General features: G+C 64.0%; 50 protein-coding genes and 1 tRNA gene (2 of these 51 running past the window's edge). 18 read left to right on the forward strand and 33 right to left on the reverse strand.

What is annotated here, in order from left to right; translation table 11 throughout:
* Nucleotides 1–860, forward strand: the 3' portion of a protein-coding gene (locus tag NX773_RS00560; RefSeq protein ID WP_258854460.1) for a sensor domain-containing phosphodiesterase. 376 nt of this gene lie to the left of the window's left edge; 860 of the gene's 1236 nt are visible here — the last part of the coding sequence; the start codon falls outside the window, past its left edge; it ends in the stop codon at nt 858–860.
* Between the two features lie 223 nt (nt 861–1083).
* Nucleotides 1084–1824, forward strand: coding sequence for a site-specific integrase (locus NX773_RS00565; protein WP_258854461.1), 741 nt, complete (start codon nt 1084–1086; stop codon nt 1822–1824).
* A 214-nt stretch (nt 1825–2038) separates the two neighbouring features.
* Here NX773_RS00565 and NX773_RS00570 read toward each other — a convergent pair whose 3' ends face one another.
* The 20 genes from NX773_RS00570 to NX773_RS00665 all read right to left on the reverse strand — a co-directional run bounded on the left by NX773_RS00570 (nt 2039) and on the right by NX773_RS00665 (nt 26411).
* Entirely contained in the window at nt 2039–3208 is a 1170-nt protein-coding gene (locus NX773_RS00570; protein ID WP_258854462.1) for a hypothetical protein, read from the reverse strand.
* 160 nt (nt 3209–3368) lie between these two features.
* A complete protein-coding gene (locus NX773_RS00575) occupies nt 3369–3944 on the reverse strand; it encodes a hypothetical protein (RefSeq protein WP_258854463.1) in 576 nt (191 codons plus the stop codon).
* A gap of 231 nt (nt 3945–4175) precedes the next feature.
* Nucleotides 4176–4646 carry a hypothetical protein gene (locus NX773_RS00580; protein WP_258854464.1) on the reverse strand — a complete coding sequence of 157 codons (471 nt, stop codon included), beginning with the start codon at nt 4644–4646 and terminating at the stop codon, nt 4176–4178.
* A gap of 97 nt (nt 4647–4743) precedes the next feature.
* Nucleotides 4744–10092 (reverse strand): RHS repeat-associated core domain-containing protein, encoded by a 5349-nt coding sequence (locus tag NX773_RS00585; RefSeq protein ID WP_258854465.1) that lies wholly within the window; start codon nt 10090–10092, stop codon nt 4744–4746.
* Entirely contained in the window at nt 10074–11372 is a 1299-nt protein-coding gene (locus NX773_RS00590; RefSeq protein ID WP_258854466.1) for a DUF192 domain-containing protein, read from the reverse strand. Before NX773_RS00590 ends, NX773_RS00585 begins: the two co-directional genes overlap by 19 nt.
* 4 nt (nt 11373–11376) lie before the next feature.
* Nucleotides 11377–12294 (reverse strand): type II secretion system F family protein, encoded by a 918-nt coding sequence (locus NX773_RS00595; protein ID WP_258854467.1) that lies wholly within the window; start codon nt 12292–12294, stop codon nt 11377–11379.
* Between the two features lie 15 nt (nt 12295–12309).
* Nucleotides 12310–13170, reverse strand: coding sequence for a type II secretion system F family protein (locus NX773_RS00600; RefSeq protein WP_258854468.1), 861 nt, complete (start codon nt 13168–13170; stop codon nt 12310–12312).
* Nucleotides 13167–15101 carry a TadA family conjugal transfer-associated ATPase gene (locus tag NX773_RS00605; RefSeq protein ID WP_258854469.1) on the reverse strand — a complete coding sequence of 645 codons (1935 nt, stop codon included), beginning with the start codon at nt 15099–15101 and terminating at the stop codon, nt 13167–13169. The genes NX773_RS00600 and NX773_RS00605 overlap by 4 nt, the downstream gene beginning before the upstream one ends.
* Nucleotides 15102–15114: 13 nt before the next feature.
* A complete protein-coding gene (locus tag NX773_RS00610) occupies nt 15115–16644 on the reverse strand; it encodes a type II and III secretion system protein family protein (protein ID WP_258854470.1) in 1530 nt (509 codons plus the stop codon).
* A gap of 54 nt (nt 16645–16698) precedes the next feature.
* Nucleotides 16699–17658: a Flp pilus assembly protein CpaB gene (gene cpaB / locus NX773_RS00615; RefSeq protein ID WP_258854471.1), complete on the reverse strand. Its 960-nt coding sequence runs from the start codon at nt 17656–17658 to the stop codon at nt 16699–16701.
* A gap of 2 nt (nt 17659–17660) precedes the next feature.
* Complete coding sequence (locus NX773_RS00620) at nt 17661–17804, reverse strand: hypothetical protein (RefSeq protein WP_258854472.1); 144 nt, start codon at nt 17802–17804, stop codon at nt 17661–17663.
* Between the two features lie 38 nt (nt 17805–17842).
* Nucleotides 17843–18616 carry a hypothetical protein gene (locus NX773_RS00625; protein ID WP_258854473.1) on the reverse strand — a complete coding sequence of 258 codons (774 nt, stop codon included), beginning with the start codon at nt 18614–18616 and terminating at the stop codon, nt 17843–17845.
* 39 nt (nt 18617–18655) lie between these two features.
* A complete protein-coding gene (locus NX773_RS00630) occupies nt 18656–19477 on the reverse strand; it encodes a hypothetical protein (protein WP_258854474.1) in 822 nt (273 codons plus the stop codon).
* On the reverse strand, nt 19474–20415 hold the full coding sequence (locus tag NX773_RS00635) for a hypothetical protein (protein WP_258854475.1): 942 nt from the start codon (nt 20413–20415) through the stop codon (nt 19474–19476). Before NX773_RS00635 ends, NX773_RS00630 begins: the two co-directional genes overlap by 4 nt.
* Nucleotides 20412–21791 (reverse strand): pilus assembly protein TadG-related protein, encoded by a 1380-nt coding sequence (locus NX773_RS00640; protein ID WP_258854476.1) that lies wholly within the window; start codon nt 21789–21791, stop codon nt 20412–20414. The genes NX773_RS00635 and NX773_RS00640 overlap by 4 nt, the downstream gene beginning before the upstream one ends.
* Nucleotides 21792–21805: 14 nt before the next feature.
* Nucleotides 21806–22090, reverse strand: a complete 285-nt coding sequence (locus tag NX773_RS00645) for a hypothetical protein (RefSeq protein WP_258854477.1) — start codon at nt 22088–22090, stop codon at nt 21806–21808.
* 302 nt (nt 22091–22392) lie between these two features.
* A tRNA-Met gene (locus tag NX773_RS00650) sits at nt 22393–22469 on the reverse strand.
* Nucleotides 22470–22550: 81 nt separating this feature from the next.
* The gene (gene miaA, locus NX773_RS00655; protein WP_258854478.1) at nt 22551–23507 is read right to left on the reverse strand and encodes a tRNA (adenosine(37)-N6)-dimethylallyltransferase MiaA; all 957 of its coding nucleotides are present in this window, start codon (nt 23505–23507) and stop codon (nt 22551–22553) included.
* On the reverse strand, nt 23504–25384 hold the full coding sequence (mutL, locus tag NX773_RS00660; protein WP_258854479.1) for a DNA mismatch repair endonuclease MutL: 1881 nt from the start codon (nt 25382–25384) through the stop codon (nt 23504–23506). Before mutL ends, miaA begins: the two co-directional genes overlap by 4 nt.
* Before the next feature lie 109 nt (nt 25385–25493).
* Nucleotides 25494–26411, reverse strand: a complete 918-nt coding sequence (locus NX773_RS00665; RefSeq protein WP_258854480.1) for a peptidylprolyl isomerase — start codon at nt 26409–26411, stop codon at nt 25494–25496.
* Nucleotides 26412–26594: 183 nt separating this feature from the next.
* Between NX773_RS00665 and NX773_RS00670 the strand changes: the two genes are divergently transcribed.
* The 3 genes from NX773_RS00670 to NX773_RS00680 all read left to right on the forward strand — a co-directional run bounded on the left by NX773_RS00670 (nt 26595) and on the right by NX773_RS00680 (nt 28781).
* Complete coding sequence (locus NX773_RS00670) at nt 26595–27239, forward strand: VTT domain-containing protein (RefSeq protein ID WP_258854481.1); 645 nt, start codon at nt 26595–26597, stop codon at nt 27237–27239.
* 64 nt (nt 27240–27303) lie between these two features.
* Nucleotides 27304–28350: a carbonic anhydrase gene (locus NX773_RS00675; RefSeq protein WP_258854482.1), complete on the forward strand. Its 1047-nt coding sequence runs from the start codon at nt 27304–27306 to the stop codon at nt 28348–28350.
* A 29-nt stretch (nt 28351–28379) separates the two neighbouring features.
* Nucleotides 28380–28781 carry a VOC family protein gene (locus NX773_RS00680; RefSeq protein ID WP_258854483.1) on the forward strand — a complete coding sequence of 134 codons (402 nt, stop codon included), beginning with the start codon at nt 28380–28382 and terminating at the stop codon, nt 28779–28781.
* 85 nt (nt 28782–28866) lie between these two features.
* On the opposite strand, the gene NX773_RS00685 is transcribed toward NX773_RS00680, so the two are convergent.
* Genes NX773_RS00685 through tsaE form a run of 3 tightly spaced genes read right to left on the reverse strand, consistent with a single transcriptional unit; the run spans nt 28867 to nt 31501 of the window.
* On the reverse strand, nt 28867–29667 hold the full coding sequence (locus NX773_RS00685) for an aldose epimerase family protein (protein ID WP_258854484.1): 801 nt from the start codon (nt 29665–29667) through the stop codon (nt 28867–28869).
* Between the two features lie 11 nt (nt 29668–29678).
* Nucleotides 29679–31052 carry an N-acetylmuramoyl-L-alanine amidase gene (locus NX773_RS00690; protein ID WP_258854485.1) on the reverse strand — a complete coding sequence of 458 codons (1374 nt, stop codon included), beginning with the start codon at nt 31050–31052 and terminating at the stop codon, nt 29679–29681.
* On the reverse strand, nt 31016–31501 hold the full coding sequence (gene tsaE, locus NX773_RS00695; RefSeq protein WP_258854486.1) for a tRNA (adenosine(37)-N6)-threonylcarbamoyltransferase complex ATPase subunit type 1 TsaE: 486 nt from the start codon (nt 31499–31501) through the stop codon (nt 31016–31018). The genes NX773_RS00690 and tsaE overlap by 37 nt, the downstream gene beginning before the upstream one ends.
* Nucleotides 31502–31542: 41 nt before the next feature.
* Between tsaE and queG the strand changes: the two genes are divergently transcribed.
* Nucleotides 31543–32652, forward strand: a complete 1110-nt coding sequence (gene queG, locus NX773_RS00700; RefSeq protein ID WP_258854487.1) for a tRNA epoxyqueuosine(34) reductase QueG — start codon at nt 31543–31545, stop codon at nt 32650–32652.
* Here queG and NX773_RS00705 read toward each other — a convergent pair.
* Nucleotides 32626–32976, reverse strand: coding sequence for a DUF3052 domain-containing protein (locus tag NX773_RS00705; protein WP_258854488.1), 351 nt, complete (start codon nt 32974–32976; stop codon nt 32626–32628). The genes queG and NX773_RS00705 overlap by 27 nt on opposite strands.
* A 370-nt stretch (nt 32977–33346) precedes the next feature.
* Here NX773_RS00705 and NX773_RS00710 point away from each other — a divergent pair, with 370 nt between their 5' ends.
* Together NX773_RS00710 and NX773_RS00715 are read left to right on the forward strand one after the other, a co-directional pair.
* The gene (locus tag NX773_RS00710) at nt 33347–33793 is read left to right on the forward strand and encodes a hypothetical protein (protein WP_258854489.1); all 447 of its coding nucleotides are present in this window, start codon (nt 33347–33349) and stop codon (nt 33791–33793) included.
* A complete protein-coding gene (locus tag NX773_RS00715) occupies nt 33790–34419 on the forward strand; it encodes a hypothetical protein (protein WP_258854490.1) in 630 nt (209 codons plus the stop codon). Before NX773_RS00710 ends, NX773_RS00715 begins: the two co-directional genes overlap by 4 nt.
* Before the next feature lie 10 nt (nt 34420–34429).
* On the opposite strand, the gene NX773_RS00720 is transcribed toward NX773_RS00715, so the two are convergent.
* Both NX773_RS00720 and NX773_RS00725 read right to left on the reverse strand, forming a co-directional pair.
* Nucleotides 34430–35014 (reverse strand): response regulator transcription factor, encoded by a 585-nt coding sequence (locus tag NX773_RS00720; protein WP_258854491.1) that lies wholly within the window; start codon nt 35012–35014, stop codon nt 34430–34432.
* Between the two features lie 145 nt (nt 35015–35159).
* Entirely contained in the window at nt 35160–37166 is a 2007-nt protein-coding gene (locus tag NX773_RS00725; protein WP_258854492.1) for a sensor histidine kinase, read from the reverse strand.
* A gap of 130 nt (nt 37167–37296) precedes the next feature.
* Between NX773_RS00725 and NX773_RS00730 the strand changes: the two genes are divergently transcribed.
* The 6 genes from NX773_RS00730 (at nt 37297) to NX773_RS00755 (ending at nt 42279) form a co-directional block, all read left to right on the forward strand.
* Nucleotides 37297–38286: a TRAP transporter substrate-binding protein gene (locus NX773_RS00730; protein ID WP_258854493.1), complete on the forward strand. Its 990-nt coding sequence runs from the start codon at nt 37297–37299 to the stop codon at nt 38284–38286.
* 156 nt (nt 38287–38442) lie between these two features.
* Nucleotides 38443–39012, forward strand: coding sequence for a TRAP transporter small permease (locus NX773_RS00735; protein WP_258854494.1), 570 nt, complete (start codon nt 38443–38445; stop codon nt 39010–39012).
* The gene (locus NX773_RS00740; protein WP_258854495.1) at nt 39009–40286 is read left to right on the forward strand and encodes a TRAP transporter large permease; all 1278 of its coding nucleotides are present in this window, start codon (nt 39009–39011) and stop codon (nt 40284–40286) included. Before NX773_RS00735 ends, NX773_RS00740 begins: the two co-directional genes overlap by 4 nt.
* A gap of 341 nt (nt 40287–40627) precedes the next feature.
* Entirely contained in the window at nt 40628–41152 is a 525-nt protein-coding gene (locus tag NX773_RS00745; protein WP_258854496.1) for a methylated-DNA--[protein]-cysteine S-methyltransferase, read from the forward strand.
* Nucleotides 41125–42039, forward strand: a complete 915-nt coding sequence (gene xerD, locus NX773_RS00750; RefSeq protein ID WP_258854497.1) for a site-specific tyrosine recombinase XerD — start codon at nt 41125–41127, stop codon at nt 42037–42039. The genes NX773_RS00745 and xerD overlap by 28 nt, the downstream gene beginning before the upstream one ends.
* 39 nt (nt 42040–42078) lie before the next feature.
* Nucleotides 42079–42279 carry a hypothetical protein gene (locus NX773_RS00755; protein ID WP_370662204.1) on the forward strand — a complete coding sequence of 67 codons (201 nt, stop codon included), beginning with the start codon at nt 42079–42081 and terminating at the stop codon, nt 42277–42279.
* A 174-nt stretch (nt 42280–42453) separates the two neighbouring features.
* On the opposite strand, the gene NX773_RS00760 is transcribed toward NX773_RS00755, so the two are convergent.
* Together NX773_RS00760 and NX773_RS00765 are read right to left on the reverse strand one after the other, a co-directional pair.
* The gene (locus tag NX773_RS00760; RefSeq protein WP_258854498.1) at nt 42454–45582 is read right to left on the reverse strand and encodes an efflux RND transporter permease subunit; all 3129 of its coding nucleotides are present in this window, start codon (nt 45580–45582) and stop codon (nt 42454–42456) included.
* A 3-nt stretch (nt 45583–45585) separates the two neighbouring features.
* Nucleotides 45586–46773 (reverse strand): efflux RND transporter periplasmic adaptor subunit, encoded by a 1188-nt coding sequence (locus NX773_RS00765; protein ID WP_258854499.1) that lies wholly within the window; start codon nt 46771–46773, stop codon nt 45586–45588.
* 299 nt (nt 46774–47072) lie between these two features.
* On the opposite strand from NX773_RS00765, the gene NX773_RS00770 reads away from it, so the two are divergent.
* Entirely contained in the window at nt 47073–49172 is a 2100-nt protein-coding gene (locus NX773_RS00770) for a putative bifunctional diguanylate cyclase/phosphodiesterase (RefSeq protein ID WP_258854500.1), read from the forward strand.
* On the opposite strand, the gene NX773_RS00775 is transcribed toward NX773_RS00770, so the two are convergent.
* On the reverse strand, nt 49153–50127 hold the full coding sequence (locus tag NX773_RS00775; RefSeq protein ID WP_258854501.1) for an endonuclease/exonuclease/phosphatase family protein: 975 nt from the start codon (nt 50125–50127) through the stop codon (nt 49153–49155). The genes NX773_RS00770 and NX773_RS00775 overlap by 20 nt on opposite strands.
* A gap of 39 nt (nt 50128–50166) precedes the next feature.
* Here NX773_RS00775 and ybaK point away from each other — a divergent pair, with 39 nt between their 5' ends.
* Nucleotides 50167–50658 carry a Cys-tRNA(Pro) deacylase gene (ybaK, locus tag NX773_RS00780; RefSeq protein WP_258854502.1) on the forward strand — a complete coding sequence of 164 codons (492 nt, stop codon included), beginning with the start codon at nt 50167–50169 and terminating at the stop codon, nt 50656–50658.
* A gap of 108 nt (nt 50659–50766) precedes the next feature.
* Here ybaK and NX773_RS00785 read toward each other — a convergent pair whose 3' ends face one another.
* On the reverse strand, nt 50767–52143 hold the full coding sequence (locus NX773_RS00785; RefSeq protein WP_258854503.1) for an MFS transporter: 1377 nt from the start codon (nt 52141–52143) through the stop codon (nt 50767–50769).
* A gap of 157 nt (nt 52144–52300) precedes the next feature.
* Here NX773_RS00785 and plsY point away from each other — a divergent pair, with 157 nt between their 5' ends.
* Both plsY and NX773_RS00795 read left to right on the forward strand, forming a co-directional pair.
* Nucleotides 52301–52927: a glycerol-3-phosphate 1-O-acyltransferase PlsY gene (gene plsY, locus NX773_RS00790; protein WP_258854504.1), complete on the forward strand. Its 627-nt coding sequence runs from the start codon at nt 52301–52303 to the stop codon at nt 52925–52927.
* 107 nt (nt 52928–53034) lie between these two features.
* Nucleotides 53035–53691 (forward strand): DsbA family oxidoreductase, encoded by a 657-nt coding sequence (locus tag NX773_RS00795; RefSeq protein WP_258854505.1) that lies wholly within the window; start codon nt 53035–53037, stop codon nt 53689–53691.
* Between the two features lie 300 nt (nt 53692–53991).
* Here the strand turns inward: NX773_RS00795 and NX773_RS00800 are convergent, their stop codons facing one another.
* From NX773_RS00800 to NX773_RS00810, 3 genes are all read right to left on the reverse strand, one after another.
* A complete protein-coding gene (locus NX773_RS00800) occupies nt 53992–54837 on the reverse strand; it encodes an endonuclease/exonuclease/phosphatase family protein (RefSeq protein WP_258854506.1) in 846 nt (281 codons plus the stop codon).
* A 98-nt stretch (nt 54838–54935) separates the two neighbouring features.
* On the reverse strand, nt 54936–55964 hold the full coding sequence (gene tsaD, locus NX773_RS00805; protein WP_258854507.1) for a tRNA (adenosine(37)-N6)-threonylcarbamoyltransferase complex transferase subunit TsaD: 1029 nt from the start codon (nt 55962–55964) through the stop codon (nt 54936–54938).
* Nucleotides 55965–56166: 202 nt separating this feature from the next.
* On the reverse strand, nt 56167–57186 hold the 3' portion of the coding sequence (locus tag NX773_RS00810; protein ID WP_258854508.1) for a 3-deoxy-7-phosphoheptulonate synthase. It continues 42 nt past the right edge of the window; the window shows 1020 of its 1062 coding nt (coding positions 43–1062); its start codon lies beyond the right edge, outside the window — the gene reads right to left on this strand; its stop codon occupies nt 56167–56169.

Raw genomic sequence — 57186 nt, forward strand, 5'->3', positions numbered from 1 at the left:
CGTTCTGCTGTTTTCGCGCCCACGCCGACCCGACACTTAGCGAGCGCGACCTGGGCATGATGCGGGTGTTCGCCACCATGGCCGCGCGCCAGGTGGAGCATGAAGAAGGCGCGCAACGCGAGGAACGCGAGATTGTGAACCGGATCGAGTCGGTGCTGGCCAGCGACGCGCTGTCGATCGTTTATCAGCCGATCTACCAGATCGGCCAGCACCGCATCGCCGGGTTCGAGTCGCTGTCGCGCTTCGCGTTCGGTCCCAGGAAGGGCCCGGACCGATGGTTTGGTGACGCTGCCCGAGTCGGCATGGAAGTGGAGCTGGAAACGGCTGCGATCCGGCATGCGCTCAAGGGGCGGGAGCGCCTGCCGGAGGACGTGTACCTGTCGATCAACGCATCACCGGGTGTGATCGTGAGCGGGGCCATCGAGCACGAGCTCAGGGACGTGCCGGCGCACGGCGTGGTGCTGGAGATCACCGAACACGCCTTGATCGAAAATTACGACCGCATCATCGAAGCGCTCAAACCGCTGCGCGAGCGCGGTATCCGCATCGCGGTGGACGACGCCGGCTCGGGCTATTCGAGCTTCCGCCACATCCTGCACCTGGACCCGGACATCATCAAGCTGGACATGAGCCTGACTTCGAAGATCGATACCGACCCGGCACGGCGCGCGCTGGCCGCCGCCATGGCAGGCTTTTCCGAAGAAACCGGGATGACCATCGTCGCCGAGGGCGTGGAGACGCCCTCCGAACTGGAAGAGCTCAAACGCATCGGCATCCCGCTGGCGCAGGGCTACCTGCTCGGCAAGCCGATGGGCATCGACGAGGTGGTCAGCTTGTGCGAATCGGAGACGTGTGCCTGAGGCGCGGGCGGCGGACCAGCAGAGCCCTGGTGAACTCGTGTGGGAAATTGGCAGTTGATGCGATACTTCATGGTGGTTCCTGGCGTGACAGCAGCGCCGCGGACCGGTCGACCCTCGGTGACGTCCTGCGGCGTTACCTCGCCTGACCCCTGCAAAGAAAGGTGCGAGCATCGAAGCGTCGAAGATCAACGCGATTCTACGCGATCCCATCTGCTCGCACCGTATGTCCAGCTTGTCCGGAATGGAGCTCGTCGGGTGGCGCGATCGTCGGCTGAAGCAAGTGAAGGGCAGCACGACGAACCGCGAGCTGGCGATCATCGGCCACGCGATCGACATCGGGCGTAAGGAGTGGGGGCTGAACATCGAGAATCCATGCCGGCTCGTGCGTCGCCCAGCGGGGTCGGTACCACGCGACCGGCGCCTGACTGTGGATGAAGAACGGTTCCTGCGTTTGGCGTTGAAGAGCACGAGGAACCCTGTGGTAGGGCCGATGACGTTCTTCGCGATCGAGACAGCGATGCGTCGTGGTGAACTGCTGGACCTAAGGTGGGAGCATGTGAATCTCGAGAAGCGCACGGCCTTCTTGCAGGATACGAAGAACGGGGAGGCTCGAACTGTTCCGCTTTCTAGCGCAGCGTTAGAAATTCTTCGCTCTCTGGAACCGAAAGCACGCGGTAACGTCTTCCCAATCACAATGGAAGGGTTCAATCAGGCCTATGAACGGGCAGTGGAGCGAGCGCGGGGTTCGTACATGAAGGAATGCAGCGGCCAGGGCAAGCTACCAGATTTGAAGTTCTTGGCAGATCTTCATTTTCATGACCTTCGGCATGAAGCTGCGAGCCGGCTGTTCGAAAAAGGATTGAACGTCATGGAAGTGGCGAGCATAACCGGTCACAAGACATTGCAAACTTTAAAACGCTACACGCACCTGAGGGCGGAAGAACTTGCGCGGAAATTAAGTTAGGGCGGCTGGTATGAGGGGCGAGCTTTCCCGCAGCAATGTGCCGGAAGTAGGGATCGATTCAGAAAGAATCTTTAGGAGCCCATGCGGCAACTGCTGGTAGATACATTGCCGTGAGGATCATCTTTCTTATCAGCATGTCTTCAATCCTGATGTCTTTGCGTTGTAATGATGTACTCAGTGCCTTTTGTGCTTGTACTTGGCCTTACGGCGATGTCTACGGGAGATCGTCGCCGCCGTCGCGAACAGTCATGAAGGTTCCGTCTGGTTTGCTGCGCTTGAGCCGCCAATGCAGCTTAATGCCACTATCCGTCCAGATGAAATAAAGGTAGATGACGCTACTGGGCAGCTTATGCGGTAGGGCGTTTCGTGTCGAGCTATCAATTTCATCGCGAACCTCCTGCGGAATTCGGCTGCGTACCTCGATGCGTTCTCTCTTGCTGGGCAGGGCGCCATAGATTGCGTTGAATCGCAAATGATACGCTGTCAGGGACTCGCCGGCCTCGTGTGGAGGCACAGCAGTGGGTGGCGATCGCCACTTGAACTCGACGTACTCAGGAAGCTCCGGCTCACTTTCGAACGCCATTAGCATTTCGCCGCCGGAAATAGGCCTGTTTGTATAGGCGATGTTAGGGGAGCCGGAAAAAACCGAACCGCTCGCCGATGCCGGGTACCGACGCGGACGGCCATCGGAGCTTGTCCCACCTGGGTCGATGGTAAACGCATCGTTTTTTATCGTGTTCGAGTAAGCCGCAATCATCGTCGTGCCAGCGGGAATGATTTCATCGCCGCCCTGGTGCGAGTAGTACTGCGCCCCTAGCCTATGCCATATTGCCCAGCGTAGCTTGATGCCGTAGTCGGTCCAGATGAACCAGACTTGGATGCTCGCTTCGTCGAGCTCGCCCTTTGGGGTATGACGGTTGGCCTCGACCACGGCGCTTACTACGTTAGCAGGAATGCGGCTGCGAATGAAAACTCGCTGCTTCTTGATTGGGTGCGAGTAGAATTCAGCCATCATTTTTGTTTCCCAGTCCTTGTGCGCTTGGGAAAACGGATCCGTAGGTGTAGGGTCCGGCGGGCTCGTTGGCGACTCGCGCCACTCGAAGTCGACATATTCTGGGAGATTGCGGCCATCCGGCGCTGCGCCCATCGTCGCCCCGCCGGAAAGGGGATTGTCATTGGGCCCGCTTGCGCCGCTGAGGGCGCCGGCATGGGGAAAGTCGGTTCCGTCCGCCAGGCGCGCACTTTTTATGTTGACGTCCACATCTTTGATCGTATTTGTATATGTGACCGTCATGTCTGGCCCTGAGGAAGGAGTAGCGGCGATAAGTCCTGTCAGGCAAAGAACCGAGATCAGCCCAGCGACGATCAATCGTTTGTTGTTCATCGTGGCCCCGTAGTTGCACAAGGGAGTGGGGTTCAGTGACGCAGTCAGCGCTCCAAATGCTGACTATTTGGCTTTGCGAGGGCTGACGGCTCTTTGCTCACTGATGGTTTTCTATTGCGATTGGTATGCTCCGCTTCGTTTACGAATGTACCGAGTCTTCTTAGTAGCGAGTCTCGAGAAAATCGCCACCCGGCATTTCAAAGATTGACACATCTCCAAGTGAAGCAGCTCGTTCAATATCCCATCCGAACAGGACGCCGTCTGCCTTCAGGCGAAATTTCAGGCGCAGGTTGCCGCCTCGGGCTCGGATGTCGCGGAGAACGGTGTCGGGAATGCGTTTGGCAACGGGAACGGTGTAATTGCCTGCGATTTCACCCTCCCAGTCAATTCCACCGTTCTTTCCCCAAATCGGTCGCGGATTGTCTCGCCAGGTTAAATGTACTGACAGCGGCACTCGACCGCTGCCCACCGCCATAATGCTACGGTTCCTTCTCGCTACAACCGCCGACGAATAGATCTTCCATCCAAGATCGTCGTACATGACTACTCCCTCCATCTGCGCGCCAGCTACCGCGTCCACGACAAGAACCAAGCGCACGCCAGTAAACCTATGTTGCGGATCGGCCGCCAAATCGCCACGCTCAGTCTTGCTGCATCCCGCCCCCCAGGGTAGCAGCGCCAACAGTCCGAGGAGTTTGCGTTTGCGCGATTGATCGAGTGGCGAATGCGTCATCACTTGACCCTCATGCCGATGTTGTGGTCGTGGTAGCTAAGCCGGTCGAGATAGCCCTGATTTTGAGTTTTATCGTCACGAGTCGGTGCTCCAAGTGTGGATGTTGGCCTTGTTCGAGCGCTTGAAGACGTTCAGGTCAGCTCACTGATGTCTATCGGGGCTAAATTACCTGCGTCCGCGGAAGTTGGCTCCTGGCTGCTCGGCTTTGGTGAACTCTTATTGGTGCAAAGAGCTTTAGTAGCGTGTCTCGAGAAAATCGCCGCCAGGCATTTCGAAAATCGATACATCTCCCAATGGGGCAGCTCGCTCGATATCCCAGCCGAACAGGATACCGTCCGGTTTTAGGCGAAATTTCAGGCGCAGGTTCCCGCCGTGCTCGCGAATATTGCGGAGAATGTCATCTGGGATTCGCTTGGCAACGGGGACGCTGTAATCACCCGCAATCACGCCGTCGTTCCATAGCTTCTTGACGTTGTCCCAGCCTGCTCCTTTTCGCCAGACGGCACGCACTGTTAACGGCACGCGGCCGCTGCCCACTGCCATGATGCTGCGGTTCCTTCTCGCCACAGTGGCGGATGAGTAGATTTCCCACCCCAGGTCATCGTAGATGACAACTTGCTCCATCTCCGTACCAGCTACCGCGTCCACGACAAGAACTGGGCCCATGCCCTTGAATCTTTTTTGCGGATCGGTCGCCGTATGCACTCGGGCTGACTTACTGCATCCCGGTACTAAAGGAAGCAGCGTCATCAGTGCGACTAGCTTACGTTTCCTCAACTGCTTGGGTGTCGAATTTGTCATGTCAATGTACCGTCATGTTTATGTTGTAGCCGTTCCGGTTCAGCCAATCCAAATAACCCCGCATGTCGACCGTTCCGGTCACAAAGTCACCTGAGGGAAAGCGGATTTTTTGCCCCTTGTCGTTCACCATGGCGGGCAGGTAACTGATGTATTTCTGTGTATCGGCCCACTTCATGCCGGTTCCCGTCATCGCCATCTGCGTGGTCGTCTTGCCGTTCTGGTAGTGCACCTGGCGGTCTTCAATGCCGGGCGCCAAGGGCGCGCCCGCAGTCGAAAACTGGTTGTCGCTCTTGTCATGCAGCACAGGGTTTGCGATGATGGTGTGCAGGAACGGCGAGTCCCCCATCTGGACCCCTGCCGCCTTGGCCTGATTCACCATCCATGTCAGCGCGACCTGCGATAGCTGGTTCTCGTTTGCGCCGAAGCCTCCGCCGATGTCCGCGTGTGAGCCAAGGAAACCGCGCTCGATGCGGGTTTTCCCCGCTGAGATCGTCGCGCCCATGATCGATTCGAGCGGAAATGCGCCAACTGAATTTATCAATCGCCGCGTCGTGTCCCCACGGTGTTCATTCAATGCGACCGCCTGCGCCACGTACGCGAATTGCCCTGGAATCGCGAGTTCGTAGGAGGCACCGCTCTTGTTTGTCGAAAGCACGGTGTCAAACAGTCCCATGAACCGGAAGTTCACCTTTTGGCACATCTGGCGCCCGCCAGCACCCTTGTAGCTGTACCAGCCGTTGTTGGTGCTGGCTATGAGCCAGTTGGCAAAGTCGCGGGCCTCTGCAGCACCCCGGCTAAAGCCTACGATGTCGACGTCCATCTGGCTATCATCGGCCGCGAGATCTGCCTCGTCGTTGAAATACCGCAGCATGCGCTGGATCCGTGCGGGGCCTGAATAGTTGCCTCCCATGTCAGCTGTTTCGGCACCCGCCGAAGGGACCCACCATGGCGTGAAAGTAGCCGGGATAATGTCGCCGTACGTCTGGTCGCGCTGCACAGTGCCGACTCCGCTAACGTAACGCCTGTTCCCGTCCGCATATAACGTAAAGATTTGCAACACGTTTGACGGCGAACTGCTGTTCGCAGCCAACCAAGCCGGGTCGTCGGTATTGCCGGTGCCGTCGAAGGCGAATAGAACTAGACCTTGCGGGTCAATGTATTTGAGCGGATTTCCGTTTACATAGGCATAGGCGTTGCTGCCGCCTCTCAGACCCAACGGGTCCGCAGTTAAGTAACGGCTGCGTGCAGGATCGTAGTAACGGTGGTCGTTGTAGTACAGCCCAGTTTCCTTGTCGGCATACTGGCCCGGCAGCCGCAGATCCAGTTCGAAGGGGCGTGACGCTTGGGCTGTCTTGCCCGAGTCCGCCACCGGCACGAGCTTCCCGAAAGGGCTGTAGGCTGCTTGCCAGATGGGCTTGCCTCTGGCATCGGTGACCATCTCGACCGCGCCTAGATGGTTGGTCTGCAGGTAGGCGATGTTCTCCCCTTTGCCGAACCAGGCATGCCAGAGCCTGACAGGCTGCGCCGCGCCTCCAGAGTCATTGGCCGCGCCGCCGTTCGAGGTATCGATGACGGCCACCGGTTGGCCTGCTAAGTAGACATACTGGCGCCGTATCATGCCCTTGCCGTTCAGTTCGGCCACGAGCCGGCGACCTTCGTACAGGTAGTAACTGTGTTCGCCACCGACGATTTTCTCGATGCGCTCGCCTCGGTGGTTGTAGTGGTAGCGCGCCAGGACGCGCTGGCCTTCGCGCACCTCCAGCAGTTTGCCGAAGGCGTCCCACACGAAGCTACGGTTGCCGACGTGCTTTGGCTGCCCCGAAGCGTCGTAGCTAGCGTCCGCAGCGCCATCGCCGCGCGCCTCGACGTGCCAGCGGTCTGCTCCCGACTTGTAGCTGGTCTTAACGGTATTGCCGTGCATGTCGCTCTGGTCCGCGAGACCTTCCTGCGCTAACAAGCGATTGCCATTGTCGTCGTAATAGTAGCGGGCAAAGCCCGTGCTCGGCCCGGTGGCCGCTGCTGCCGCGGTCCGCGTGGCCGCAGTCGCCGCCACGATCAATCGGTCGCGTGCGTCGTAAGCGTAGCTGCTCGCCGCATCCTTGTCCCGCGTGTACAGCAGGTTGCCCTGTACGTCCCACAGGTAGCGGTGGTCGAGCAAGGCCTTCGGATCAGGCGGCAGGCCCAGTGCGCCGGGCAACGCCGGAAGCGGCGCGGCCAGTGCTGGGCGTACGCCAAGCAGTGCTTCCAGTATCCCGCTGGCTCCCGGGCCGGACGCAGGCACACGCGGGTCGCGGTACACGATGCGGGCAAGGCTGCCCTCCTTGCTGCGCTGGTAGTAAGCTTCGATGCCGTTGCCGTAGGTCAGGCGCTTGAGGCCGGCGACATCGCGTTCGAGGTCCCGCACGATGGTCTGCCGCGGCATTAGCCAGCGGAGGGTCGGGTTGTCACCCCAACTGCGGTCGAGCGCCGTGATCTGGTTTTGGCCGTTGCGCCGGTAGTCGAGGGTGCTGCCATCAGGCAGGGTTATCGCGGCCAGTTGACCCAGGGCGTCGTAGCGGTAGTGTGTCGTGTAGCTGACGTGTTTGCCACCGGCGAGCGTGAGGATGTCGGTCTTGGCTCCGATGCGGCCCTGCGCATCGTAACTGTAGCGCTCGGCCTGGTTCGGATGGTCGATAGCGATGAGGCGTGGGCCTTCGTAGTGCCAGGTCGTGACGGCGGTCTTGCCGCCGTTTCCAGCGTCGGTGACCCGCTGCGTGACAATGCGGCCGATCACGTCGTAGTCGTAGCTGGCGCGGTTGCCGTTGGCGTCGGTACTGGCCACCAGCCGGTTTGCCGCGTCGAAGCGCCGGGTGGTCATTCCGCTGTCTGCACCGATGGTAGCCACGATGCGGCCGAAGTCGTCCCAGACGTATCGGGTACTGGCCCCGTTCGGCTCGACAATGGCGGTAGTGCGGCCGTACGCGTCCAGCTCAAAATGGGTCGTCGCGCCAGCCGCCTGCGAGACTGCCGTGATGTTGGCCGCAGCGTCGTACCCGAAGCGCGTGGTGCGGCCCAGTGCATCGGTCAGTGCGCTGGGCAGGCCGAGCGTATTCCAGTCGATGCGGCGGGTGCCGCCCCCGGCGTCCGTCATGGCTTGAAGGCGGCCCAGATTATCGTATTCATAGCGTCGTGCCTGCTTGATGGTACTGGAGAGCGTGCTTTGCTCGAGCAAGTTGTCCTCTGTGTCGTAACGACTGGTCCGAATGATGCCCAGCGCCGACGCGATCCAGGTGTTGCGCCCAGCGTCGTCGTAGCCGAGGCGGGCCAGCGGGTGGTAGTGCGTGCCGTCGTCGTAGCCCGACTCGACAGGATTGCCTAAAGGGTCAAACACGGTGCTCTGTGTGATGCCGTCGCGGGTAACGGCGAGCAGCTGGCCGCTCGGGCTGTAGCGCAGGTGGGTCGTGCGGCCCTCTGCGTCTCTGATGTTGGCAATGCGGCCGGCGTAGTCGTATTCGACTTCGCTCTTGCGATTCCCAGACGTGATGATGGCGGTCACGATTCCATCGCGCTTTTCGGAAGGCTCGTAGCGTATGAGTCGATCGCCGTTTGGTGTCGATTTCGGCGAGGCCAGTCCAGGGTTATGGTGGTCGTACTCGATGAGCGTGATGTCGGAGTCGAGCGGGGAGTTGGTTTTGCCGTTCGGGAGCGGCCCGTCGATCTCGGCCAGCAGGCTGCGGCCATTGATTGTGGCATAGCGGTAGTGGACGGTCCGTTCGATCGGCAAAGGTGGCTGCTTGCCGTCAGGGCCCGGGATCCACCCGGCCTCGGAGACGGCCAGCGGCTGACCCGCAGCGTTGTAGACAATGTGCGTCACCAGTTCCTTGCCGGGGACCACGCTTGGGCGCGCCATTAGTGCGGGCGCAAAAGAACTGCCTTCATATTCGAAGCGTACCTGCAGCTGCGCCGGACCGGGCTTGCCGCGCTCGTACACAATCTTGCTGACCCGTGTGATTCGGCCGAGCTTGTCCCGTTCGGTTCTAATGGTCACGATCGGCTCGCCATCCTCAGACAGCTTGGTCGTCTCGGTCAGCCGTCCGGCTTCATCGTAGCGGTGCCGTATGTTTGGCTCGCCGCACAGCGCACAGCCCGCCCCGCGCACCTCCAGCAGACGGTATTCGTCCGCGATCACCGTGTATCGGTAGACCGTCTTCTGGCCGAGGCTGTTGGTAAGCACGGTCTTGCCGGCCTCATGGTTGTCCAGCGTGACCTTGTCCACGTTGCTGCCATGAGTGCTGAGGATTGCGCGGCCGGTATCGTCGTAACCGTAGGTTGAGTAGCGGGTCGTGACTGGCTTGCCGTCCGCGCCAATGGCCTCGATGCTGATTCCGGTCATGAGCCACGGCCTGCGTGAGTCTTCGTGGTGGTATATCCGGCTGGTCGTGCTGCGGGTGGTGCCACGACTGGAAAAGGCGTGCGCCTTTTTGTCCGGATCGAAGTGGTCCGGCAACCGCACCCGGACCAGGTTGGCCAGCAGCTGCCTCTCGTCGAACAGGCCGGCACCCTTCGGCAGCGTGCTGCCGTACTCGTATTCGAAGCGTCCGACCGGGGTGTCGATGAACTGCACCCCGTGAAATTGGTTGGGCGTCTTGCGGTCGTAGTAGACCAGGTCCAGGCTGCGCCCCTGCGGGTCGATGACTCGCACCAGCACGTTCTGGCTGTCGTAAAGCAAGCGCACCATTTCGCCGGTTGGGGCCGTAATTCGGTCGAGTTTTCCTGACGCGTTGAAGTGCAGCTTGCGCCCGTCGGTCCAGGCCCAGGTGTAGTCGGGTTGCCCGTCTTGTTGGCGGCCGACAGTCATCGTGCCGTTGGCCGGGTCTGGCGTGCTGCACCGGGTAGGGGCCTTTTGATCGCGGTCGAAAATCACTCGCCCCCCGTCGGCTTGGAGCACTTGGATTGTTCCCCAGCGGTCGACAATTTCCGCTTCATACGATAGCCGCCAGCCACGGCCGAGCACGCCGTTGCGTTCACCCGGGCCGCTGAATGCGCTGTTGTAGTGGCGGACGATTTCGAGCCCCAGTACGCCGGGCAGGGCGGGCATGTCATCCTCGCGCTGGTATTTGTTGCCGGTCATTACATTGATGGGGTTACCGGCGCCGGCGCACTGACCCTGCTTGTTGGGGTCGCCGCCAGTGTTTGGTGGGCACGCGCTGGCTGTCAGCGCGATGAACAGCGAGACGACATTGACGGCCCAAGCGATGAGCCACCAGCGGAGGCGCCCCGGCGGCAGGCGGCGTGTAGCCATGTTTGTCTTAGCCGGAGCAAGGAAGGCGGGAGCAAACGCGCTCAAGCTGATCATGTTTTTGGCGTCCATTCTGGTGGTATGCAGCACATCTGCGAGGAATCGCAGGTAGTAGGGGGCTTGCAATGGTTCGGGTCGGTGAACGGGTTGCAGGCCGGCTCGGGATCGGACGAGGGCGGCGGCGCCGGATTCCGGCAGCTAAGCGTGGTGCAATCAGGCGGCGGCCCTTGTGTCACCGGCGTACTCCCCGGGTCGGCCGGTTTCCCGCCGTTGCCCGCTCCGGGTATCGAGACGGGGTTGCCGGGTTCGATCGCGTCCGAATGCATCTCAAGCGTGACGTGCGTGACGACCGGGATGCGCCCGTCGTTGATCAGTTTGGTCTGAAAGTCGTCGGTGTGCTGATCAGCCCACTTCAGGTAAGCGAGGTAGAGCTTGCCGATGATGGGCACTTTGGGGAGGTAACCGTGCGTGATTTTCAGCTTCAGCAGGTTTGCGTCATGAAGCGACTGGCCAGAGGACGCGCCCACCTCATTGAGTTTGGGACGGGCAGCCAAGGCTGAGTTGGGAATGACGTGCCGACTGCCGGTCTTCAGCAGCGCCTGCAGCGTCTCGTCGTTCCATTCGACGAAGCTCTCCTTGGTCGGGTTGAGCATCTCGATCTGCATGTTCCCGGCCATGTCGGCACTGGCCTTTGCAACTGACTGGGCCACCTCGTCCGCCGTCTCGCCGCCTCCGTACATCGGCGCGAGAGCTCGTACATATGCTTGCTGCACTGCCCCGAGGTCAGCATGAGCGAACGAACCTTCGCGCGCGGCCATGAAGCTGGCGTAGTTGATCTGGTTCTTGGCGAAGAACATCATGCCGTACTGCAGAGTTCCAAGCCCGAGCAGCGCGATCAAAGGCCCGACCACCGCGAACTCGATCATGGCCGAACCTCGTTGCTTGGCCCATGCGTGCCTCGGGTTCGGTACGGGCTGCTCCAGGCACGGGTGGCTGAGGCGATCGCCCGGAGCGATGCCGAGTGCGGTAATTGTCCCGGCCGCCAGTTCGAGCGTATGGACGGCGCGCGGTCCGTCGAAGCTGCTGTGACTAGCGCGCCACGGTTTCAGGTGCCTCACGCAACGGGTGACGAAGCCGTGCCGGTCGAGGTAGACAACGTCGATCGGATAGCGCATGAAGGCGCTGTGCACGCTCGAGCAATGGGTGATCAGCATGCCCTCCGCCTGTTCCAACGGCCCGCTAAGCATCAGTCCCCGAAAGCGCGTGAGAAAGCTGTCCGCAGTACGCAGCGCAAGTTCGTGCGTACCGCTGGCGGTGGACAGCGTACATTGCGTGCGCTTCGTGGCCGTCATCTTCCTAGAGCCCCATGCTCATGAACTGGACGGCGATCGGGAAGAACAGCACGATAAAGGTGCACGGAAAGATGAAGGCGATCAGCGGAAACAGCAGCTTGACGGGTGCTTCCATCGCCAGCTTCTCCGCCCGCAGAAAACGCTCCGAGCGGCGCTGATCCGCCTGGGCGCGCAAGGCCGGCCCCAGATTCATGCCTACGCGTTCGGCCTGCACCATGGCGGTGACGAAGGTCGTCACGCTCGCCTCCTGCAGCCGTTCGCTCATGCCGCGCAATGCTTCGGCACGCGCTTTGCCGTTGCGGACATCGCGCAGTACCCGTTGGATTTCGTCGCGCAGGATGCCATGTGGGCCTTTTTCGACGGCCTGGTTGAACGCGCCTTGCAGGTTCAACCCCGCCTCCACGCACAGGGTGATGAGGTCGAGCATGAACGGCAGCGTCTTTTGCAGCTCACGCCTACGTAGCGCGATGCGGTCTTTCAGCCAAATGTGGAAGTAACCCCAGCCGCACAGCGCGCCAACGATGCCAACCTGCCAGTAGCGCTCGGCGCCGAAGTCGCCGGCCGGGCCTTGTCCCAGCAGTTTGAGTACGCCCACCGCCACGCCAGCAGCCACGAGCCCCCACATCAGGCGACCGGCCACGAACTGCGGCGCATTGAGGCCAAATTCGAGGCCAGCCTTGCGCAGCCGGATCGGTAACCGGTCGGTTGCCTCCTGCGATACGATCCGAGCCAGCGGATAGCTGCACCACTGGATCGGCCACCAAAGTAGCCGGAACCCGAGCGGCGGAGGATCCTTGTAGCGCCGGTCTTCTGGCGGGATCTCGGCCACTGCACGGCTGATCTGCATGATGAAGAGGCCTGCCGCCGCACCGAATAGCACGGCCAGCAGTGTGACAACGAGCGTAACGGTCGATTGGGACATGCCGCACCTTTGTGGTCAGACGTCGATCGCAACGATCTTTCGGATGACGAAGATCCCTAGCGCCTCCAGGATGCCGATGACGGCGAGCGCACCCCAGCCCATCGGCGTGTGCCACAACACGCTCATCTCACCCGGTTCCATCTGGTTCAGTACCAGCATCAGCCCGATGGGCAACATGCCCACGATCCAGGCTTGCAGCTTGCCCTGCGCCGTCAGGGCGCCGATCTTGCCCTCGATCTGCAGGCGACTGCGCACCGTGTTGGCCGTACGTTCGAGCATTTCGGCCAGGCCGCCGCCGGTTTCGGACGCGATGCGCATTGCCGATACTGTGAGGATGGTGGTGGGGGTGGGAATGCGCCGCGCCAGCCCGTTCAGGCTCTGTTCCAGCGTGGCGCCGAGCCTCTGCTCACGCAGGAGGAGGGTGAACTCCTGCCCGAGCGGGGCTGGCGCTTCAATCACGAGCTGGCCGATCGCGGAGCGCAGGCTCAAGCCAGCGCGCAGTGCGCCAGACAGCATTGTCAACGCATCGGGCAGCTGCTCCTCAAACCGGCGCAGGCGCCGCTGGCGCATGCGTGCAAACACGAAGCGCGGCATCAATCCTAGCGCTGCGCTCGCGCCCAGTCCGAGAACCACGTTGCGGAAGAAGAGCCCAGTGAGGATACTGCCCAAGACGACAAGCGCCACGTGCGCCGCGAAGATTTTTCCGGGGTCCACGAACAGGAAGAACTCGCGTGCATGGAAGCTGGTGCGCTCCGTGAACTGTGCGTGGTAGCGAGCCATCGCGCTCTTACCGATGTCGATGATGAACCACGCGAACATCGTCGCCGCAATGGCGGCAACGATGGTCAGCGCAAGAAGGATGGCCTGGCTGTTCATCCGGCGGCTCCGTGGGAGAAGCCGCCGTCAGCTAATTCTGGCTCGCCCACCTCGTCGTAGCCATCATCCATCTCCACATTCGCGACTACCGGTTTGAAGATGTCCATGTCAAGCGGGCGGCCCGAGAAGCGCAGCGCCTCGTAGAATGTGGGAGCCATGTCGCAGCCGGTGAAATAGCCGCGGATCTTTGTGCCATTGCCGTATCCCTGGTTCGCGAAACGGAACAGTTCCTGCAGCTGCAGTTTGCCGCTTTCGATGCCCGTCACTTCGGTGATGCTGGTGACCATGCGCGTGCCGCAGGCGAAGCGAGTCTGCTGCACTATCAGGTGGATAGCCGAAGCAATCTGGTCGCGAATGGCAGTCAGAGGCAGGTCCATCCCTGCCATCAGGACCATGGTCTCAAGGCGTGCCAGCCCGTCGCGTGGGCTGTTTGCGTGCAGAGTGGTCAGGGAACCGTCGTGGCCCGTATTCATTGCCTGCAGCATGTCGAGCGCCTCGCCGCCGCGGCACTCGCCGACCACGATTCGGTCCGGGCGCATGCGCAGCGTGTTCCTGACCAGTTCCCGGATCGGTATTGCCCCTTTGCCTTCACCGTTGGCAGGCCGGGACTCCAGGCTCACCCAGTGGTCGTGGTGCAGTTGCAGTTCGGCAGCGTCCTCCACCGTGATGATTCGCTCTTCGTGGGGAATGAAGTTCGACAGGATATTCAGGAGGGTCGTCTTACCGGAGCCAGTCCCGCCCGAGACCACGATGTTCCTGCGCGCCGCAACGCACACCTCCAGAAACTCCGCCATCTCGGCACTCATCGAGCCCAGATCGACCAGATCCTGTGCGGTCATCTTGCGCTTTGCGAATTTACGGATCGTGAGCGTCGGTCCTTTTAAAGCCAGAGGCGGGATGATGGCGTTGACGCGTGACCCGTCCTTCAAGCGCGCGTCAACCATCGGCGACGATTCGTCGATGCGGCGCCCCAGCGGGGTGACGATCCGTTCAATGACGCCCAACACCGCACGGTCGCTGGTGAAGGTCAGCGGGTGCCGTTCGAGCCGGCCCTTGCGTTCGACGAAGATCTTGTCGAACTGGTTGACCATGATTTCGGTGACGCCGTTATCCTCCAGTAGTTCTTCGAGCGGGCCCAGGCCAACCGCTTCGTCGAGAACCTGCTTGGCCAGCAACTCCCGGTCGAGCTCGGGTGGAATGGCCGTCTGCAGTTCCCCGATGATATCGAGGATGAAATTGTTCGTTTCCTCGCGCAGCTGGGCATCGCTCATTTTGGACACGTCGTGCCGGCGCAGGTCCATTCGCTCCAGCAAGGCCGCGTGGAGCCGCCCACGCCATTCGAATTCCAGCTGCTTCTGTTTGGACAGCGGCGGCAATGTGCGTGCTGGTTCCTCCGGCGCCGGTGCTGGTGCGCGCGGCTGTCTCGGCGAATGCCGATCCGGCAAGGAATGGTGCTGGCCCAACTGCTCGGCCGCCGGAGGTGCTGCGCTTACGTGCAGCGCCTCCACCTGGCCCGCCGCTGCAGCGTTGGCACGCCGGTCTTCTTGGAGGCGGCGCCGTTCCACGCCGGCGTACTCGCGCACCACGCCTTTGGCGCGGCGGTCCGGCGAGCTTGGCGCCCTGCGGTTTGTTCCTATGGCTGGCATCTCGGCCACGCGCAGTTTGTACGGGCCGATCGAGATGACGTCGGAGGGAGTGAGCGGCCCATGCTGACCGGTCACGCGCATGCCGTTGACGGTCAGGCCCAGGTAGCTTCCCATGTCCTCGATTAGCACGCCCGATGGCGTCTTCATGAAGCGGGCGTGCTGCTTGCTCACGCGCCAGCTGTCGAGGTGGACATCGTTGCGTGGGCTGCTTCCCGCGACGCACTCGTCGGGAACTTCGAGCGGTTTGACGCTGCCGTCAGAATGGATGATCTCTATCTTGAACATGGCGGTCTGTGGCTTAGTTGGTGCCGCGGCCCTGCTGCAGCGGATTGCTCAAGTAGGGCGGCGCGCCGAGGTTTTGCTCCAGGCGCTCGTTAGTCCGCTCGATCCTGTCCTGCAAAGCGGGTGTGTGGCTGTCGACCAGGTGCGGAGTCACGAACACCACCAGTTCAGTCTCCTTGTTCTGAAAGCGCTTCGAGCGGAACAGCGCCCCAAGGACCGGGATGTTGCCCAGGAACGGAAGACCCTCGATGTCGGTGCTGACGCTGCGCTGCAGAAGGCCGGACAGGACGATGGTCTCGCCGGGCTTCACGTTGAACTCGGTGCGGGTGCGCCTTGTCAGCAGCGCGGGACCGTTCGTGGTTGAGACAGAGGTGTCGATCGAGCTGACTTCCGAATCGATGACGGCCCGGATCGCGCCGCTGCGGGCCACCCGGGGCTCGATATCAAGCCGCACGCCGTACGGTTTGAACTGCACGGTGACCCCGTTGACGCTGGCAACCGAATAAGGGATCTCGCCGCCGGCGTGGAAGGTAGCCTTGTAGCCGCTGCGGGTCGAAAGCTGCGGCTCGGCCAGTACGGATGCCGTGCCTTTCTGTTCAAGTGCTTGCAGGGTCGCGTTCAGGCCAAGGTTCACGGCACTGGTCACAATCGGGCTGGACGGATAGACCAGGCCGGTGGACTCGCTGGGGGTGATGGGCGCGCCGGCACCGGCTCCAGGCAGCGCGATGGACAGGCCGCTGGTGTCGCCGCGCGCCACCGGACGCCATATGGCACCGACCGCAGCGCCGCCCGCTGTTCCCCATTTGAGTCCGAGATCGCGCAACTGGCTGCGGGGGAACTCGACAACCTTCACGTCCATCATGACGGTTTGTTCCCAGCCGACGGCACCGGTGAAGTTGACGATCTGCGGGTAGCGTTTTGTCAGTTCGGCGACCTTGTCGCGGTCGGCGTCGCTCAGGTCGTCGCCTTCGACGATGACTTTGTCGCCGACCACGGTGGCCTTCGCCTTCGGAATCGTCGACAGGAAGCCAGCGATCTCGCGAGCATACCGGGTCATGTCGTTGGCGATGACGTTAACCTTGATTCGCTGGTAGCGGCCGTCCCCGGTCCAGACGTAAAGCATCGTGGTCCCCGCACCGTTCGCAAACACGATGATGTCCTTGCCATCCAAGGCATTGGCGGTGATGACCTGGCCGCTGCCGACGGCGATGCGCGCAACGCCCGGTGCTGAGAAAACGCGCGATTCGCCAACGAACATTTCGAGTTCCTGCGCTGGCTCCGCAGCATCGGGTTGGGCGAGCGGCTGCGAGTCTGCGAGATCCTGGGCGCCGGGCGTCCCTGCCATTACCTTGCCCGCAGTGAGGCTGGTTTGCGGCACGGTGGCAGGCGGTTTTGGCCACACCGGCGCCGATGCCACGGCTAGGAGGGCCATCAAACTGGCGACCATGATCGCCCGGTGGCTCCACGGCTTTGGCGATGTGGCGTTCCCCGGCATGGAAACAGCCCTTGCAAGATCACCACGCGCTGGTTGAATTTGTTTTGTCATGGCTCGTCGCTTTCTATAAACAGATTCTGGAATTGGGCAGCGCTTGCCGCGGTGTCAGGGGACTGCTTGTCCCGGAGCGAGGGCAGCGCCGGCGGGCAACGCTGCGACCGTATAGCCCGACGCAGTTGCGATCGTGGGCGTTACGCTCGCCGGCACAGGCAACGGAGGGCGGGGACTATTGAGACGCAGCGCTTCCGGCGCGAATTTCGCGCCACTACCTCCATACAGCACCGGCACCTGGCGCATCCCCTGCGGCCCCTGGTGCGCCACGCGCCGACTGCCGAACAGCGAAGCCAAATCCAGGCTCCTGTTACCGATCGGTGCCTTGTCGTTCGGATTGCGAAGCAGGGCAGTCAGTTTGCCGGTTTCGCGGGCCATGATGATGCTGGTGGCCTGCTCCGGAGTGGTATTCAAGGTTACCGTCGCAAATTGCGTTTTCTCGCCGCTCCTGGCGTCATCGACCACCCGCTGGCCAGTGGCCATTACCTGTACGCTTTGCAGCAGCGGCAACACCACCTTCTGGCCGTTCTGGTCGACTGCGAACATCAGGTCGATCAAGTCGCCCGGCTCGAGCATGCCGGAGATGGAATTGATCTCATCGACCACAACGGTGATTGCCCGCTGGCCGGGCGCCAGGCGGGCTGAAAACGTAGGGACGTGCTGCGCTTCCATCTGGCTCCACATGATCATCTCGCCACTTCTGAGGTTGTAGGCGATGGCCTTGCCGTCGATACGGGGGAAGTCCTCCGGCCGAATTGCGCCGGACTGCGCGAAATCGACCGGAATTTTGCGTACTGCGAGGGATTGGTTACTGAGCTTGGTGCCGGCCGTGATTTCGGTCTTTGCCACGACGACGTCGACCGTTTCGTGCTTGGATGCCGCTGCGATGGCTTCCACCTGGTGGCTAAGGAAGCTGCGAGCTCCCAGTGCAGTTAGTACGCCGATGGCCAGTGCAACGCCCAGCGACAGCCAGGTCTTGTTAATGTTGCGCAGTGATTGGAAATTGATTTTCATGGTCAGCCTGGAAGAGAAATGGCATAGCTAAATTTGCGATAGGCGGTGCCGAACGCCTGGATCAGCTGCCACAGAACGCTGTCCTGTCCCGACATGCCAAGGCCAAGCGCGAGCGCGAGTGCGCCGCAAACGACGAGGTATTCCATGCTTGACTGCCCGCGCGCATGCCAAGTGGGAGGAAGCTTCATTTGGCCCCCCCGTACACGACCCGGTTCATGACGATCACGCTTTTTCCGCTGGCATCGCTAAACAGCACCGCAGTCGCCTCGGCGCCCGGACGCTTGAAAAACAGGGTTCGCGCGTCGGGAGCGAGATGCGTACGTGCGTGGATGGCCTTGGACGGGCCAGCCTCCCGTTCGAAACTAAAGCCGTTCGCACGCAGCATGCGCTGGACGTATTCACTGTTTACGCCGATGCTGTGCGAGTTGATGACCGCATCATGTTCGGCACGGGTTCCGCCGTCGATGGACGACGTGTGGCTCGCCAGGGTCGAGCCAGGCGGCAAGGCAGACAGCAAGCGGCGGGCAGCAGCATCTGCGGGTTCGTGCTGGTCGATTGGTGGCCGGGTGACTGCGATCACCCCTCGCGTGCCAAAGCCGGCAGGATCCAGCTGCACCGTCATGTAGTACCGGCCTTCTCCGCGGCCCAGCACCAGCGTGTTTCCCCGACGGTCTTCCATGAGTGGTTCCCCGAGCACCTGCCGGAAGGATGCCGTCAGCGCGGCAGGGCTAACACTCGAGACGAAGCCACGCATCCTGACCGGTGTGCCATTGACGACCACCTCCTGCCCAATATCGAATGTCTCCACCTGCTGCGGGACGCGAACCTGCGGCCACGGCGCATCACCCTGCGCTGCGAATGCTGGGTTGAACAGCGTTTGCGCAGCAAGTGCAACAACCACCTGCTTTAGGCCGCATTTACTGGCGGCAACTTTTAGGTCGCGAGTGGTGCGTGCCATGGCAGGACCTCATGCAAAGTACGGGGATAACTGCGTCAGCTACTTCAATCGGTCCGACGGGACGACGTCTTGCCAGAAACTGAGTTGCCCAAGTTGCGGAGGCTGTACCTTGCCCGCTTCGAAAGGCGTGATGAACCCATCGGCTATCGATGCAATTTTCCTGAGTTGGGTACCGGGGACCAGTAGTTTGCTATCGATGCGAGAGACTACTTTCGCCGGCGTGTCCGCATCCCAGCCATTCACGACTACGCTGGTATGGCGGGTTATCGAAAGATCGATCGTATCGAACGGTTGGTACGACTTAAGGAAGGCAGGCGTCTTGGCGAGCTTGACGCTGACATTGCCGGTGAAGATGCCGGCTGCCTTCAAGCTTAGCTGCTCGGCTATCTTAGTCTCGACACCCGTGCCCGCGGTCTTGTTGAATGGATCGCCGTCCGTTGACGCCGTGAAGCCGTTTGCTTGTGAAGGGCTGGCACTGTCGCCGAAACTGATGGCGACGTCGGCGTCAAAGTCGGCGATCAGTGGTTCGTTGGTTGGACCACGCCAAAAGAGGTTCCTGTGTGCGTCAAAATTGCCCGCAGTGTCGTTCGTTTTGATCGGTGCGTCGGGGTTGCTGAAGAACCGGCGCCGCACCTCCGCGGCCAGTTGTGCCGGGTCCTTCCAGCTGTTCTGCCATTCGTTGCGCACAGCCGCATCGAAGGCGACGTAGCGGCTGGCCATCTGGGTCTGGTGAGCGATATCCTGATACTTGGCGATCAGGGGCATTAGCAGGAAGAGCGGTACCAGTGCCAGCGCCACCACCAAAAATTCGGTCAGCGCCTGCCCGTTGCATCGCGCCACGGCTTTCGGAGGCAAGCTCATTTACGTCTCGTGATATTGGTGACCTGGAAGCCGTCGGCCAGATATGGCGCGAACACGGAGGCGTTCACGGACGCATCCAACTGTGCCTTCAGCGCTTGGGCGTTCGAGCCCGCGATATTGGTCCACTCGAGCTCGATGCCCGCACCGCCCCCTTTACGGACCGCGCTGTAACCCGGGAACGAGCCACCACGCGAGATGCAAACCGTGCCGAACATCTGCGTCTCCACCTCGCATTCGATTCCGGTGATCGTTTTGCGCTCGCCGGTCTTGACTGGCGCAAATTGCTTCATCGCCTGTTCCATTGCGGCTAACGCCGCTTGGGATGGCGCATTCCTGGCGCCCGCCCGACCGATCGCGGCCGAGCTCTGCGGGGCGATATTCACGACAACCGGCGCACCGCCATGTGCCCGCGCATCGCAAACGCCGTGCGCAATCTTATGGTCGAAGTCGATCTGGCAAGTTCCCTTGGTGGATGCCAGCGTTGCCACCACCCTGCGGGTTTCTATCAGACTGCAATCGGTGGGATTTAGGCCGTACACGAGCGTGGTGCTATACGTTATCTTTCGATTTGCGGCCTCATAGGTGTCGCTCTGAAAGCTTTGCACATAGTCCGGCCAGACCCGCGGTGGTTTGCTATGGCCGCTGAGGGGGGAGCGAACGCAGCTTTGAACATCGGCCTTCAATTCATCCAACAAGGCAACATGACCTTTTTCGCCTTCGACATAACCGTGAAGGCGCACCCAGTGAACCTTCTCCGATTCCCGGCCCGCACCGAGCTTTTCATGTGGCAGTGGCGAGTTGATCAGCATGGTTTCGTTTTCCGTCGTGGCGTTTGCAGGCGACCAAGCCAATCCAGTCAAGGCAAGTAATAGGTCGGCGCCGTGCCCTGGCCGCAGTCGCGAAATGCTGCGTTCCGTGCTCTTTCGATTGGTGCTCATCGAGGTTCTCCCAGCGCGATCGCCTTTGCGATGTCGGCGCTTGATGTCGAGACGAGGTGAACTTGCCAAAACGGATTGAACAGGCTGGCCAGCTCGGTTTTGCCGTCGCTTCGGGAACTTGGCCGCCGGAAGAAGACTTCCGATGTCGAAACGGCCATCAAGACATCGGATGCGAGCTTGCTGTCGAACTTGGCTAGCCTGCCCGACGGTTTCACGGCTGACCTACCCTCGGAAGTCCGGGTCTGGTCTTTGGACCTGGTCAGCCGAACGGCGAACCGGAGCGGGGGCGGTAAGTCGTCGCTTGCTTTCAATAAGTCTTGCTTCAAGTCGTAAAACTTGGGCAGACCGCTGTAGTTCCAGTCCTTGCTGCTGGCGTAGCCGCTTGCCACAGGGTTGTCCGACCTTGATCCACCGAATCCGTTGTCCCTGCCGCTGCTTGCGCCGGCTCCCTGGCTGGCGGCGCCAAGGGGTGTTTCGTCTTCATCGCAGCTGAAAGAGAACAAATGAACGTTGAAGCTCCACGTGTGGACCGAGGCTGTATCCATTGCCCGCCACTCGTCAAGCCCGATCAGTTCCGTACCGCCACGGCGACGGAATTCTGCTTTGCTGTCCGTAATGCAGGGCAGACCATTGGCCGAATCCCAAGACCGCTTCGGTACAAATCGGTCACGGTTGGCCGCTTCAACCGTGGCATCCTTGAAGCGGGTGCGATCGTTATCCGCATAGCGAGTAATGAAGTTGCTACCGTTGAGCCCAAAGTCATCCGTGAGTGGAATGTTGTCGACGTGGACAGCACCCTCGTTCACGTAATTGGCGTCGGCCACCTCCTGCATCAGCGATTTGCGCGCTAGGAATAGGTCAGCCGCCATGTTCACTTGTGCTGCCTGCAAGACGTTCTTGGCCTGCTCCGCCGCCGCGACGGCGGTTTGGCCTGCAGAGGAAACACTCGTGCCTGAACCATCGGCGATGCTCGCGCTGAACGCTAGCGAGTAGCACACCGGCGCGTATGTCAGGAGTCCAAGCCGGACTGGAACGGAATATTGATTCGTGCAATTCATCTGCGACTGCGCACTGTTCGAATGATCCGCAACATAAGTCGCCCAGGAAGCCATGCTGACCGCTTGGGCGATCATCACTTCGTTGGCAATGAGCGCCCGGTTCGTGTAGGCGTCAAAGTTCAACGCCCGCGCATGCATTACCCCGGCGCTATATGCGACCGCGTCCGCTGTGTTGACCAGCTTGGTTTTCTCCGCGGTCAGCTGGCCGGTATTAAACAGAAAGAACAGCGCGACGAGCCCGCCTATCAGTCCAAAGAGGCCGAAGATGAGGGCCTGCCCGGCTTCTCGGCGGGGCGTGTGTCCGAGCGGACGGAGCATTGAGATCGCTGCCCTTATTGTTTGCCGGCATCGGCCTGGTTGCCGTACGTGGACAGCGAGTTCGCGTCTGCTTGTTTTGCCCGGTCGGCGGCCTTTTGGGCAGCCGCCCCGGCCGCATCGATTGCTGGCTTGCCATCTTTCCCAGCAATCTCCATAGCGATACCGGCGGTCTGGCCCCTGACAGTCGCGCCGAACAGCATATAAACGGCAATGGCGGCCACTGCAATCAGAGCAACGATGATGATGTATTCGGTCATCCCTTGCCCGCGTTGCTTCATTTCATAGGTGAGGCGTTTCATGGTCGGTACCTCTCAATGTAAAGGTCATCGGGATGTGTGGATGTGCTCCCGGGTATGATTATCTTTACGTCGAGAAATCCGCTCTTGCCAGCGATCAACTGTAATGCCCAGCGGCCTTTCGGCGCGGCATTCGTTTGATTTGTCGCTAATGTGCAGCGGTGCGAAATCCGCGACATCGCCAAACACGGACGTCAAAGGAGCGAATTTCAGTGTAAAGGGAGGGGCGAATACGGCCACGGGAGCCGGTCAGCGCGCGAAATGAAAAAGCCGCTGAACCTTTCGGAACAGCGGCTTTCGTATTCTGGTGGTGATAGTTGGACTTGAACCAACGACCCTAGCATTATGAATGCTATGCTCTAACCAACTGAGCTATATCACCTGCAACGACGAGCATTATCCAGATTCGTGCCCGCGGTGTCAAGGCTGGGGAAACCAGCCGAGCCAAATATTTTACACCATATTATTCCGGTAACCCCGAAATCTGCTTCAGCAGCTCCCCGGACGGGTCCTTGCCGAGGCAGTCGATCACGATGCGCTCGGGCATAGCACGCAGCCAGGTCAGCTGGCGCTTGGCCAGCTGCCGGGTGGCGATGATACCCGTTTCGCGCAAGGCGTCGCGCGTGATACGCCCGTCCAGGTACTCCCACGCCTGCCGGTAGCCCACGCAGCGCATCGACGGCATCGACGGCGACAGGTCGCCGCGCGCACGCAGCCGTGCCACCTCGGCTACCAGGCCTTCGTCATCGCGCTCGCCCAGCATCTGGTCAAAGCGCAGCGCGATCCGCGCATGCAGCACGCTGCGGTCGGACGGTTCAAGCGCAAACGACACCAGATTGAACGGCAGCTCCAGCTTGCCGCGCCCGGTCAGCAGCTCGGACATCGGCTTGCCCGACAGTTCAAAGATCTCCAGCGCTCGGTTGATGCGCTGCGCGTCGTTCGGCTTGAGCCGCTCGGCCGTCACCGGGTCCACTGCGCGCAGCTTTTCGTGCATTGCCGGCCAGCCGATGCGCGCCGCTTCTTCCTCGATCGCCGCCCGCACATCCGCGTCCGCGGTCGGCAGGTCATCCAGCCCTTCGGTCAGCCCTTTAAAGTACATCATCGTGCCGCCGACCAGCAGCGGCAGGGCGCCGCGTGCGCTGATTTCGTCCACCAGCCGCAGCGTATCGGCGCGAAACTGCGCGACTGAATACGCCTCGGTCGGCTCGATGATGTCGATCAGGTGATGCGGCACGGCCGCCAGTTCCTCCGCTGTCGGCTTGGCGGTGCCGATGTCCATGCCGCGGTACACCAGCGCTGAATCGACCGAGATGATTTCGACCGGTCGCTCGCGCGCAATCGCCAGCGCGGCAGCGGTCTTGCCCGACGCGGTCGGCCCCATGATGGCCACCGCCAGCGGTTTGCGGCGCGCAGTATTCATTGCCCGCGCAGGAAAAGCTTGTCCAGTGCCGAGATGTCGAGTTGGACCCAGGTCGGGCGCCCGTGGTTGCACTGGTCGGCACGCTCGGTCGCTTCCATCTGGCGCAGCAGCGCGTTCATCTCCGGCACGGTGAGGATGCGGTTGGCGCGCACCGCCGTGTGGCAGGCGAGGGTGCCCAGCAGTTCATTGCGGCGCTCGATCAGCACGCGCGAGCCGCCGAATTCGCGCACGTCGCGCAGCACGTCGCGCGCCAGCGTTTGCGCGTCGGCGTTCTTGAGCAGCGTCGGCACGGCGCGCACCGCAAGCGTGGTGGGCGACATCACGGCGATGTCGAAGCCCAGCGTTTTCAGGGTCTCCTGGTGCTCGTGTGCGGTGCCCACCTCCACCGCGTCGGCAAAGAAGGTCATCGGGATCAGCAACTGCTGCACCTGCATCTCGCGCCCTTCGATCTGCGCGTCGAGCGCGTTCTTGAGCTGCTCGTACAGGATGCGCTCGTGCGCCGCGTGCATATCCACCAGCACCAGCCCCTTGCGGTTTTGCGCCAGCACGTAGATACCGTGCAGCTGGGCCAGCGCGAAGCCGAGCGGGTACTCTTCTTCATCCGGCATCGGCGCGCTGGAAGCCGACAGTGGCGCAGGCGCCGCGCTCGCGGCCGGCTCAGGTGAAGCGAACAGCGCGCCATAGCTCTCGGTGCGCTGCGCGACGCCGGGAGTGGGCGCATCCCAGCGGCTGCCGGGCGGGAAGGGCGACGGCGAAAAGGTCGAGGACAGCTGCGCGCCGAACGATGTCTGCTCGTGCGGACGCTGCCACGCGCTGGCCGTTCCCTTTACTTCAGTGGCCGTGATCGGCGCTGGCACGCTGCCGTGCGCGGTGGCCGAGGTTTGCGCCAGCGTGCGCTGCACCGCGTGGAATACGAACTGGTGCACCGCGCGGCTGTCGCGAAAGCGCACCTCGATCTTCGACGGGTGCACGTTCACGTCCACCAGCGCCGGGTCGAGGTCGAGCGAGAGCACGTAGGACGGGAAGCGGTCGCCGTGCAGCACGTCCTGGTACGCCGAGCGCACCGCGTGCAGCAGCAGCTTGTCGCGCACGAAGCGGCCGTTCACGTAGAAGAACTGGCCATCGGCGCGCGCTTTGGATGCGGTGGGCAGGCCGATGAAGCCGTGCAGGTACAGCGGCCCGGCCGCCTCGTCCACCGGCAGGCGGGCCTCAGCGAAATCGCTGCCCACGATGTGCGCGCTGCGCTTGGCCATGTCGCTCACGTTCCAGTGGTCGATGGCCTTGCCGTTGTGGGTCAGCGTGAACGACACGTCGGGCCGCGCCAACGCGATGCGGCGCACGACTTCGGCGCAGTGGCCGTACTCGGTCTGCTCGGACTTGAGGAATTTACGGCGCGCGGGCGTGTTGAAGTACAGGTCCTGCACGTCGATGGTGGTGCCGAATGCGCCGGACGAGGGCGACACCGATCCCTGGTGCGAGCCGACGATCTCCCACGCGTGCGGCGCGTTCGGCGTGCGCGAGGTGATCGAGACCGCGGCCACCGAAGCGATCGAGGCCAGCGCCTCGCCGCGAAAGCCGAGTGTGGCCACGTTTTCAAGGTCGGTGAGCGAGGCGATCTTCGAGGTCGCGTGGCGCGCGAGCGCGAGCGGCATTTCCTCAGGCGGAATGCCGCGGCCGTTGTCGGTGATGGCAATGCGCTTGACGCCGCCTTCCTCCAGTCGCACCGTGATCTGGGTGGCGCCGGCATCGAGCGCGTTCTCGAGCAGCTCCTTGACCACGGCCGACGGCCGTTCCACCACCTCGCCGGCGGCGATTTGCGAAATCAGCTGGTCAGGCAGCTGCTGGATCGGGCGATGGGTGGGGACGGGGGCGTTCATCGGCGGGATTATAGCTTGCTGGGCAGTTGCGAAAACGGGGAGCGGAGCCAATTCGCCAAAATACGTCGCTCGGTCGTCCCGGCTTGCGCCGGGACGACGTGCCGAGATATTACTTCTGCTCGCGCACCGGAATCGGCGCGTTGCACACGTCGATATACCCCGCCGGCACCTTGGTGAACGGCCCGCCCCGGTTGCGCTGGGCCTCGACCACCGCCTGGTAGATCGGCGCCTCGGTGCGCATCACCTCGAACTTGCTGCGCTCGGCCTCGGGCACGTCCGCCGCCACTTTGATCGACTTGATGGGCGCCATCTGCTCCGGCTTCTCGTAAAAGCCCATCGGCCCGGTCCCGCGCGGCAGCACCGACAGCAGCGGCATGCCCGAGATGACACGCCCGACCACGGTCAGGTTGCGGTCAAGATGGCGCGGCGCCTGGCCGATCGGTACATACAGCTGGGTGCCGCCGCCGCTGTCGGCATCGTTGTCGCGCGCCACTGCCACCATGCCATAGCAGTGCAGCAGCCACGCCTGTCCCTTCTTGGGGTCGTGCCCGACGGGGAAACCGTCCGAGTGGCCCACCTGCGGCGCGTAGCCGTCGAAATCCTTCAGGCGCGTGAAGTGCTTGTCATTCTGGATCGGCACCGTGAACTCGGCCTTGAGCGTCGCCTTGGCCGTCTTGATCGGGCGGTGCTCCTTCACGTCGTCCGGCTCGCCCCATTGCACTACCCAGTTGTCCTGCGAGCGGATCACGGCCAGCCCGTCGAAGTAGTGCTCGCGCACCAGCGCCTTGATGTTTTGCACGTGGTTCGGTGCGAACGCCGGCGCCAGTTCGATCACCACGCGCCCGGCCGGCAGCTCCATGTAAAGCGTGTTGTCCGGGTCCAGCGGCCGCCAGTCGGTCGGCTTGGATGCCTTGACGATGTCCGACACGCTCGGCCTGGGTGGCGGATCGGCCGCCAAAGCCGTGCCGAACGCCAGCAGCGCGCCGACCGCGCCCGCCAGCACATGATGCTTCATTGGTGCTCCCATGCCGTCTCCTTTCGCCCGCGGGCGTTGTCGTTTGTTATTTCACGCCGGCAAATTGTAAAGGGAATGCTGACATTCAGGAAACTACTTCTGCCAATCCCCAAAAATTGCTGACGCGGCTTGCGCCAGCAGTCATTTCTCGAGCCCGACTGGTGGTATGATTCCACGCTACCTTTTAGGAAAATTATGGATCTGATGCAATTTTTCGACATGATTGTTCATGTCGATAAAACGCTGGGTTCGCTGCTCGCCCAGTACGGAACCTATGTTTACGCGGTGCTCTTTGCCATCGTGTTCTGCGAGACCGGCCTGGTCGTGCTGTTCTTCTTCCCCGGCGACACCCTGCTGTTCATTGCCGGCGCCTTCGCCGCCACCGGCGAGATGAGCTATCCGCTGCTCGTCGCGTTACTGATTACTGCGGCGGTGACGGGCAATACCCTGAACTACTGGATCGGCGAGGCCATCGGCCAGCGCGTGTTCACGCACGACTACCGCTGGATCAACAAGGACGCCCTGCGCCGCACCCATGAATTTTTCGAAAAGCATGGCGGCAAGACCATCATCCTGGCGCGCTTCGTGCCGGTGGTGCGTACTTTTGCCCCGTTCGTGGCCGGCGTGTCGGACATGACGCTCGCGCGCTTCCAGCTGTTTAACTTTGCCGGCGCGGCCGCGTGGGTGATCAGCCTCGTCACCGGCGGTTATTTCTTCGGCAATATCCCGGTCGTGCGCGACCACCTGACCGCGATCGTGCTGGTCGGCGTGGGCGTGGCCGTGGTGCCGCTGGCCCTCGGCGGCATCTACAAAGTGGGCCGGAGAATGCTCAGCCGCTAAGTTTGGCTCAAGTTTTGGCCGTGCCCCGCCGTTAAGTAGGGGTAAAGCCTAACAAAGCCATTCCATGCGCCACCTGACCGCCCTGTTCGCGGGCTGCCTTGTCATGCTGACGGCAAGCGCGAACGAATCCGCTCCTGCCGCCGGCACGCCTGCCGCGTCGGGCGCCGCCGCGACCACGGCGGTCAAGCCGGCCTACGTCCCGCCCGTGCCGGCGACCAAGCCGGCGTACGTTCCGCCGATGTCGGCCGCTGCCCAGCGCGCCAAGGAAGAACAGGCCGAGCTCGAACTGTCGCAGAAGATCGCCGCGCGCCTGGCCGAGATGCGCGCCCGCCAGAAGGCGCGCGTGGTTGCCGCCGCCAAGGCGCGCAAGCAGGCCGATGCCAAGCGCCGCCAGGATGAGCTGGCCGCAGCCGCCGCCGCCGAGGCAAGGCGCCACCGCACCGACTGGAGCTACGAGGGCGAAACCGGCCCGGCCAACTGGTCCTCGATGAACGTGGAATGGGCCAAGTGCGCAGGCGGCAAGCGCCAGTCACCGATCGATATCCGCGACGGCATCAAGGTGGACCTGGAGCAGATCAGCTTCGATTACCGCCCATCGTCGTTCCGCGAGATCGACAACGGCCACACCATCGACGTGAGTGTGGAGCCGGGTAACTTCATCAACGTTGCCAACGAAACTTACGAGCTGCAGGGTTTCCACTTCCACCGCCCGTCCGAGGAGCGCATCAACGGCCGCGGCACCGAGATGGTCATGCACCTGGTGCACAAGAGCGTGCAAGGAACGCTGGCCGTGGTCGCGGTGCTGCTCGAACGCGGCAAGCAGCACAGCCTGATCCAGACGGTCTGGAACAACCTGCCGCTCGAAAAAAATGCGGTGGTGGCGCCGTCGATCGTGATCAACCCGAACGACGCGCTGCCCGAGCACCGCGAGTACTACACCTACATGGGGTCGCTCACCGCGCCGCCCTGCACGGAAAACGTGTTGTACCTGGTGATGAAACAGAAGATGCAGGCCTCGCCCGAGCAGATGGCGCTGTTTTCGCGCCTGTACCCGCTCAACGCGCGGCCGGTGCAGCCGGGCTTTGGTCGCGTGATCAAGGAATCGAACTGAGCAGCTAGCGGGCGACAGGGGGAACCATCGTGTTTTCACATGTGTTCATCGGCATCAACGACTTCGACAAGGCGCTGCCGTTCTACACGGCCCTGATGGCGGAGCTTGGCAATTCGCTGCGTTTCTGTGACCGCGCGCGCCCGTGGGCAGGCTGGCAATCCCATCCGGGGCCGCGTCCATTGTTCCTGATCGGCACGCCCTACGACCGCAATCCCCATGTGGCGGGGAATGGACAAATGGTGGCGTTCATGGCGAGCAACCGGGCGATCGTGCACCACGCCTACCGGGTGGCATTGGAACACGGCGGAACGTCGGAAGGCGCGCCTGGCTTGCGGCCCGAATACCACGAACACTACTACGCCGCCTACTTCAAGGACCCCGAGGGCAACAAACTCTGCGTGGTGTGCCACGATCCGGTGTCCACGCATTAGGTGTCGTAGGGTGGGCGGGTTTCCCGCCCACTCGTTCAAACAGAGCACGCTCGGCTTGAACGCGTGGGCAGGAAACCTGCCCACCCTACGCCGCTTTGAGGCGGTACTCGCCGCGCCACACGGCGCCGGCCTCCAGCGTCGCCGGACCAAGCAGTGCCGGTTCGATGCACACGAAGCGCCGGTACTCGTCGTCTTCGAGGTCCGACAGCGCTGCCGCATCGGCCGCGCCGGGATTCCACACCACCGCATCCGTAAAACCCGATTGCTCGTGGTGCAGCGCGTTCGTCCCGCATTGCATCGCAATCAGCCCGGCGATGCCTTGGTACACCTGGTCCAGCTTGTCGCGGATGACCACCGGCTCGGCCTCCAGCCCTTCGATGCGCACGGCGGCCACATTGTCCACCAGGTGATAAGTGTGCAGCGCCGCCGCGAACGGGAACGCGGCAGCGCCCGTGTTGCGCACCTCGAGCGTCATCGACAGCTCGTTGCCATGCACTGCTACCCGCAGCGCCAGCGCAAAGCGATGCGGCCAGGCGCTGGCGAGCGCCGGCGGCAGGTCGGTCTCGTCCAGCACGAACACGGCGTAGGCGCCGCCGCTGTCCACGCCGCTGCGCTCCACGTGCCACGGCAGCACGCGCGCAAAGCCGTGGCGCATGCCCGCGCCGCGCTCGGCGAACTGCGGAAAGATGACCGGCACGCCGCCGCGGATCGCGCGGCTGCCGTCGAGCGCCGAGCGGCGGCTCAGGAACAGGTGCTCCTTGCCGCGCGCGCCCTTCCATGACACGACGTGGGCGCCGTACAGGGTGACGATCGCCTCGGCGCCGTCGGGCGAAGCCAGGCGCACGGCCGGCAGCTGGCCGAAGGTGTCGCGCTCGGGTGAGGTCATGGTCTGTGTCCTTACGCCATCCGGCTCTTGGCCATTGGCGGGTTGGCGGCGAAGTAGCGCTTGATGCCCTTGGTGATGGCGTCGGCCAGCTGGTCCTGGTACGCATCGTCTTTGAGCCGCGCTTCTTCCTCCGGGTTCGAAATGAAGGCAGTTTCGACCAGGATCGACGGAATATCAGGCGCTTTCAGCACCGCGAAGCCGGCCTGCTCGACCGCGCCGCGATGCAGGCGGTTGATGCCGCCGATTTCCTTGAGCACGGCGCTGCCGAGCTTGAGGCTGTCGCTGATCTGGGCCGTGGTGGACAGGTCGAGCAGCACGCTGGCCAGCTGGCGGTCGTGGTTGGCCAGGTTCACGCCACCGATCAGGTCGGCCTTGTTCTGGTCGTTCGCCAGCCAGCGCGCCGCGCTCGAGCTCGCGCCTTTTTCACTCAGCACGAACACCGACGAGCCGCGCGCGCTGCGCTCGACAAACGCGTCCGCGTGGATCGACACGAACAGGTCGGCCTGCACCTTGCGCGCCTTGTCCACCCGGGTGCCGAGCGGGACGAAGTAGTCGGCGTCGCGGGTGAGCATCACCCGCGTGTTCGGGTGGCCTTCCAGCTTGGCCTTCAGGCGCCGCGCGACCGCCAGCACGATGTCCTTTTCGTGCACGCCGGACGCTCCGGTCGCGCCCGGGTCCTCGCCGCCATGGCCGGGGTCGAGCGCGATGGTCACCATGCGCGTCACCTTGGGCATGTTGCAGCAGGCCATGCGCGGCTCGGCCGGCGCGGGCGTGGGCTTGACCGGCGCTGCCGGCGGCGTACCGTTGGCGCCCGCAGCCTGGGTTTCCAGCTTGCCGATCGCCTCTGGCGCGCCGGACTGGCTCTGCGGCGCCGCGTCGCCGGTGGTCCAGTCGCGCTCCTGGATCAGCGCCGCGAGCGGGTCGGCCGGCTTCATCGGATACAGGTCGAAGATCAGGCGGTGCCGGTAGCCGGCCACGGGCTCGAGCGTGAAGACCTGCGGCTTGACCGCTTCCTTCAGGTCGAACACCAGGCGCACCACGTTGGGCCGGTTCTGGCCCACGCGCACCTGCTTGATGTACGGGTCGTTCGATTCGATCTTGGCGACCAGGCTCTTGAGTGTGTCGTTCAACGCCAGGCCGTCGATGTCCACCACCAGCCGCGGCGGGTCTGGCACCATGAAATGGGTGGCCTTCAGGTCGCCGTCGTTTTCCAGCGTCACGCGGGTGTAGTCCTCGGCTGGCCACACGCGCACGGCGAGGATCTGCGCGGCGCTGGCGGAGAGCGGCGCGAACACCGACAGCAGCAGCGTGCCGCCGGCCTTGAGGATGGTGCGGCGCCTGTTGGTACTCAGCGGTTTGGTGCGAAGGAGAGGCGGTCGAGGCATAGCTGGCCCAGTTGCGACAACGCCTGCAATTCTAACGCACGGCCGGGCCCGCTCACACTCAGCAGTACGCGCACGTCGGGTGCGGGCAACACCGGCTCGCCCTTTTCGGGCCACTCGACGATGCAGACGTTGTGGCCGTCGAAGTCCTCGCGAAAGCCGGCGTCGAGGAATTCCTCGGGGCTGGACATGCGGTACAGGTCGTAGTGGATCACGCTGCCCGGCCGCCCGTCGATGGTGACGCGGTAGGGCTCGGCCAGCGTGTAGGTCGGGCTTTTCACCGTGCCCTGGTGGCCGCAGGCGTGCAGCAGCGCGCGCGTGAGCGCGGTCTTGCCGGCGCCCAGGTCGCCGTGCAGGTAGATCACCAGCCCCGGCACCAGCGCGCGCGCCAGCGCCGCGCCAAAGGCCGCGGTGGCCGATTCGTCCGGCAGGTAAGCTTTGAAGTGCTGCATCGAATAGAATGTCGTGTTGATTTTTCGCCGCTGTCCTTCCCATGCCGACCCTGCCACCCGATTCTGCCGAACTTGCGCGCGCCATCAAGGCGTGGGGCGCGGAGCTGGGCTTTGCCGAAGTGCGCATCGCGGACGTGGACCTGGCCGAAGCCGAGGAGGGCCTGAAGGCGTGGCTGGCGGCCGGCAGCCACGGCGAGATGGATTATATGGCAAGCCACGGCCTGAAGCGCGCCCGGCCGGCCGAGCTGGTGCCCGGCACCGTGCGCGCGATCATGGCGCGCATGGATTACCTGCCGGTGGACGCCGGCGACCCCTGGCGCGAGCGCGAGCTGGCGCGGCTGCGCGACCCGCAGGCCGCCGTGGTGTCGGTGTACGCACGCGGCCGCGATTACCACAAGGTGCTGCGTAACCGCCTGCAGCAGCTGGCCGAGCGCGTCAAGAATGAGATCGGCGAGTACGGCTACCGCGTATTCACCGATTCGGCGCCCGTGATGGAGCTGCCGCTCGCGCAAAAGGCGGGGCTGGGCTGGCGCGGCAAGCACACGCTGCTGCTCTCGCGCAGCGCCGGCTCCACCTTCTTCATCGGCGAGATTCTGGTGGACCTGCCGCTGCCGGTGGACGAGCCCACCGGCGCCCACTGCGGCCAGTGCAGCGCCTGCATCGACGCCTGCCCGACCGGCGCCATCCTCGGGCCCGGCAAGCTGGACGCGCGCCGCTGCATTTCCTACCTCACCATCGAGCTGAAAGGCCCGATCCCGCTGGAGCTGCGCCCGCTGATCGGCAACCGCATCTACGGCTGTGACGACTGCCAGCTGGTCTGCCCGTGGAACAAGTTCGCCCAGCGCGCCCAGCTGCCGGATTTTGACGAGCGCAACGGTCTGGGGAACAGCAGCATGATCGCGCTGTTCGAATGGGAGGAAGAGGAGTTCAACCGGAGGATGGAAGGCAGCCCGATCCGGCGCATCGGGCATGAGCGCTGGCTGCGCAACCTGGCCGTGGGCCTGGGCAATGCCGCCGATGGCGCCCGGGGCGACGTCGCCATCGTGGCGGCGCTGCGGTCACGCGCCGGCCATCCGTCGGCCCTGGTGCGCGAGCACGTGCAGTGGGCGCTCGCGCGCCACGGACTAGACTTCGATGCGCTTGGCGCGTAGCCCCGACCAGTCGCCGTCGATCGAGATCATCGCCACGGCGGTGATACCGTTTTCCTTCAGATAGGCGTTAATCGAGTCGCGATTGATATCAGTGGCCTTGGAGGCGGTCTGCTTGAGGTAGGCCACCCACAGCGAGCCCTTGTCGCCGAGCGCTTCCTTGGCGGCCGGCAAGTACTGTTCGAGCTCCTTGCGGTTCAAAGCGAACATGAGCACGACGTCGGCCGGCCCCTTGTCGACAATGATGTTCTGCGGCATCTGCGAGACCATGCCCGGGTGCACGCCGCCGTTCAAAATCATCATCGACTTGGCGGTTCGTAAGAACATCTTGTCTGCAACTGTCTTTTCGTTCATCTGCGTTCCCTAAAGAAATGGCACCACCGCCGAGTGGCCGCGGTGCATCGCGTTCAAATTGATTTTACAAGCCAACCCGCCGCGCACGGCTTGTCAGCTTGCTAGCGTGCGCGGGTTGTTGTCACCGAGAGTAGAGCTTCTCGCAACATGTGCGTCGCGTATGCGCGGGGTGATGCGCGACGGCCGTGGCCGCCGGATGTACCGCAGTTAAGGGCTGGACGGCGCTTCGCAAGGTCTCATGGAAATAACTTCGACGGGATCAGGACGTGCTCGTTTTGGAAGACGCACATCTTGGCACGATGTCTATAATGCCTGTGCTATCCATCGCTATTAGGTGTACGAAATGAAACCTGACTTCATGCTCTATGACCGAGATCACCAGCTTGTTCTTGTTGGCGAAGTAAAGGCCACCAAGAACGAAGACAAGTCGTGGGCCGCAAAGCTGCGTCGTAACCTGATGGCAAATCGCCTATTGCCAGAGGCGAAATTTTTCCTGCTCGTTTTGCCCGAACATACCTACCTGTGGAAGGACGCCCCGGCTGCGCAGGAAGTTCCGCCTGACTACGTTAGCGGTACATGGCAGTTGATCAAGCCATATCTGGGCGGCTTCGGAGAGACGAATCCGCGACTCAGCGAAAGTGGTTTGGAACTGGCGGTACGGGCTTGGCTGAACGGAGTAGCCGATGGCGAGCTCCCATCTTCTGGGCCAGCCGAGGATAGGCTGCTCTCCGAGTCAGGGTTGGCAGAGCAGTTGCGGCAAGGTTCCCTCATCTATGAGGGCTCGGCATGATCGTGTTGGCAGAGACAAATTTTGTCTTTGAGCTCAGTTTCAGCAGAGACAAGTTTGCCAGTTGCCTCGACCTTCTGACCTTGGCGGAAAGGAAGGAAATTGAACTTTTACTGCCGGCGTACAGCTTGGTTGAGCCGTACGAAACGATGATTCGACGGCAGAAGGCCCGGGTTCGCGCGCATGACATGATAAGGACGGAAATAGCCGAAATTGGGCGGTCGGAGCAATTCAAGGAGCCAGCCAGTCAGTTAGGGCAGCTCACCGGCCTTCTGATTCAAGCCGGGGAGGTTGAGCAGCAAGAATTAGCCAAGGTGATCACGAAGCTTTTGGAGGTGACGACGCTGATTGACCTGAACGCGGCGATACTGCAACAGGCCGCCGCATACCGCGATGAGCTTGGCTTGTCACCACAGGATTCCGTTGTCTTCGCATCGGTCATGGCGGCGCTTGCCCTGAGGGGAGGCCCGGCTTGCTTTATTACGAAAAACAGTAAGGATTTCGCAACACCTGACATTGCAGAGGCGTTGGAACGGTACGATTGCAAACTCTTGTCCGACTTTGCTGATGGACATAGTTATGTCGTCCACAGGCTTTCCAGCGATCACCCGCCAGCCTCAGCGCCTTAGGGGCTGCTGCTTACTTGAGCAGGCCAGCCAGCTCGACCGCCGTCTTCACCTGCATCTTGTCGAAGATGTGCGCGCGGTGCACCTCGACCGTGCGCATGCTGATGCCCAGCTCATCGGCCACGACCTTGTTCATCTTGCCAGCAAGAATGAGGTCGAGCACTTCGCGTTCGCGCGCCGACAGCGTGGCCAGGCGCGCGCGCACGGCGGCGGCGCCAGCGGCCTGGCGCGAGGCGGCCAGCGCCTGTTCGACGCGATCCATCAGGTCGTTGTCGTTGAACGGCTTTTCAAAGAAATCGAAGGCGCCGCGCTTGAGCGAATCGACCGCCATCGGCACGTCGCCGTGGCCGGTCAGGAAGATCACCGGAAGGCGCGGCAACAGGCCGCGCGCGACCAGCTGGTCGAACACGGCGATGCCGTTCATGCCCGGCATGCGCACGTCCAGCAGCACGCAGTCGCCGCCGGGGTCGCCATCCCGGCCGGTCACGGCAAGAAATTCCTCGCCGCTGGCATACCCGCGCGCGGCCAGCCCGCGCGACTGCGCCAGCCAGGCCAGCGCGTCGCGGATCACGTCTTCGTCGTCGACGATGTGCAGCATTCCTGTTCCTTGAGTTAGCTCAGGCACGTCGTCCCCGCGACAGGCGGGGACCCATAGACAGGATGAACCATGGCGCCGCCTGCCGCGTGTCTGCGCGCTCAGCATGGGTTCCCGCCTTCGCGGGAACGACGGCATTCATTGTAGCTTAGGCCGCCTGTACCTGCGCCTGCGCCGGCAAAGTAAACGTGAAGATCGTGCCTCCGCCCGGGTTGGCGGCGTGCGTCAGCGTGCCGCCATGGAATTCGATCGCCGTGCGGCAAATCGACAGTCCCATTCCCATGCCCTCGGCCTTGGTCGAGAAGAACGGTGAGAACAGGCGCTCGGCCACCTCCGGCGCGATGCCGTGCCCGCTGTCGATCACCGACACCGACACCTGCCCGTCCAGCGCCTCGGCCTCCACCCGCAGCACGCGCCGCTCCGGGGCCAGGTCCTGCATCGCTTCGATGCCGTTGCGCGTCAGGTTCAGCAGCACCTGTTCCAGCATCACGCGGTCGGCCAGCACCGGCGGCAGCTCGCGCGGGATCTGCATGCGCAGCGCCACGTAGGCCTGGCGCGCCTGCAGTTCGATCAGCGCGCGTACCCCGTCCACCACGCTGCCGATCGCCACCGGCCGCCGTTCGGGTTCGCGTTTTTTCACGAACTCGTGCACGCTCTTGATGATCTGGCCGGCGCGCTGCGCCTGCTGGCGCGCCTGCTCCAGCGCGCGCCGCAGCAATCGCGCGTTGACCGGCTCATTGAGCTCCTCGGCCCGCGCCAGCACGTTCAGCGCGCCCGCCGTGTAGCTCGAGATCGCCGCCAGCGGCTGGTTCAGCTCGTGCGCCAGCATTGACGACATCTCGCCCATGGTCGCCAGGCGCGCGCTTTCCTGCAGCTTTTCCTCCTGCTTGCGGATCAGCTCCTCGACGCGCTTGCGGTCGGTGATGTCCAGGATCGAGCTCATCCAGCCGGTCTGGCGCCCGCGGCTGTCCACCAGCGGCGCCTCGAACACCAGCACCGGCACCCGCACCCCGTCCGTACGCTGGAACACGGTCTCGAACTGCGGCGTGATGTTGCCTGCTAGAACTTTCTCGAAGCGCTGCTCGTAGTCGGCCATCGCCTCCGGCGCCCAGTAGGGCATCGGCGGCTTCTTGCCCACCAGCTCTTCGGCCGGCAGCCCGACCATCTGGCAGAACGCCGGGTTGACGTAGGTGACGCGCCCTTCCAGGTCGCGCGCGCGCAGGCCGGTGACCAGCGAATTTTCCATCGCCGTGCGAAACGCCATCTGCTGGCGCAGCGCGCCTTCGGCAGCCAGCGTGCGCGCAATGTGGCGCCACAGCGCGGCCAGCGACAACAGCAGGCCCAGCGCCAGCACGATCACCGAGCCGACCAGCAGGTTCGGCAACAGCTTGGGCGCGCCTTTGACGCTGTCTGTGGCCAGGGTGATCGCGGCGCCCGGCAGGTCGAGCGCGTGCTTGTGCGTGTACACGCCGCGTCCCGGTCCGCCAGCGCTGCGCTGCGCCACCACCCGGTCGTCGCGGTCCAGCAGCGACAGCGCGTTCTCCTGCGCAAACCACCATGGCACCGTCTCGTCCAGCAGTACCTTCAGGCTGTAGGTCGCCACCAGGCTGCCCTGATATTCGCCGTCGCGAAACAGCGGCAGGGTGTAGTCGAGCAGCCCGTGGGTGAGGGCGGTGGCGCCGTAGGGCTCGCTGTAGCGGCTGGTGTGGGTCTCGCGCGCGAGCAGGGCCGCGCTGCGCGACGCCTCCGACAGGCCGCTGGCCGGCAACTCGGCGCCGCGCGCGGCCAGCACCCGTCCGTTGGCATCGAGCCAGACCAGCCGCTGCAGTTCGTGGCCGTTCTTGAACATCTGCGCCAGCCGCGCCCGCAAGGCCTCGGGCGCGGGCGGCTTGGTGACCAGGTCGGCCCCCAGGCTGGCCAGCGCCTCCTCGTTGCGCGCCAGCTCGAAACGCAGGGTTTGCTCGACCCACAGCGTGTCGGCGATCAGCTGCTCCTGGCGCTCGTTGCTTTCCATCTCGCGCGCCTGCCACGGCAGCCAGATCAGTACTGCCAAAAAAAGCAGCACCAGCAGCACCGGCACCAGCCAGCGCCAGGGGCCGGCGCGGCCGCTGTCAGCGTTGCCGGCCGGCTGCCATAACGGAAAAATGTTTTTCATGCAATGAAGATGAAGCGATTTTCAACAAAACGGGTATTGTGGAAGTCCACAATTGCGATGCAGAATGGGTGCAAGCAGACTGTACGGATAAAGTAGTAAAAAAATACCCACCCCCCCAAGAGGAGACAACATGAAACTCAAGGCCCTCGTCGTGGCTTTCGCCGCGGCTGCCAGCTTCAACGCCGCCTGGGCACAGGCTCCCATCGTCATCAAGTTCAGCCACGTGGTCGCGACCGACACGCCGAAAGGCCAGGCCGCCGAGCGCTTCAAGGAACTGGCCGAGAAGATGACCAAAGGCCGCGTCAAGGTCGAAGTCTATCCGAACAGCCAGCTCTACAAGGACAAGGAAGAGATGGAAGCCCTGCAACTGGGCGCAGTCCAGATGCTGGCCCCGTCGCTGGCCAAGTTCGGCCCGCTGGGCGTGAAGGAATTCGAGGTCTTCGACCTGCCGTACATCTTCCCGACCAAGGCCTCGCTGTACTCGGTGACCGAAGGCCCGATCGGCAAAGGTCTGCTGCAAAAGCTGGAACCGAAAGGCATCACTGGCCTGGCGTACTGGGACAACGGCTTCAAGGACATGTCGGCCAACAAGCCGCTGCACGCCCCGGCCGACTTCCGCGGCCTGAAGATGCGTATCCAGTCGTCCAAGGTGCTCGACGCGCAGATGCGCGCACTGGGCGCGAACCCGCAGGTGCTGGCGTTCTCGGAAGTGTATCAGGCCTTGCAGACTGGCGTGGTCGACGGTACCGAAAACCCGCCGTCGAACATGTACACCCAGAAGATGCATGAGGTGCAAAAGCACCTGACGATCTCGAACCACGGCTACCTGGGCTATGCGGTGATCGTCAACAAGAAGTTCTGGGACGGCCTGCCGGCCGACGTGCGCGCCGCGCTGGAAAAGGCGATGGCCGAAGCCACCACCTACGAGAAAGCCATTGCCCAGCGTGACAACGACATGGCGCTGGCCGCAATCAAGAAGGCTGGCAAGACCACGGTCTACGAGCTGAACGCCAAGGAACAGGCCGACTGGCGCAAAGCCATGCTGCCGGTGCACAAGCAGATGGAAAGCCGCATCGGTGCCGACCTGATCAAGGCGATCTACAAAGAAACCGCCAAGTAAGCAGTGCGTAGGGTGGGCGGGTCTGCCGCCCACGCGTTCAACCGGACGTTGTGACGCCGCGGCGTCTCTCGCTGCGCCTGGACGCGTGGGCAGGGTGAGGCTGGGCAGTGACCAGCCGAACGCCCACCCTACGTTCGTCTCCCTCAAAGGATCCCCATGAAATTCCTCGATCGCCTCGAAGAGTGGATCATCGCGTCCCTGATGGGCGTGGCCACTCTCGTGATCTTCGTGGCGGTGGTGCACCGCTACCTGTCCGGCTTGCCGATTCCCGGTGTGCAGGACTACCTCATCAGCATCAACATGAGCTGGGCACAGGAGCTGTGCATCTACATGTTCGTCTGGATGGCCAAGTTCGGCGCGGCCTATGGCGTGCGCACCGGCATCCACGTCGGCGTCGACGTGCTGATCAACCGCCTGTCGGACAAATGGCGCAACAAGCTGATCGTCGTTGGCCTCTTGGCCGGCGCCCTGTTCACCGGCATCATCGGCACCCTCGGCGCCATTTTTGTGAACGGCATGCGCCACACCAGCTCGATCTCGCCGGACCTGGAGTGGCCGATGTGGATCGTGTACATGGCCGTGCCGCTCGGCTCGTACCTGATGTGCTTCCGCTTCCTGCAGGTGACCTGGCAGTTCCTCAAGCACGGCGAATTGCCGAAGCACGACCATTCCCACGTTGAAGGACTGGAAGACGAAATCGCAGAAGCACGGGAGCACGCAGTATGAACGCCACTATTATCTTTGTGATCCTGATCCTGTTCATGCTCACGGGCATGCCGGTCTCGATCTCGCTCGGCCTGACCGTGCTGACCTTCCTGTTCACGATGACCTCGGTGCCGATCGAATCGGTGGCCATGAAGCTGTTCACCGGCATCGAGAACTTCGAGATCATGTCGATCCCCTTCTTCATCCTGGCGGGCAACTTCCTGACCCACGGCGGTGTCGCGCGGCGCATGATCAACTTCGCCACCTCGATGGTCGGCCACTGGCACGGCGGCCTGGCGCTGGCCGGCGTGGTCGCCTGCGCGCTGTTCGCGGCCGTATCGGGCTCGAGCCCGGCCACCGTGGTGGCGATCGGCTCGATCATCATGCCGGCCATGGCCAAGCAGGGCTATCCCAAGCGCTTCGGCGCCGGTGTCGTTACCACCTCGGGCGCGCTGGGCATCCTGATCCCGCCGTCGATCGTGATGGTGATGTACTCGGTAACCACCAACACCTCGGTCGGCAAGCTGTTCATGGCCGGCGTGGTGCCGGGCCTGCTGCTGGCGGTGCTGCTGGGCGTGACCACCTGGTTCCTGGCGCGCAAGCACAACTACCCGCGCATGAAGCGCGCCACCTGGGGCGAGCGCTTTGACGCGTTCCGCAAGAGCGCCTGGGGCCTGGTGCTGATCGTGATCGTGATGGGCGGCATCTATTCCGGTATGTTCACCCCGACCGAGGCGGCCGGCATGGCGGCCGTGTATGCCTTCTTCATCGCCGTGTTCGTGTACAAGGACCTGAAGATCAAGCAGGTCGGCAAGGTGTTGCTCGATTCGGCGGCGATGTCCGCGATGCTGCTGTACATCATCACCAACGCCGTGCTGTTCTCGTTCCTGATGACCAGCGAAAGCGTGCCGCAGGCAATGGCCAGCTGGCTGACCAACCAGGGCCTGGGCCAGATCGCCTTCCTGTTGGTGGTGAACGTGCTGCTGCTGTTGGCAGGCAACGTGATGGAACCGTCGTCGATCGTGCTGATCATGGCGCCGATCCTGTTCCCGGTCGCGGTGACGCTGGGGATCGACCCGATCCACTTCGGCATCCTGATCGTGGTGAACATGGAAGTGGGCATGTGCCACCCGCCGGTGGGCCTGAACCTGTACGTGGCGTCCGGCATCACGAAGATGGGTATCTCGGAACTGACGGTGGCGGTGATGCCATGGCTGCTGACGATGCTCGGCTTCCTGGCCCTGATCACGTATGTACCGCAGATCTCGCTGTGGTTGCCTAACCTCATGCAGTAATTGTAATTTTTTTGTCTCCGTTGCAAAAAATGCTCACTTCCAGTGCAAGCTGCGTTATCATGTGGCACCCTCGGCGGTGAAATGCACTCGCCGAAGGCATCACGAGCAGACTTTTTTGGGGAGTAAAGAAAAGAACCGGTAGTCAATACCGGAGAAATCGAGGAGACACCGCGTTTTACAGTATGCCGACGGACACCGATCGGCCGGGAACGTGGAACAGAATTCGAAGCGCACCGCAAGGTGCGCTTTTTTTTCGCCCCGCGGCACGGTAGGGTGGGCAGCTTGGCTGCCCAGCCGACGCGATCCTTTTTTTTCCGGTGGCACAGCGCTACACTGTGGCGATGAGCACACAACAAGGCAGCGAGATCTTCAGCGCGATCGTCGCCGCGCCGTTCGGCGCAATGGGCATCCGCAGCGAGGACGCGTGCGTGCGCGAGCTGGTGTACCTGCCGCCGCACTTTCACGAAAAGGCGCCGCAGGACGCGCTGTCCGAGCAGGCGTGCGAACAGGTGCTGCGCTATTTCGACGACCCCGACTTCGTGTTCAGCCTGCCGCTGCTGGACAAGGGCAGCGCCTTCCAGCGCCGCGTGTGGGACGCAATCAGCGCCATCCCGCGCGGCGCGGTGCGCACCTATGGCCAGCTGGCCAAGGAAATCGGCTCGGCGCCGCGCGCGGTGGGCCAGGCCTGCGGCGCCAACTGGTATCCGCTGATCATTCCCTGCCACCGCGTCACGGCCGCCGGGGGGCTGGGCGGCTTTTCCAACCACGACGATGAGAACGGCTTTCACCTGTCGGTGAAACGCTGGCTGCTCAAGCACGAAGGCGTGTCGCAAGCTCCATGGCAGCAGCAGTCGATCTGGCCCTGATCGACGAGTTCTGCGACACCCTCTGGCTGGAGCAGGGGCTGGCGAAGAATTCGCTCGACGCCTACCGGCGCGACCTGCGCCTGTTCGCGCGCTGGCTCGAGGTCAAGCGTCCCGGCCGCGGCCTGCTGTCGGTGCAGCCCGAGGACCTGGCCGGCTATTTCGCCGACCGCCACGAGCAGTCCAAGCCCAGTTCGGCCAACCGGCGGCTGTCGGTGCTCAAGCGCTTCTACCAGCTCGCGCTGCGCCAGAACAAGGTTGCCGCCGACCCGTGCCTGCAGATGGCCTCGGCCAAACAACCGGCGCGCTTCGTGCACACGCTGACCGAAGGCGAGGTCGAAGCCTTGCTGGCGGCGCCCGACGTCTCCACCCCGCTGGGCCTGCGCGAGCGGACCATGCTCGAACTGATGTATGCGAGCGGCCTGCGCGTGTCCGAGCTGGTCACGCTCAAGCTGGTGGAACTGAGTCTGAACGATGGCGTGCTGCGTATCACCGGCAAGGGCAGCAAGACCCGGCTGGTGCCGTTCGGCGAACAGGCGCGGCTGTGGATCGAGCGCTACCTGAAGCAGGCGCGTGGGATCATCCTCGACGGCCAGATCGACGACGCCCTGTTCGTCACCGGGCGCGGCGCGCCGATGACGCGCCAGATGTTCTGGGTGATCATCAAGAAGCACGCCGCCAGGGCTGGCATCAAGGCGCCGCTGTCGCCGCACACGCTGCGCCATGCGTTCGCGACCCACCTGCTGAACCACGGGGCCGACCTGCGCGTCGTGCAGTTGCTCCTTGGCCACTCCGATATTTCGACCACCCAGATCTACACCCACGTCGCGCGCGAACGGCTCAAGCGCCTGCATGCGCAGCACCATCCGCGTGGTGGCGCAAATGCCTGAACAGTAAACGCGCTATATTAAAGCCGTAGCGCCCAATTCATGACCGACGAGGTGATCATGGCCAGAACAAACTTCCAGTACGAAAAGCGTCAGCGGGAGTTGGAGAAAAAGCGCAAGGCCGAGGAAAAGGCCAAGCGCAAGGCGGAGGCCAAGCATCGGCCCGCCACGGGGCAGGAGCAGGGCGACGATCCGGCCGCGGCCGGCGAGGCGGTCACGCCCGAGGGTGACGAGCAGGAATAAACGCGTTCATTTGTTCCCTGCAGCATCGTTCAATCGCCGCCGCCCCGGCGAAAGCCGGGGGCCATGCCGAGTTTGCGGCGATGCGGCGTTTGCGCGTCTGGATGCTTGATTTGGCCAGGTATTCGCTCGCTCAGCATGGGTCCCGGCGTTCGCCGGGACGATGGGGCAAAGGTCTCAGGCCAGCTCGGGCGCCTTGGCGGCATCGGCCTCGGCCGCTGCCATTTCCTCTTCGTGCCCCTTCTGGAACCAGCGCTTGACGCGCTTGCCCCAGTTGTCCAGGTAGGTATAGGCCACCGGCACCACCACCAGCGTGAGCAGGGTCGAGGTGATCACGCCGCCGATCACCGCGCGTCCCATCGGCGCCTGGGTCTCGCCGCCGTCGCCCATGCCGATCGCCATCGGCAGCATGCCGAAAATCATCGCCAGTGTCGTCATCACGATCGGCCGCAGGCGCACCTGACCCGCTTGCATGAGCGCCTCGAACTGGCTCTTGCCTTCGCGCTGCCCGTGGTTGGTGAAGTCCACCAGCAGGATCGCGTTCTTGGTCACCAGGCCCATCAGCATCACCACCCCGATGAACGAGAAGATGTTGAGCGTGCTGCCCGTCACCAGCAGCGCCACCAGCACGCCGATCAGCGACAGCGGCAGCGACATCATGATCGCGATGGGCTGCAGGAAGCTGCCGAACTGGGAGGCCAGCACCAGGTAGATGAAGATCACCGCGATCGTGATCGCGATCAGGAATCCGCCCAGCGTCTCGGCCATCATCTGCGCGTCGCCGCCCACGTCGAAGCGCACGCCGGCCGGCAGCTCGATCGACTTCATCGCTTTTTGCACGTCGGCCATCACGTCGCCGCCCGGGCGGCCTTCCACGCCTGCATACACCGCCACCCGGCGCTGCAGCGCCTGGCGCTTGAGCACCTGCGGGCTGCCGGCCGGCACGAACTCGACCACCTGGCGCAGCGGCACCATGATCGGGTTGCCGGCCGCGTCGAGCTTGCTCGATGCCACCGACAGGTCCGCCAGGTCAGCCACTTTCTGGCGGCCCGACTTGGGCAGCTGCACGTTCACGTCGTAGTTCTGGCCGTCCGGCGCCAGCCAGCGGCTGATCTGGTCGCCCGCCACAAAGGGTCGCAGTGCCGCGCCGATCTGCGTGACCGACAGCCCCAGGTCGTTGGCAAGCTCGTTGTTGATCTTGACCACGGTGGCCGGGCTCGCGCCTTCCTGGCTGTACTCGATGTCCACCACGCCTTTTACCTTGCGCATCTTGTCCATCAGCTTGTGCGCGGCCTGGTCGAGCGCCGCCTCGTCGGTGCCGAGGATGGCGATGAAGATCGGGCGGTTACCCACCATCAGTGTGATGCCGGCAATCGGCGCGAGGCGCTCGCGGATCGCCTGTTCGAGCTGCTGCTGCGAGCGGCGGTGCGTCTTGTGCGCGTCGGTGAGTTTCAGGTTCACCTGCGCGTAGTTGCGGCCCTCGGCGGTGGCCACGTCCGCGTTCATCGCTTCGATTTCCTTGAAGCTCGACAGCGCCGCTTCCACCTGCTTGACCTTGCTGTCGGTGTATTCCAGGCTCGAACCGATCGGCGTCTTGAAGCGGATCTGGATGAAGCCGTTGTCGGTCTGCGGGAACATTTCGCCGCCCACCATCGGCACCAGCGCCAGGCTGCCCACGAACACGGCCGCGGCCAGCGCCAGCGTGCTCTTGCGCCAGGTCAGCGCCAGCGCCAGCACCCTGGCGTACCAGCCGTGCAGCCGTTCCACGCCGTGCTCCACGCGGTCCATGATGCGGCCCAGCCACGGCACGTACTTGAAGCGGTTCTTGACCGGGTCCGGCCACACCGAGGAGAGCATGGGGTCGAGCGTGAAGCTGACGAACAGCGACACCAGCACCGCGACAGCCACCGTGATCCCGAACTGCAGGAAGAAGCGGCCGATGATGCCCTTCATGAACGCGATCGGCACGAACACGGCCACGATCGCAAAGGTGGTCGCCATGACCGCGATGCCGATCTCGTTGGTGCCGTCCTCGGCCGCCTTGACGTGGTTCTTGCCCATGCCCAGGTGGCGCACGATGTTCTCGCGCACCACGATGGCGTCGTCGATCAACAGGCCAATGCACAGCGACAGCGCCATCAGCGTCATGAAATTGAGCGTGAAGCCGAAGTAGCGCAGCGCGATGAAGCTGGCCAGCACCGAGATCGGCAGGGTCAGCCCGGTGATGACCGTGCTGCGCCACGAGTGCAGGAAGAAGAACACGATCACCATGGTCAGCACCGCGCCTTCGAGGATGGTCTCCTTCACGTTGTCGAGCTGGCTGCGCACGTTCTGCGCGTCGTCCTGCAGGTTGATGAAGCTGACGTCGGCCGGCAGCGTCTTCTTCAGTTCCCCGATCGCGGCCTTCACGCCTTCGCCCACCTCGACCGTATTGGCGTCCTGCACCTTGCCGATCTGGAGCGAGATGGCGCGCACGCCATTCACCCGCGACAGCGACAGCTCTTCCTGCTCGCCATCGACCACGTCCGCTACCTGGCTCAGGTACACCGGCCCGTCGGCACGGCGCGCGACGATGATGTTGTTGAAGTCGCGCGCCTGCTTCATCATCCCTTCGATGCGCACCATGCGCTCGGCCGCGCCGTGGCTGACCACGCCGGCAGGCAGGTTGGCGTTGGTGGCCTGGATCGCGCGCAGCACCTCGTCCACGCCGACGTGCAGGCTTTGCAACTGTTCGGGGCGGATCGAGACCAGTACCTGGCGGTTGGTCTTGCCGTTCACGAAGATCTGGCCCACGCCGGGCACGGCCTGGATGCGCTTGACGATGATCTGGTCGGTCATCGACGACAGCTCGCGCATGCTGTGATCCTTGGCGGTGACGGCGTAGATCTCGACGGTCGTGTTGTTTTCGCCGTCCTGGCGCAGGATGACCGGCTCCTTCACCTCGCGCGGGAACCTGCCGCGCGCGCGGCCGACCTTGTCGCGCAGGTCCTGCACCGCGCGGTCCATGTCGGTGGACAGGTTGAATTCAAGCGAGATGCCGCTGCGCCCTTCCCACGAGTTGCTGCGGATGGTCTTGATGCCGCTGACCGAGTTGGCCACTTCCTCGAGCGGGCGGGTGACGTCGTTCTCGACCTGCTCGGGCGAGGCGCCCGGGTAGGCGGTCTCGAGCCAAAGCGCCGGAATCTGCACGTTGGGCATTTGCTCCACGCCCAGGCTCTTGTACGAGAACAGGCCGAGCACCATCAGCCCGACCATCACCATGGTCGCGAAGACCGGGTGGCGGATACTGGTTTTCGTGATCCACATGGCTCAGCCTTTCTTCGCGGCCGGCGCGGGCGCGGCGAGCTTGACCTGGCTGCCCGGCTTGACGTTGTCGAGCCTGGTTGCCAGCACGGTGGCGCCGGGGGCCAGTCCCTCGGTCACCTCGACCATGCCTTCGTCCTCGTTGCGCAGGCCCAGCCTGACCGGCTGCGCCACCACCTTGCCGCCGTCGACGCGGTACACGATGTCGCGCTCGCCGTCCTTGCGCAGGCTCGACAGCGGCGCCAGCGGGTGCGGCGCCGATTTGTCGGTGGTAATGCTGCCCTTGGCAAACATGCCGGCCTTGAGCGCGCCGTCGGCATTGTCCACGCTGATGTACACCAGCATGGCGCGCGAGCCGGTCTCGGTGGCCGGGTTGATGCGCGCGACCTTGCCGCCGAAGGCGCGCGTGCCGAAGCCGTCGACCTTGAAGCGCACGTCCTGGCCCACGCGCACGCGCGGGATGTCCGAGGCCGGCACCTGCGCTTCCAGCGTCAGTTCGCGCAGGTTGACGATCGAGAACACCGGAGTATCCGGCGCCAGCTTGTCGCCGGCCTGCGCAAAGCGCTTGCTGACCACGCCCGCGAGCGGGGCGCGAATTGCCGTATCGTTCAGTGCGATGCGCGCCAGCTCGAGCTGGGCGCGGGCCGCGTTCACCGCCGCCCGTGCCAGTTCGACGCTGTTCTGCGTGGTGTCGTACGAACTTTGCGAGATGTAGTTCTGCTTGAGCAGGGCCGCGCTGTTGGCGTTGTTCTTCATTGCCAGCGACAGCCGGGCATTGGCCTCGTCGAGCGCGGCCTGCTGCTGCGCCACGCGCGCGCGCGCCTCGGCCGCGTCGAGCCGGGCGATGACCTGGCCGGGCGCCACGCGCATGCCTTCCTGCACCGTGGTGTCCAGCACCACGCCCGACACCTTCGACTTGACGGTGGCCTGCGTGACCGGCGCCAGCGAACCGGACAGCGGAAGGTTGACGCGCAGCTCGCCGCTGGCCACCGTCGCCACGTCGCCCTGCGACAGCTCGTACACCGTCGGCTTGGCCTCGGCCGGGGCCTTGGCCGTTGCCGGCTTCGAACTGTGCGTCGCCGCCCACCCGCCGGCGGCCAGCAAGGCCACGGCCAGCGCGATCAGGCGCTTCTTGAGGGGGCGGCGGGTACGGATGGGGGCGGAGTCGAGCAGTGGCGGGGCTTCGAGTTTCATCGGGAGACTCTCTTTTTGTTCTGTGACGGGGTGGGTAGGTGGCGCCTGTGCTCCTTCCTGCAAGCAGGATGGAGCCTTTGGCGCATGGTGGGACTATAGAAAAAGACAAGAGCAGCGGCCACGGGAATGCGACGAGCGGTGGTATCCGGGCGCTGGAATGCGCGAAAACCCGGACAAAGTGCAATTTGAGGCGCAAAATCGGCGCAGTGCTGTGGTGGCGCAAGCGGCCCAGGCCGAGCCTGGCCGAGAATGATGTTTTTCCTGTGTAATCAAGCACTTGCCGAGAAGAAGGATTCACTGTGGACGTATCGCTGCAAGGCCACTACCAGGGGGCCGCCCCGCCGCCGGACAATCCGGGGCGCGAGGCGCTCGACTGGTTGTACCGGTTCGTGGCCGCGATCGAGCTGTCGCCCGAGGTGGCGGTGCACAGCCAGGACGCCAACGGGATCGTCCGCTTCTGGAACAAGACCTGCGCCGACCTGTTTGGGGTGCCGGTGGCGGCGGCGCTGGGCAAGCCGTTTTCCAGCCTGGTGTCGCACCTGGACCGGCAGGCCGAGTTCGACCAGATGATCGAGCAGATCTGGCGTACCGGGCAGGCCAGCGTCGCGCAGGACTGGGAAGTGCAGCTGGCCGATGGAACGCACCGGTGGCTGCACTCCAGCCATTTCCCGATCGTGCGCGACGGCGCTGTGCAACAGCTGTTTTGCATGGAAATCGACATCACGGCGCGCCGGGCGCTCGAGGGCAACCTGCAGCGTGCCGCCCGCGTGTTCGAGCATTGCCGTGACGCGATCCTGGTCATGGACCCGGAATATCGCGTGGTGGCCGTCAACCATGCGTTCACGTCCATCTCCGGCTTTGCCGCCGAAGACGTGGTGGGCGAGCAGCTGCCGAGCCTGCGGCTTGGCGTGCACGACCGCACCTTCTATGACGAAATCATGAGCAACGTCAAGCGCGACGGCCACTGGGAGGGCGAAATCACCAGCGTGCGCCGCACCGGCGAGGAATACCCGGCGTGGGTGGCGGTCACGGCAATCCGCGACAGCCAGGGCAAGCTGACCAACTACATGGCAATGCTGGCCGACATCACCGAGCGCAAACGCGTCGAGCAGGCCGCGCGCCACCTGGCCGAGCACGATTCCCTCACCGACCTGCCCAACCGCGTGCTGCTCCTCGACCGCGTGCAGCAGGCGCTGGCCGCCAACCGCCGCCAGCACAAGCAGTTCGCGCTGATGTTCCTCGACCTGGACCGCTTCAAGCAGATCAACGACACGCTCGGCCACCAGGCCGGCGACACCGTGCTCAAGGAAGTGGCGCGGCGCCTGACGGGGTGCGTGCGCGGGGTGGACACGGTGAGCCGCCTGGGCGGGGACGAGTTCGTGGTGCTGCTGGCCGACATCGGCGGCGTGGACCAGGCCGCGCACGTGGCCGGCACGGTGCTGCAGGCGCTGTCACGCCCGATTTCGCTGGACGGGCAGGAGATCACTCCCTCGGTCTCGATCGGCATTGCGATCTGCCCCAGCGACGGGCACGAGGCCGTCACGCTGCTGCACCACGCCGACGTGGCGATGTACCACGCCAAGCAGCACGGCCGCAACGAGTTCCGCTTCTTCAGTCCCGAAATGAACGCGCACGTGGTCGAGCGCGTGCAGACCGAAAACATGCTGCGGCGGGCGCTGGAGCGCGGCGAGTTCGTGCTCGAATACCAGCCCGAGATCGATATCGGCAGCGGCCGCACCATCGGCGTGGAAGCGCTGATCCGCTGGCGCCACCCGGAGCGCGGGCTCTTGATGCCGCACGAGTTCATCCCGGTGGCCGAGGAATGCGGGCTGATGGTGCCGATCGGCGAGTGGGTGCTGCGCGAAGCCTGCCGCCAGGCGCGCGCCTGGCGCGACGAGGGCTATCCGGTGGTGGTGGCGGTCAACCTGTCCGGCGCCCAGTTCGTCCATCCCGACCTGGTGCGGCGCGTGGACGAGGCGCTGGCCAGCTCCGGACTGGAGCCGTGCTTCCTCGATCTCGAGATCACCGAGGGCGTGATCATGAACGGCGATGGCGTGGCCGCCGAAACGGTGCGCGCGCTGCGCGAGCGCGGCGTGCAACTGACCATCGACGATTTCGGCACCGGCTACTCGAGCCTGTCCTGCCTGCGCCGCTTCCCGCTGTCCAAGCTCAAGATCGACCGCAGCTTTGTCGAGGACATCACACGCACGCCGGGCGACGTGGGGCTGATTCCGGCCATCATCGCGGTGGCGCGCAGCCTCAAGCTCAGGGTGATCGCCGAAGGGGTCGAAAACGCCGAGCAGCTGCGCTTTCTCAAGCAGCACGGCTGCGACGAGTACCAGGGCAGCTACGCCAGCATGGCGCGTACCAGGCCCAGCCTTACAGGCCCGCGTCCATGAGGCCGTGCGTCTCGTCGAACAGCCGCAGGCGCGCCACCACCTGGCCATGGTCCGACGCTTCCGGCAGCGCCAGGTCGAGATGGTCGTTCAGGTAGAGCACGTCCACCACCTCGCCGATTGCGCCCGGCAGGGCGGCGTTGAATTCCTCCGACACCAGGATGTGGTCGATGGTCGTGTAATGCCCATCGTGGACCATCGAAAAGCCGACGTGGCGCAGGTGGTCCTGACGCCGCTGCAGCTGGCAGGCGTCGAACATGCGCGCGGTCGGGCAGCCGCCGTTGCCCATCACAATGCCGGTGGTGACCGAGTCCGCCACGTCGTTGAAGTCGCCCAGCACCACGCGCGGGCGGCCGCTGGTGCGCGCCAGGTCGGCCAGCAGCACACGCAACGCGGCCGCCTCGGTGCCGCGGCGAATCAGCGAACGCAGGCAGGCGAGGGCGTACAGTTGCGGGTCTTCGCTGGTGTCGCCGTTGCGGTAGTCGGGGCGGCGCGACTTCAGGTGCACCACCAGCACGTCGATCGTCAGGTCGGGCGAGACCACCACCGCCGCATGCAGCGGCGCGCGCGTGAAGCGCAGCGGATCGCGGGTGCCGGGCGGCATCTCGATCCCGGGCGGAAAGGCGGGCAGCGCGGTGCCGGGGCCGGCCAGCGGCAGGCGCGACACCAGGGCCACGCTGGGCGTCAGCCGTTCGGCGCCGGGATCGGGGTCAAAGCCGAGGTGGGTCGCGTCGCGGTAGCGTTTCGTGCGCGAAAGCGCCTCGCGCAGCGCCGCTTGCGAAAACACCTCCTGAAAACCGATCACGTCGGCATCGAGCATGTCGATCTGGTGCGCGGTCCAGGCGATCTTGGCTTCGACCTGTTCCGGCGTGCACGGCGCCATGTTGTCGTACAGCCTGGCGCCCGGCTGGGCCAGGTTAAACACGTTGAACGTGGCAAAGCGAATCTCTTGCTGCATAATAAGAAACTCCTCCGTACAGCGTTTAGCGTATCACGCATGGCCAAGAAAGAGCACGTTTCCGAAACGCCGGCGACCCAGTTCCTGCGCAAGCACCAGGTGGCGTTCACCGAGCACCCCTACGAATACGAAGAGCACGGCGGCACCGCGGTGTCCTCGCGCGAGCTGGGCGTGCCCGAGCACGACGTCATCAAGACGCTGGTGATGCAGGACGAAGCCGCCAGGCCGCTGATCGTGCTGATGCACGGCGACTGCAAGGTCTCGACCAAGAACCTGGCGCGCGCGATCGGCTGCAAGTCGGTCGAGCCGTGCAAGCCCGAGGTGGCAAACCGGCACACCGGGTTTCTCGTGGGCGGCACCAGCCCGTTCGGTACGCGCAAGCAGATGCCGGTGTATGTCGAAAAGACGATCCTGGAACTGCCGCGCATCTACATCAACGGCGGGCGGCGCGGCTTTTTGGTGAGCATTGAACCGTCCGAACTGGTGCGCGTGCTGGCGCCCAGGCAGGTGGAAGTGGCGCTGCCGCAATAAGCGGCCGCCGCCACCGTAGGGTGGGCAAGTCTCTTGCCCACGCGTCCGAACGGTGCATGCACTGGTAACGCGTGGGCAGACAAGCTGCCCACCCTACGGGATCAAGCTTTACCCACGCCTCAAGCGCCACAGCGACACCGCAAACCCGCCAGCGGCCGCCACCGCGGCCACCACCAGCGCCCGCAGCGCCCCGCGCGTGCCTTCCAGGTCCAGCAGAATGGTCGCCAGCGCGGCTCCCAGGGTCATGCCGATCATGCGCGCCATCGTCATCAGGCCGCCGGCAGCGCCGCTGCGTTCCCTGGGTGCGCAGGTCAGCATCAGCCGGTTGTTCGGCGTCTGGAACAGTCCAAAGCCGATGCCGCACAGCGCCACCCGCCACGCCACGTCCACGTTCGACGCCTGCGCCGGCAGCATGGCCAGCACCACCAACCCCACGCTGAACACCGCCAGGCCCGCCGCGCCGACCACGTCCGACCGGTAGCGGTCCGCCAGCCTGCCCGACAGCGGCGCCACACCCACGATCACCAGCGGCCACGGCGTCATCAGGAGCCCGGTGACCGAAGCGCTGCGTCCCATCTCGGACACCAGCAGGAACGGCATCGCCAGCATCGCCATGGTCTGCGCCGTGTACGAGCAGGTCGAGGTGCCGGCCGACAGCCGCAGCATCGGGATGCGCATCAGGTCGAGCGGCACCAGCGGCGTCGGGCGCCCGCGCTGGTGGCGGATCAACAGGACGCCCGCCACCACGGCGAGCGCGATCTCGAGCGCGGCCAGGCCCATTGCCGTGCGGTCGCCCAGGCTGCCCACGCCGATGATCAGAAGCGCCAGCGCCAGCGCGTTGAGGATGCTGCCGGCCAGGTCGAACGGCCGGTGCACGCCGTCCTGGTGCGGCAGCAGGCGCGAGGCCAGTACCACGTCGGCCAGCCCGATCGGCAGGTTGACCCAGAACAGCCAGCGCCATGACGCCGCCGACAAAATGGCCGCCGCCACCGTCGGCCCCATTGCCGCCGCCAGTCCGACCGTGAGCGCCAGGTAGCCGACCCCGCGCCCGACCTGTTTGGACGGATACACCGCGCGCAGCAGCGCCGGCACGATGGTGGACACGCACGCGCCGCCCAAGCCCTGCAGCACGCGCGCCGCAATCAGCAGCGGCAGGCTGGGCGCGGCCGCGCACAGGATCGACGCGCCGGTGAACAGCAGCAGGCCGGCCACGAACACGCGCTTGTAGCCGATCCGTTCGCCCAGTGCGGCCAGCGGCAGCACGGCCACCGCCATCGCCAGCTGGTAGGCGTTGACCACCCAGACGGCATCGGCGGGCGCCGCGCGCAGGTCGGAGGCGATCGCCGGCAGCGCCACGTTCGCAATCGAACCGTCCAGCACGCCCATGAAGGTGCCGAGCAGGATGGCAATGCTGGCCCAGCGCAGGCGGCCCGGCGCCATGCCGGGTTCGTGGTCGGGCATGGCATCGGCATTCTGTTTGTTCATTGGTCGCTGCAATATACTGAGGTCCGCCACTGTACACGCTCCCGGCCGGTGCCGTGTTCCGCGATGCCGGACCCGGGGCCATGGGCTATCGCCGGGGCGCGCCGATGGTGTATATTCTCGACCGGTTTCCAGCCGACAATACACAACGAAAGACGCGATGAACACTTTGATCTTTACCGTAGCGGCCTACCTGATCGGCTCGATTTCGTTTGCCGTTGTGATGAGCCGCGCGTTCGGCCTGTCCGACCCGCGCACCTACGGCTCGAAGAATCCGGGCGCCACCAACGTGCTGCGCAGCGGCAGCAAGAAAGCGGCGATCGCCACCCTGCTGGGCGACTGCGCCAAGGGCTGGTTCGCGGTCTGGCTGGCGCAGTACATCGGCCCGCGCTACGGCATCGAGGACACCGGCGTGGCGCTGGTGTCGCTGGCGGTGTTCCTGGGTCACCTGTACCCGGTGTTCTTCCGCTTTGTCGGCGGCAAGGGCGTGGCTACCGCGCTGGGCGTCCTGCTCGGTCTGAACGTGTGGCTGGGCCTGGCCACGCTGGTGACCTGGCTGGTGGTGGCCTACGCGTTCCGCTACTCGTCGCTGGCGGCGCTGATCGCCGCGATCTTCGCGCCGTTCTACTACGGCCTGCTGTTTGGCGCCGACGAGAAACTGTTCGCCGTCATCGTGATGAGCATGCTGCTTCTGTTCAGGCACAGCAAGAACATTTCGAACCTGTTGGCCGGCAAGGAGTCGCGCATCGGCAGCAAGGCCGGGCCGGCGGCGGCCAAGAAAAAGTAATCGGCAGCCTGCGTCGCCTCAAGCGACGCGCGACCGCGTGCCGTGCATCTCGTCCAAACGGGCTATCATAGCCTGATGTGGATTTTTCAATTGAAAGGACGAGCGGCATGAGCAAACGGATCAGAATCGATTTTGTGTCGGACGTATCGTGCCCGTGGTGCGCCATCGGCCTGAAGTCGCTCGAAACGGCGCTCGCGCGCGCAGCCGACGTGGTCAGCGCCGACCTGCACATCCAGCCGTTCGAACTGAATCCCGACATGGGGCCCGAAGGGCAGGACATCGGCGAGCACATCACCCAAAAATACGGCGCCACGCCGGAGCAGCAGGAACACTCGCGCGAGATGATCCGCCAGCGCGGCGAAAGCGTCGGCTTCACCTTCGACATGGGCCGCCGCGGGCGCATCTACAACACCTTCGATGCGCACCGTCTGCTGCACTGGGTGGGCGAGGAGTTCGGGGCGGACAAGCAGCTCGAGCTGAAGATGGCGCTGTTCGAAGCGTATTTCACCAAGGGGCTGGACCCGAGTTCGCACGATGTGTTGTTGCGCGTGGCCGAGGATGTGGGGCTGGACAAGGAACAGGCTGCAAACGTGCTCGAATCGAACGAGTTCGCCGGCGAAGTGCGCGAGGCCGAGCAGTTCTTCCAGCGCGCCGGCATCCACTCGGTCCCGGCGATCATCATCGACCAGCGCCACCTGATTTCCGGCGGCCAGCCGCCCGACGTGTTCGAGCGTGCGCTGCGCGAAATCGCCGCGCAGGACTGAACCGCCTGCGCAAACCGGATAGCCGCGCAGTCAAAGCGCACTCAGCATGGGTCCCGGCATGCGCCGGGACGACCGACTGCACACTTTTTCACTAGCCAAAAAACGTCGTCCCCGCGAAGGCGGGGACCCATGCTGAGCTCGCACCTCGGCGGCTCCAGATGGTGCCATCCGCAAACTGGCCATGGGTCCCCGCCTCCGCGGGGCGACGGTTCAAAGGCTAAGGGTGTAAGCGGACTCGTACCGTCGGGTCAGCACAAACTTGCAGTGACCCAACGACTGGTCGAGCGATGACGAGCAAACTCAGGCCAGGTCGAGCACGATCGGCTGGTGGTCCGACGCCGACGTCTCCGACTGCACCTCCACGCTGCTGATGCGCTCCGCAAGGTCGCTGGTCACGAAAAAGAAGTCCAGGCACTCGGCCTTTTCCGGCCACGGAAATCCGTGCAGGCCGACGGTGGGCGCCCGCGCCTGGTGCGGGTGCGTGGCGCGCCACGCGTCCACCAGCGGCAGCGCGCCCTCGCCGGCGGGACCGAGCAGTTCCGCGTACTCGTGCGAGTCCTGCGTAAAGTTGAAGTCCCCGCAAATGATTGCCGACGCGGGCCTCATCCCCAGCTGATAGGGCGCATCGAGCGACGGATCGGGCTGGAACAGGCGCGCGCGCTCGCACGCTTCCCAGTGCAGGTGTTTCAGCTGGCGCGCCTGCGCCATGCGCTGCGTTTGCGAGTAGTACTCCAGATGGGTGTTGAGCACGCGTAGCTTGCCGTTGGGCGCTTCCACCACCACCTCCAGCGCGCCGCGCGGCATGCCCGGCCGGCCAGCCGGATCGGGCGGCCACGGCAGCAGGTGGCGGTGCACCTGCGTGATGCGGTACTTGGACAGGACCATATTGCCGAACAGGCGAGGCACGTTGTTGCGGTAGATTTCGCTCGTTGCCTGGTCGATGCTGTGGTAGCCGCCGAACGCGCCGGCGAGCTGCTTGAACTGGTTTGCCGACGCGCTGCCTTCCAGCTCGGGGTGATTAGCCGCGACCTCCTGCAGGCACATCACATCCGGGTTGAGCTTGCGCAGCACGTCGATGATGGCGTGGATGCGGATGCGCCCGTCCTTTCCACAGCCCCAATGTATGTTCCAGCTCACCACGCGCATGAATCATACCTCCGGCAACTCGACCGCCAAAGTTTGCCATTCTTTGGCGGAAGACGGTCACACGGTAGGATCGTTGCCGGCGCGGCAAGTTCAACCGGTCAGGCTGCCTCGAGCTCTTCGAGCGGCCAGCGCGGGCGTACGTTGAACGAATAGTCGTGCTGGGCGGCGGAGGGATTGGCTTTCAGGCGCAGCGCGCCGGCAAAGGCGATCATGGCGCCGTTGTCGGTGCAAAATTCCAGCTCGGGGTAAAAGACGCGGAACTTCTTCTTTTCCGCCGCCGCGTTGAGCGAAGCGCGCAGCTGCGCGTTGGCGCCCACGCCGCCGGCGATGACCAGGCGCTTGAGGCCCGTGTGGCGCAGTGCGCTGACGCACTTGGCGGTGAGCACATCGACGATCGCATCGACAAAGGCGCGCGCGATGTTGGCCTTGTCCTGCTCGCAGATGTTGGCCGGATGGTTCTTGACCTGGGTGAGCACCGCGGTCTTCAGGCCGGAGAAGCTGAAGTTGAAGTCCTTCGAGTGCAGCATCGGGCGCGGCAGCGTGTAGGCGGCGGGATCGCCGAATTCGGCCAGGCGCGAGATCGCCGGGCCGCCGGGATAGCCCAGGCCCAGCAGCTTGGCCGACTTGTCGAAAGCCTCGCCGGCCGCGTCGTCGAGCGTTTCGCCCAGCAGCGTGTAGCGGCCCACGCCGTCCACGCGCATCAGCTGCGTATGGCCGCCGGAGACGAGCAGGGCGATGAACGGGAACTGCGGCGGGTCGGAGGCCAGCAGCGGCGACAGCAGGTGGCCTTCGAGGTGGTGCACGCCGAGCACCGGCTTGTCCAGCGCGAGCGCCAGGCTGCACGCGACCGACGAGCCGACCAGCAGCGCGCCGGCCAGGCCCGGCCCCTGGGTGTAGGCGATGGCGTCGATGTCGGACTTGGCGACCTTGCCGCGCTCCAGCACCTGGGCCAGCAGCGGCAGCGCGCGCCGGATGTGGTCGCGCGAGGCCAGTTCGGGCACCACGCCGCCGTACTCCTCGTGCATCGCCACCTGCGAGTGCAGCGCGTGGGACAGCAGGCCGCGCTCGGTGTCGTACAGAGCCAGGCCGGTTTCATCGCAGGAGGATTCGACGCCGAGAACGATCATGGGGAATGTGCAGTGGAAAAGCTGAATCCGTCATTGTAAAGCAGCGGGGACGGTGGCGCATGAGTGAGCGCTCACCCCAAACACCGTCGTCCCCGCGCAGGCGGGGACCCATGCTGAGCCGGCTGGCCCGTTTCGGCTTTGCGGCCACGCTCATTGTCCATGGGTCCCCGCCTCCGCGGGGACGACGTGCCAAGGTTGGTGGTTACGGCCGCTGCAGCAGGCCCGCGTGCGCAGCCAGCAGCATCTCTTCCGTCTCTTCCCACCCGATGCAGCCATCGGTGACCGAGCAGCCATACTTGAGCTGCGCCAGGTCGGCCGGAATCGGCTGGTTGCCGCCGACGATGTTCGATTCGATCATCACGCCGACCAGCGACTTGTTGCCGTGCCTGATTTGCTGCACCACGTCCGACATCACCAGCGGCTGCAGCTCCGGCTTCTTGTAGCTGTTGGCGTGCGAGCAATCGACGACCAGGTTGGCCGGCAGCCCGGCCTTTTTCAGCGCCTGCTCGGCAATCGCCACCGACACCGAGTCATAGTTCGGCCGTCCGCCGCCGCCGCGCAGCACCACGTGGCCATAGGCGTTGCCGGTGGTGCGCACGATCGACACCGTGCCCTGTTCGCTGATGCCCAGGAACGAGTGCGGCCTGGAGGACGACAGCACGGCGTTGACCGCAATGTCCACGTCGCCATCGGTGCCGTTCTTGAAGCCCACCGGCGTGGACAGGCCCGACGCCATTTCGCGGTGGGTCTGCGATTCGGTGGTGCGGGCGCCGATCGCGGTCCACGAGAGCAGGTCGCCCAGGTACTGCGGCGTGATCGGGTCCAGCGCCTCGGTGGCGGTCGGCAGGCCCAGCTCGCAGACGTCGAGCAGGAACTGGCGCGCCTTTTCCATGCCCACGTCCACGCGGAAGGAATCGTCCATGAACGGATCGTTGACGTAGCCTTTCCATCCGGTCGTGGTGCGCGGCTTTTCGAAATACACGCGCATCACCAGCACCATGGTGCCCGCGACCTTGGCCTGCAGCTTCTTCAGGCGGCGCGCGTAATCCAGGCCGGCCTCGGGATCGTGGATCGAGCAGGGGCCCACGACCGCGAACAGCCGCTTGTCCTGGCGGTCCAGAATGGCCCGCAGGGTCTCGCGTCCTTCGGTCACGGTGGCGTGCGCGGTAGCGGTCAGCGGGAGCTTGGCATGCAGTTCGTCCGGGGTGGGCATCAGGGCGAA

This window comes from Massilia solisilvae, from assembly GCF_024753215.1.
In the GTDB taxonomy this organism is placed as follows: domain Bacteria; phylum Pseudomonadota; class Gammaproteobacteria; order Burkholderiales; family Burkholderiaceae_D; genus Telluria; species Telluria solisilvae.

Bases quoted from the DNA above. Each gene is read 5' to 3' on its own strand.
- NX773_RS00745 (WP_258854496.1), top strand. From the start codon at position 40,628: ATGAGCACACAACAAGGCAGCGAGATCTTCAGCGCGATCGTCGCCGCG.
- NX773_RS00675 (WP_258854482.1), top strand. From the start codon at position 27,304: ATGCGCCACCTGACCGCCCTGTTCGCGGGCTGCCTTGTCATGCTGACG.
- miaA (WP_258854478.1), bottom strand. From the start codon at position 23,507: ATGAATACTGCGCGCCGCAAACCGCTGGCGGTGGCCATCATGGGGCCG.
- ybaK (WP_258854502.1), top strand. From the start codon at position 50,167: ATGGCCAAGAAAGAGCACGTTTCCGAAACGCCGGCGACCCAGTTCCTG.
- cpaB (WP_258854471.1), bottom strand. From the start codon at position 17,658: ATGAAAATCAATTTCCAATCACTGCGCAACATTAACAAGACCTGGCTG.
- NX773_RS00670 (WP_258854481.1), top strand. From the start codon at position 26,595: ATGGATCTGATGCAATTTTTCGACATGATTGTTCATGTCGATAAAACG.
- NX773_RS00640 (WP_258854476.1), bottom strand. From the start codon at position 21,791: ATGCTCCGTCCGCTCGGACACACGCCCCGCCGAGAAGCCGGGCAGGCC.
- tsaD (WP_258854507.1), bottom strand. From the start codon at position 55,964: ATGATCGTTCTCGGCGTCGAATCCTCCTGCGATGAAACCGGCCTGGCT.
- NX773_RS00715 (WP_258854490.1), top strand. From the start codon at position 33,790: ATGATCGTGTTGGCAGAGACAAATTTTGTCTTTGAGCTCAGTTTCAGC.
- NX773_RS00570 (WP_258854462.1), bottom strand. From the start codon at position 3,208: ATGAACAACAAACGATTGATCGTCGCTGGGCTGATCTCGGTTCTTTGC.
- NX773_RS00730 (WP_258854493.1), top strand. From the start codon at position 37,297: ATGAAACTCAAGGCCCTCGTCGTGGCTTTCGCCGCGGCTGCCAGCTTC.
- NX773_RS00605 (WP_258854469.1), bottom strand. From the start codon at position 15,101: ATGTTCAAGATAGAGATCATCCATTCTGACGGCAGCGTCAAACCGCTC.
- NX773_RS00685 (WP_258854484.1), bottom strand. From the start codon at position 29,667: ATGACCTCACCCGAGCGCGACACCTTCGGCCAGCTGCCGGCCGTGCGC.
- NX773_RS00565 (WP_258854461.1), top strand. From the start codon at position 1,084: ATGTCCAGCTTGTCCGGAATGGAGCTCGTCGGGTGGCGCGATCGTCGG.
- NX773_RS00765 (WP_258854499.1), bottom strand. From the start codon at position 46,773: ATGAAACTCGAAGCCCCGCCACTGCTCGACTCCGCCCCCATCCGTACC.
- NX773_RS00620 (WP_258854472.1), bottom strand. From the start codon at position 17,804: ATGGAATACCTCGTCGTTTGCGGCGCACTCGCGCTCGCGCTTGGCCTT.
- xerD (WP_258854497.1), top strand. From the start codon at position 41,125: ATGGCAGCAGCAGTCGATCTGGCCCTGATCGACGAGTTCTGCGACACC.
- NX773_RS00690 (WP_258854485.1), bottom strand. From the start codon at position 31,052: ATGCCTCGACCGCCTCTCCTTCGCACCAAACCGCTGAGTACCAACAGG.
- NX773_RS00630 (WP_258854474.1), bottom strand. From the start codon at position 19,477: ATGAGCTTGCCTCCGAAAGCCGTGGCGCGATGCAACGGGCAGGCGCTG.
- NX773_RS00740 (WP_258854495.1), top strand. From the start codon at position 39,009: ATGAACGCCACTATTATCTTTGTGATCCTGATCCTGTTCATGCTCACG.
- NX773_RS00710 (WP_258854489.1), top strand. From the start codon at position 33,347: ATGAAACCTGACTTCATGCTCTATGACCGAGATCACCAGCTTGTTCTT.
- NX773_RS00725 (WP_258854492.1), bottom strand. From the start codon at position 37,166: ATGAAAAACATTTTTCCGTTATGGCAGCCGGCCGGCAACGCTGACAGC.
- NX773_RS00635 (WP_258854475.1), bottom strand. From the start codon at position 20,415: ATGAGCACCAATCGAAAGAGCACGGAACGCAGCATTTCGCGACTGCGG.
- NX773_RS00590 (WP_258854466.1), bottom strand. From the start codon at position 11,372: ATGACGGCCACGAAGCGCACGCAATGTACGCTGTCCACCGCCAGCGGT.
- NX773_RS00595 (WP_258854467.1), bottom strand. From the start codon at position 12,294: ATGTCCCAATCGACCGTTACGCTCGTTGTCACACTGCTGGCCGTGCTA.
- NX773_RS00735 (WP_258854494.1), top strand. From the start codon at position 38,443: ATGAAATTCCTCGATCGCCTCGAAGAGTGGATCATCGCGTCCCTGATG.
- NX773_RS00775 (WP_258854501.1), bottom strand. From the start codon at position 50,127: ATGCAGCAAGAGATTCGCTTTGCCACGTTCAACGTGTTTAACCTGGCC.
- queG (WP_258854487.1), top strand. From the start codon at position 31,543: ATGCCGACCCTGCCACCCGATTCTGCCGAACTTGCGCGCGCCATCAAG.
- NX773_RS00760 (WP_258854498.1), bottom strand. From the start codon at position 45,582: ATGTGGATCACGAAAACCAGTATCCGCCACCCGGTCTTCGCGACCATG.
- NX773_RS00610 (WP_258854470.1), bottom strand. From the start codon at position 16,644: ATGACAAAACAAATTCAACCAGCGCGTGGTGATCTTGCAAGGGCTGTT.
- plsY (WP_258854504.1), top strand. From the start codon at position 52,301: ATGAACACTTTGATCTTTACCGTAGCGGCCTACCTGATCGGCTCGATT.
- NX773_RS00785 (WP_258854503.1), bottom strand. From the start codon at position 52,143: ATGAACAAACAGAATGCCGATGCCATGCCCGACCACGAACCCGGCATG.
- NX773_RS00755 (WP_370662204.1), top strand. From the start codon at position 42,079: ATGACCGACGAGGTGATCATGGCCAGAACAAACTTCCAGTACGAAAAG.
- NX773_RS00625 (WP_258854473.1), bottom strand. From the start codon at position 18,616: ATGGCACGCACCACTCGCGACCTAAAAGTTGCCGCCAGTAAATGCGGC.
- NX773_RS00705 (WP_258854488.1), bottom strand. From the start codon at position 32,976: ATGTTCTTACGAACCGCCAAGTCGATGATGATTTTGAACGGCGGCGTG.
- NX773_RS00645 (WP_258854477.1), bottom strand. From the start codon at position 22,090: ATGAAACGCCTCACCTATGAAATGAAGCAACGCGGGCAAGGGATGACC.
- NX773_RS00800 (WP_258854506.1), bottom strand. From the start codon at position 54,837: ATGCGCGTGGTGAGCTGGAACATACATTGGGGCTGTGGAAAGGACGGG.
- NX773_RS00585 (WP_258854465.1), bottom strand. From the start codon at position 10,092: ATGGACGCCAAAAACATGATCAGCTTGAGCGCGTTTGCTCCCGCCTTC.
- NX773_RS00795 (WP_258854505.1), top strand. From the start codon at position 53,035: ATGAGCAAACGGATCAGAATCGATTTTGTGTCGGACGTATCGTGCCCG.
- NX773_RS00720 (WP_258854491.1), bottom strand. From the start codon at position 35,014: ATGCTGCACATCGTCGACGACGAAGACGTGATCCGCGACGCGCTGGCC.
- tsaE (WP_258854486.1), bottom strand. From the start codon at position 31,501: ATGCAGCACTTCAAAGCTTACCTGCCGGACGAATCGGCCACCGCGGCC.
- mutL (WP_258854479.1), bottom strand. From the start codon at position 25,384: ATGAACGCCCCCGTCCCCACCCATCGCCCGATCCAGCAGCTGCCTGAC.
- NX773_RS00600 (WP_258854468.1), bottom strand. From the start codon at position 13,170: ATGAACAGCCAGGCCATCCTTCTTGCGCTGACCATCGTTGCCGCCATT.
- NX773_RS00665 (WP_258854480.1), bottom strand. From the start codon at position 26,411: ATGGGAGCACCAATGAAGCATCATGTGCTGGCGGGCGCGGTCGGCGCG.